We start from the raw sequence: 44,010 nt of genomic DNA, 5'->3' as shown, positions 1-44,010 counted from the left end.
GTCTATGCCTACCGCACGGCGGTCTGGAACGGCGATCCGTACTACGTTTACGCGCCGACCTACTACTACCGTCCGGCATACTATGAGTGGGCTGCCGACCCGTGGGCCGTACCCGTCCAATACACGTGGGGGTGGCAGGATCCCTGGTACGGTTACTACGGCGGCTACTTCACGCCTGCACCGGTCTATCCGACCGCATCGCTGTGGCTGACCGATTATCTGCTGGCGCAAAGCCTGCAGGCCGCATACGCGGCGCAGGCCGCGGCCGCCGCGGGGCCTGTCGATCCGGGGTACGCCGATCAGGGCGGATCCGCAGATCAGGGTGGTTACGCCGATCAGGGCGGTGGCGATCAATACGCGCAGCAGGGCAGCAACGACCAGTACGCAGGAGATCGGGGAGATAACGCGCCGAAGCCTGCGGCAGCGCCGAAGCCCAAACCTGCTCCCGCGGCGGTCGCGCTCTCGCCCGAAGTGAAGCAGATGATCGCGACGGAGGTCGAAGCCGAGATCAAGAAGACTCAGGCCGCTGCGACGCAGCCGGACGGCGGCGGCGTGGCGTGGGGATCATCGGACAAGCCTCCGGCGCTCGATCCGACGCTGCAGGTCTTCGTCGTCTCGGACACGCTGACGGTCTCTATGTCCGACGGCAACGAGTGCGACCTGACGGCCGGCGACGTTCTCTATCGCGTCGAAGACGATCCCGATGGCGACAACACACTCGGCATGAAGGTCACCGCGAGCAAGGGCACCGATTGCGCGGTTTCGTCCAAGCCGCGTGTGCAGGTCGCCGATCTGCAGGAGATGCACAATCACTTCCGCGAGCAGCTCGACGGCGGTCTGAAGACGCTGGCCGCCGGCGGCAAGGGCCTACCCCCGGCGCCGGATACAGCCACCGTGCAGGGCGAAGTCGCGCCGCCGACGCCCGATACGGGTGCGACGGCGGAAGTGAACCACGTCCACGACGAAGGCGACTCGGTCGACACGGACGTCCAGCAGGCAGCGGCGCAGCTGGAGGTGCCGCAACCAGTGAAACCGACCGCGGCCGTTGGAATGGCACGCTAGACCAAGAATCCTCTGGAAGTGAAAAGGTGGTGCCCTCGACAGGACTCGAACCTGTGCAACCGGCTTCGGAGGCCGGTGCTCTATCCACCTGAGCTACGAGGGCGCCTGAGCGGCAGCCGACCGGCGGAAAGCCGGTCCGGACTGTGTATCCGCCCCGGCCGAAAAGCGGAAATCACGCACTGGCAGTGTCTCCCGCAGGGCAGCGCTGCCCCAAAACTTGTACACGGAAGCGTGTACAGACTGCGGATCTTCGTGTCGTCAGCTCGGGGGGACCCGCGCCTGGACGGAGGCCGCAACCCGCTCGCACTGGTCATGGATCAGCCCGTTGGTCGCCAGCACGCGCGGCAGCCACGGGTCGTACGGCGCACCGTCGAAGTCGCTGACGCGTCCTCCTGCCTCGGTGACGACGAGCCATCCGGCCGCCGTGTCCCACGGATGCAGCTTCCACTCCCAGAACCCGTCGAAGCGGCCGGCTGCCACATAGCAGAGATCGAGGCTGGCCGAGCCGTAGCGGCGCAGGTCCTGGGCGCTCGTCATGAACTCTCGAAAGTACTCCAGGTAAAAGGCCGCATGCTCGCGCCGGTCATAGGGAAACCCGGTCACCAGCAGCGCCTTGTCCAGGTCGTTCACCGACGATACGGAAATCGCGGCGTCATTCATGAAAGCGCCGCAGCCGCGTTCGGCCCGGAAAAGCTCGTCCTTGCACGGATCGTAGACTGCCGCCGAGCGTGGCCCCTCGTCGTCGAACCACGCGATCGAAACCGCGAAGTGGGGCAGGGCGTGGACGAAGTTCGTCGTGCCGTCGAGAGGATCGACGTACCAGCAGGGGCCGCTCGGCCGCGTGTGGTCAGCGTCCTCCTCCGCGACGACGACGTCGCCGGGGAACGCGGCTCGAATGCCGTCGACGATGAGAGCCTGCGCATTGCGGTCGATCTCGGTGACGAGGTCGACGGCCGACTTGTGCTCGACATCGCGACGAGTGCCGACCGCGTCGCGGATCAGCTTGCCGGCCGCTTGTGCCAGCTCGCAGGCCAGGAGGGTGCGCACAAGCACGGCGGCTTGTTGTCACGCGACCGGGCGACCGTCAAACTTTGCGCCCCCATGTCGAAACTGTCGAAACCGCGCAGCGCAACGCGCCAGGCGACCGTCCGGGCGCCCGCTAAGGTGAATCTCTCGCTGCGCGTGCTCGCAAAAAGAGCCGACGGCTACCACGACATCGACTCGCTGATGTTCGCCATTTCTCTGTACGACACCGTGACGGTCTCGGTGCGCGCGGCTTCGCGCAGCAGCGTCTCATGCAGCGTCTCGGGACCGGAGCGCGTGCCCGGCGGACGCTCGAACCTGGCTGCGCGCGCAGCGGTAGCCGTGCTCGCGGCACTCGGCGAGAAGGCCGCCGTCTCGATCCGCCTTCGCAAGGAAATCCCCTCCGGCGCCGGCCTCGGCGGAGGCAGCAGCGATGCCGCTGCCGTGATCCGGGTCCTTCCGGGTCTTCTCGGCCGCCGCCTGCCGCCGCGCGAGGCCGTGAGGATTGCCCGCAGCCTCGGCGCCGACGTGCCGTTCTTCCTGCGCTGCGCCCCCGCGCGTGCGACGGGAATCGGCGACGTCCTGGAGCCGCTGCCGTGGAAACCCGCGGGCGTCCTGGTGCTGGCCGTGCCTCGCGAAAGGGTGAACACCGCGTGGGCTTACCGCGCCGCGCTACCTCGTTTGACATCCCGCCGTTCGGCTTCTAGGGTCACCCCTTTCCCGCGCAGCAGCGACGCGGCGGAAGCTTGGTTTTTCAATGACTTCCAGCGCGGAGTCGAGAGGTCTTTCGACACTGTTCGGGGTGCCAGGAAGGCCCTCCTGGGGCTCGGTGCCGAGCGCGTTGTGCTGTCGGGGAGCGGTTCGGCGGTGGTCGGATCCTTCAAGGACACCCGGGCGGCTGCCAGGGCCTGCGGGCAATGGCAGGGGCCCGGCCAGGCGCGCCTCGCCCGGGTGCTTCTGTCGGCGCCTCGCCCCGTGCGATGCAGCCCTGGGAACACCAGGTCGGCGAGCCGGCAGCAGGTGAAGACGGTGAAGCGGGTAAAGAGGGATGCGTAACGGCCACGTAGCGGCGCGGCTCGATGGGCGGTCGCCAAGCCCGGTAAGGCACCGGATTTTGGTTCCGGCATTCGAAGGTTCGAATCCTTCCCGCCCAGTGCCGGCGCCGGAGAACAGTTAGCAGGGACGGGAAGATCGCGGCTGTCGTTCAAGCAGAACACGACGGCAGCGGACGCGGCGGCAACTCATTTCAGGCGATCAGGCACTTCGAGCATTTCGAGCAGGAAGCCCCTCAGCCAATGAACTCCATCCAGGTCTTCGCAGGCAACGCCAGCTTGGGACTTGCCGATGCCATCTGTGCGCATCTCGGTGTTGCACGCGGTCGCGCCGAGATCCGGCGCTTCAGCGACGGCGAAATTTTCGTGGAAATCCACGACAACGTGCGCGGCGGCGACGTCTTCGTCGTGCAATCCACGTCCACGCCGGGCAACGACCACCTGATGGAGTTGCTGCTGATGCTCGATGCCCTCAAGAGGGCGTCGGCGGCGCGAGTGACGGCGGTGGTGCCCTACTACGGGTACGCCCGCCAGGACCGCAAGGTTTCGCCCCGGGTACCGATCAGTGCCAAGCTGGTGGCCGACCTGATCGTCACGGCCGGAGCGTCGAGAGTGATGACGATGGAGCTGCACGCGGGGCAGATCCAGGGCTTTTTCAACGTGCCGGTGGACAACCTCTACTCGAATCCGGTACTGCTCCCCCACATTTCCCAGGCCGTCAAGGGGATGCCGCTCGCCGTCGTTTCTCCCGATGCAGGCGGCGTGGAAAGAGCGCGCGCTTATGCCAAGCGCCTCGATGCCACGCTGGCCATCATCGACAAGCGCCGCGTGCGTGCGAACCAGGTCGAGGAGATGCGCATCATCGGTGACGTCACCGGATGCGCCGCCGTGATCATCGACGACATGATCGACACTGCAGGAACCGTTTGTGCGGCCGCCTCCGCGATCATCGAAGCGGGGGCCACGCGCGTGCTCGCGTGCACGACTCACGGAGTGCTGTCGGGTCCGGCCGTCGAAAGGATCGCCCAGTCGAAGCTCGATACCGTGATCACCACCGACACGATCGCGCCGTGCGAACAGGTGCGCGCGAATCCGAAAATCCGCATCGTCTCGGTTGCACCGTTCATCGCAGAAGCGATCCGGCGCACCCACCAGGAAGAATCCATCAGCTCGCTGTTCGAGTAGGACGCGAACACCCGAAAGAACCCAAACGGAGATCTCATGCGAAGCATCGAACTTTCAGTCGAATCCAGGGCCGTGGGCGAGTCCCCGCGTCGCCTTCGCCGCGCCGGAGCGATCCCCGGCGTTCTTTACGGCGCCGGCACCGCCAACGTCTGCGTCAAGGTCGACGCCCACGAGTTTTCCAAGAGCGGCCTGAGCGGCCACGGCGCCCACCTGATCAAGCTCAAGTCGGTCGAAGCCGCGCTCGACCAGGGCCTGGCGCTGATCCAGGACATCCAGGGACATCCCGTTTCGGGTGCGCCGATCCACGTCGATTTCCTTCGCGTCGACGCCAACACGCCGGTAACGGCGGCCGTCGCGATCTCGTTCACCGGCAAGGCCAAGGGCGTCGTCGGCGAAGGCGGGATCCTGCAGCCGGTGCGGCGCGAGATCGAGGTCCGGGCGCTGCCGGGCAACCTGCCCGAGCACATCGACATCGACGTCACCGAGCTCGGCATTCACGACTCGGTGCACATCGCCGACGTCGCGCTGCCCGAGGGCGTCGAGGCGATCTACCAGGACAACTTCACGATCGTCTCGGTGCTGCCGCCGACGAAGGAAGCCGCCGAAGGGGCTCCCACGGCCGAAACCACTGAAGCAGCCGCGGCAGCGCCCGCGGCGGGTGCGGCCACGCCGGCCGCCAGCTGACGCCGTCACGCGACGCCGCCGTGCAGGGAAGTCCGCGCCCCGCCTTCGTGGTCGCTGGACTCGGCAACCCGGGCGGGCAATACGAAGGGACGCGGCATAACGTCGGCTTCGATACGGTCGACGTGCTTGCCGCCAGAAAAGGTAGCGACATCCGGCGCCGGGAATTCCTTGCGCTGACGGCCCGAGTCGAGCTCGGCCGCTCCATGGTGTTGTTGATGAAACCGCAGACGTTCATGAACGCCAGCGGCCGCGCAGTGGCCGCACTCCTCGAGGATCTCGGGCTTACGCCCGGGAGTCTGATCGCCGTCCACGACGACCTCGACCTCGACCTCGGTCGCATCCGCGTCCGCCCCGAAGGCGGCAGCGGGGGCCATCGCGGAATTGCGTCGATCGCCGAAGAGATCGGCACGAGCGCGTTCGTGCGCGTGCGCGTCGGCATCGGCCGGCCACCCGCGGGCTGCGAGGTCATCGACCACGTGCTGTCGCCCTTCACCGAAGATGAGAAACAGGCCGCCCGCGATGCGATCGCGCTGGCGGCCGATGCTGTCGAGACGATCGTCGACCGCGGCGTCACCGCCGCGATGCAGGCATTCAACGGAGCCAGGCCCGAGCTGGCCGGCGCCTGAGCGAGAAGGAAACCCATGCGACCATACGAGACACTGGTGGTGCTGCGCACCGACCTCGGAACCGAAGCCGACAAGCTGCTGTCGCGCTTCGAGTCCGTGATCGTCGGCGAAGGCGGAGCCGTCGACGAGAAGAGGGACTGGGGAGTTCGCGATCTCGCGTACTCCATCGGCAAGCAGAAGCAGGGGCACTACCACCTGTTCGAGTACCGCGCCGAGCCGCAGGCCGTAAAAGAGCTCGAGCGCAACCTGCGCATCGTCGAAGGCGTGCTGCGCTTCGTCAGTGTCCAGCAGGATCACACGGGCCTGCCCGAGCCGCGCGTGCGTGAGCACTACGACCGGCGCGATGCGCCGCTGCACGAGATGCGTTCGTCACCGCGTGAAGAGCAGCCCGCGCAGGCAAGCCCGGAAACGGTCGAAGGCGGCGAGCCCACCGAAGCAGGAGAGATGCAGTCATGAGCGAGGGCGAGGACAGGAGAGACCGGGATCGCGACGACAAGGGCGGCGGCGGCGCGCGCGAACGCAAGCCGCGAGGCCGCTTCGGCCGCTCGCGCGGGCGGCGGCGCGTTTGCCGCTTCTGCGCCGAGAAGTCGCTGCCTCTCGACTACAAGTGGTCGGAAGTGCTCGAGACCTTCGTCAGCGAGCGCGGCCGCATCGTTCCCAGCCGCACGACCGGCACCTGCGCCAAGCACCAGCGCAGCCTGACGGTGGCAATCAAACGCGCGCGCAACGTCGCGCTGCTGCCGTACGCCGCCAGCTGAGGCGCGGGGAGGATCGATCATGGAAGTGATCCTGAAAGAAGACGTCCCTTCGCTGGGAATCATCGGCGAGGTCGTCCGCGTCAAGCCGGGCTACGCGCGAAACTACCTGTTCCCGCAAGGGCTGGCCGTGCCGGCGGACCGTCGCAGCCTGACTCGCCTCGCGCACGACAAGGCGCTGATCGAGATCAAGAAGCAGCGCGAGCGCGGCACCTACGAACGGTTGGCCGACACGCTCAAGGCCATGAAGCTCGAAATCGAGGCGCGCGCCGGCCGCGGCGGAAAGCTGTTCGGATCGGTGACCAACATTGACGTACATCGGCTGATCGTCGAGAAAGGTCTCGAGATCGACCGGCGCCGCATCGAGCTGAAGGAGCCGATCAAGGAGATCGGGCAGTTCACGGTGCTCGTACGGGTCGGGCAGGACATCACGGCCTCGGTTGCGCTTTCGGTCAAAGCCCTCGGCGGAGTTCTCGAGGGCGGAGACGAACACGAAGAGGAAGCGGTCGAGCCGCAGGCCTGAGCATCGTTCGCACTCGTGGCGACGCCGCTTCGGCGCCGCCACGGGAGCGACGCGCGGGGCAGCAATCTGCTCGCGTAGATCGGCGAAGAGGGGTGCAGCGGCCATGACCAGGGCAACGCTTGCGGTACTGGGACTTCTTCTGACAGCAGTGACGGCACGGGCAGCCGACGTCGTCACTCCCGGCCAGACCATCACCAAGGACAACGCCGACACCGTCAAGGACCTCGTCGCACCGGGCGTCCTGTGGGCGGTGCACAACGGCATGGACCTGAAGATCGTCCCCTACGAGAAGATCCCGATTCCTTCCGACTACCTGAAGGCTACCGAGAAGTACTCCGGGCAGGTCACGCTCGACGACAAGAACGAGCTGGTCAACTGGGTGTCCGCCAAGCCGTTCCCGACCGTGTCGAGCGACGACCCGAAAGCGGCCGTCAAGATCATGTACGACTTCCTCGACACCCACTATTTTACCGATGACCTGAACCTTCACCTGGTCGATGCCGATACCGGCTCGCTTTACGTCGACGCGAACAACAATCGCCACTACCAGGTCGAGCGCCACTTCGTCGCCGACTGGCTGCGAATCCTGCAGTTCACCGGCCGACTCCACTGGCCGCCGGTCCCCGCGTTCACCGACAACAAGGACCAGGCGTTCCGCAAGTCGGGCCTTCACCCGCTGATCGAGCCGTTCGACCTGAAGGGCGTCGGCGGCGTCAACATCCGCTACCTCGACCAGCTGCGCCAGGACGACACGTGGCTCTACCTGCCGACGCTGCGGCGCGTGCGCCGGCTGTCGAGCGCGCAACGAAGCGATGCCCTTTTCGGCCAGGACATCGACGTCGATTCGTACGGCGGCTATGCGGGGCAGATCCCATGGTTCGACTGGAAGCTGATCGGCGAGAAGCCGATGCTCGCCTCCTTGCACGGCAAGCGCCTTCCGCCGGAGCCCTGCAAGAAGGACGGCGGCATGACGTTCTGCGAGAGCTGGGAGGTGCGTCCTTCGGTTTGGATCATCGAAGGCAAGCCGAAAGTGCCCGGCTACGCATACAGCAAGCGCGTGATCTACGTCGACAAGGAAACCAACTTCATCATCTACTCCGACCTTTACGACCAGAACGAGCAGCTCTGGAAAGTCGTGATGCAGAGCATCCGCACGTCCACTCTGCCCAACCCGAACGTGGGCTACGAGTACCCTGAACCGCGCATGTTCATCTATGCGTTCAGCGTCATCGACATGCAGCTCATGCACGGCACGCGCGCGGCGATTCCGGGCATAGCCTTCCAGGACGAGCCGGGCTGGTACATCGACATCGGCTTCGACAAGCCGCAGTCGGCCGGCGAAGAGTGGTACTCGGTGCCGGGACTGATCGAAACGGGACGCTGAGGGCGCCGGCGATGGACGCGATCTGCTACGGCGGCGGCTGCGCCGGCCCGTGCAGCTCGAGCAGCCTTTCGCGGTAGATCGAGACCACCGACAGGAAGGCAGCCACCGTCGCCGGCCCTGCGAACACGCCGACGAAGCCGTAGATCTGCAGCCCGCCGAGAATCCCGAAGAACAGGAGCGGCGTCGGCAGCTCGGCCTGGCCGCCGATCACGAGCGGCCGCACGAAGTTGTCGATCAGCGAGACGACACCTCCTCCCCACGCGAGCAGGATCGTTCCGCGCACCCACGCGCCGCCGATGTAGAGGCCAATCGCGACCGGCAGCCACAGGATCGCCGACCCGCCGACAGGAACGAACGCCAGTGCGAAAGAGACGACCGCGAGCAGCAGGGCGTACGGCACGGACAGCGCCCAGTAGGCGGCGCCGAGCAGCACGGCCTGCAGCAGTGCAGTCGCGGCGAGACCTTGCACGACGGCCAGCAGCGTCGTCTGGAGTCGCGAGAACAGGCGGCGCCGGTCGCCGCTGTCCATCGGCAGCGACTCCTCGAAGTACGCCACCATTGCCGCACCGTCGCGGAACGCGAAGAACAGCGTAAAGGTCAGCACGCCGAGCCCGATGACGAAGCCGAGCACGTTGCGCGCGACCTGCGCCGCGTTGGCGGCGGCAAATTCGCTGAGCCAGCGCAGCCCGGAAAGACCGAGGGACGTCGGGTCGAGGTCGCTGTCGGAGAAGTGGTCGTGCACCCAGTTCCACACCGGCGCGACGATCCAGTGGTGGCTCAGGTCGTCGAAGAACTGGACCTTGTGCTCGACGATGTAGTCAGCCGCGACGCGGTAGGCGCCGATCGTCTCGTGGGCGACGACGCCGGTCAGCAGCAGGGCCGGGACAACGGCCAGGGCCAGCACGACCACGGTCATCAGGGCAGCCACGAGGCTCGGCCGCGCCGGCATCGACTTCAGCAGCAGGCTGTAGACGGGGTAGAAGACCGCCGCCAGGACGCAGGCCCAGGCGATCGGCGTCGCGTACGGCAGCAGGAAGGCACCGACGAGCAGCACCAGGCCGACGAGGACGACGATCAGGAACTGCGTCGCGAACGGCTCGGCGCGCTGCATGAAGCGGCATCCTACGGGGTCCCCGGCAGCCGAGCGAGCCGGGGTCCCGCACCGGCACGCGATTCGCGCCGGGCCCGGCCCCAACTCTCGAAGAGCGTATCTGCGAGCCGGGCGCCGAGAAGGGTCCAGATGCGAGGCGGAGGCGCGTAAGTGAGCGCAGGCGCTCGCCGCTCAATGTTTCGCGGCTCGCTCCTGTACGCCGGAGCGAACGTAGCGCCGACAACGAAGCAGATGGGCCCTTATCGGCGTCCGGCCCCGGTGCCGCCGCCTGGCTGCGTCCAAACCCATGCTGGGACGGCGACTTGGCGATTGACTCCCCGCGCCGGCGTTGTTAGCAGAGCCGGTCCACTCGCAGCCCGGGAACGCAAGCCAAGCGCTTGCGGGCTCCGGAGCGGTGGCCTGTAGGCACGTAGCTCAGCGGGAGAGCACTACCTTGACACGGTAGGGGTCGGCGGTTCGATCCCGCCCGTGCCTACCAGAAAGTTTGCACGAAGTCTGAAGCAGGACGGAGACGAGCAGGGCCGCAAGCGGCCGGTCATGGGGCCAGAAGAATCGCTTCAGCGATCTCCCACCACCGACCCTCGGCCAGCGGGCGCAGAAGAGCATGTCGAAACAGATCACCGTCAGCCTTCCCGGCGACGGCGCTCGAACCATCCCCGCGGGAACTCCCGCGCGCGAGCTTCTTGGCGGCAAAGTCGCCAAGCTTGCGATCGGGGTGCTGATCGACGGCCGGCCCCGCGACCTCTCCACCGCCCTGGTGGAAGACTCGAGCATCGCGCCGATCCTTCCCGACAGCGACGAAGGGCTCGAGCTCCTGCGTCACTCGTCCGCCCATCTTCTCGCGCACGCCGTCAAGCGCCTGTTCCCCGAAGCGCAGGTCACGATCGGCCCGGTGATCGAGAACGGCTTCTTCTACGACTTCAAGTTCGACCGCGGATTCGTCCCCGAAGACCTCGAGAAGATCGAAGCCGAGATGGCCAGGATCGTCGCCGAGGATCACGAGGTGCGCCGCGAGGAGTGGACGCGCGACGACGCCGCAAAGCTGTTCCTGTCGATGGGCGAGACCTTCAAGGCCGAGATCATCCGTGATCTTCCCGATGCCGTCGTCGGGCTCTACCGCCAGGGAGATTTCGTCGACCTCTGCCGCGGGCCTCACGTGCCGTCGACCGGCCGCCTCGGTGCATTCAAGCTTCTCAGCGTCGCCGGCGCGTACTGGCGAGGCGACGAGAAAAACCCGATGCTCCAGCGCATCTACGGCACTGCGTGGGCGGACCGCAAGGCCCTGGAGCAGCACCTGGCGCGCATCGAGGAAGCCAAGCGGCGCGACCACCGCCGCCTCGGCAAGCAGCTCGGCCTGTTCAGCTTTCACCGCGAGGCTCCCGGCAGCCCGTTCTTCCATCCCGACGGCGCTCTCGTCTACAACCTGCTCATCGACTACATCCGCGGCCTGTACCGCCGCTACGACTACCGCGAGGTGATCACGCCGCAGGTGCTCGACGTCGATCTCTGGCACCGCTCCGGGCACTACGAGAACTACCGCGAGAACATGTACTTCACGTCGGTGGAGGACCGCGAGTTCTCGGTCAAGCCGATGAACTGCCCGACCCACTGCCTGATGTACGGCGAAGACCTGCACTCGTACCGCGAGCTGCCGATCCGCTTTGCCGACTTCGGCCGCCTGCACCGCTTCGAGCGCTCCGGCGTCGTGCACGGCCTGACGCGCGTGCGCTCGTTCTGCCAGGACGACGCGCACATCTTCTGCGCGCCCGAGCAGGTGCAGGGCGAGATCCGCGCCGTCATCGAGATGATCCGCCACATGAACGAGACCTTCGGCTTCTCCGAGACGCGCGTCTATCTTTCGACGCGTCCCGACAAGTCGATCGGCTCCGACGAGATGTGGACCCACGCCGAGAGCGCGCTTCGCGAAGTGCTCGCCTCCGAGAACGTCGCGTATCGCCTCAACGCCGGCGACGGCGCGTTCTACGGTCCGAAGATCGATTTCTGCGTGTTCGACGCGGTCGGGCGCGAATGGCAGCTCTCCACCGTGCAGCTCGATTTCTCTCTGCCGGAGCGTTTCGAGCTGCGCTACATCGACAGCGACGGAAAGGAGCAGAGGCCGGTGATGATCCACCGCGCCGTGCTCGGCTCGCTCGAGCGCTTCCTCGGCATCCTGATCGAACACACGGCCGGTGCGCTGCCGCTCTGGCTGGCGCCCTGCCAGGTGCAGCTCGTGACCGTCACCGACCGCCAGAACGACTTTGCCGGCCAGGTGACCAACCAGCTGCGCGGCGCGGGCTTCCGTGCGCGCGCCGACCTTCGCAACGAAAAGCTGGGCTTCAAGATCCGCGAGGCCCAGGCTGCCAAGATCCCGGTGGTCGCCGTCGTCGGCGACAAGGAAGTGGAGGCGGGCACCGTGGCGCCGCGGCTTCGCGGCGGAGCGCAGGTGGAACCGATGACCGTTGATGCATTCGCCGCATGGCTCGCCGAGCGCAGCCGCATCGGCGATGGAGGTGTACCATAGCCAAGAGTCAAGATTTCCGAATCAACAACGAGATCCGTGCCCGCGAAGTAAGGCTGATCGACAGCAAGGGCGAGCAGCTCGGCATCATGACGATGGCCGACGCCCGCGAGATCGCCGAGCAGCGGCAGATGGACCTCGTCGAGGTCGCCGGCGACGCGCAGCCGCCCGTCGTGCGCATCATGGACTTTCACAAGTTCCGCTACGAGGAACGAAAGAAGGTCCAGGAATCGCGCAAGAAGAGCACTTCCACTGCCCAGCAGATGAAGGAAGTGAAGCTGCGATCGCGAACGGAGGCGCACGACATCGAGTTCAAGACCAGCCACATCAAGCGCTTCCTGGCCGCCGGCCACCGCGTGAAGGTGACGGTGTTCTTCAAGGGCCGCGAGATCACGCGGCCCGAGATGGGCAAGACGATGTTGGCGAAGGTCCTGGCCACGATCTCGGATGTCGCACAGGCCGAAGGCGAGCCGCGGCTGGAAGGACGCAACATGTCGGTGATCGTGGTCCCGACCAAGACGCCGCCCAAGGGAGAACGCAATGCCCAAGTGTAAGACCAAGAGGGGAGCCGCCAAGCGGTTCGCCGTGACAGGGAGCGGGCGGATCAAGCGCAAGCGCGCCTACCACCGCCACCAGCTTTCGGCCAAGTCGCGCAAGCAGAAGCGCTCGCTCGGCCACTCGACCACGGTCGCCAGCGTCGACGAGCGCGCGATCAAGCGCATCCTGCCTGGCTCGTGACGGTACGAGTGAGCGCGCGAGCGCGAACGTGAGCTGGTGAGCGCGCGAGCGCGAACGTCAGCTGGAGCGCGCGAGCGTGAACGCGAGCCAGAGCTAGTGAGCGCGCGAGCGCGAACGTCAGACGGAACGCGCGAGCGTGAACGTGAGCTGGTGAGCGCGCGAGCGCGAACGTGAGATGGAACAGGAGTAAACCGCATGTCCAGAGTCACCCGAGGAACCAAGGGCCACCGCCGCCACAAGAAGATCCTGAGCTACGCCAAGGGCTACGTCGGCGGGCGCGGGCTGTATCGCCAGGGCCGCGAGACCGTCGAGAAGGGCCTCGTCTACGCGTACCGCGACCGCAAGGTGCGCAAGCGCGAGTTTCGCGCGCTGTGGATCGTGCGCATCAACGCGGCGGCGCGCCAGGAAGGGCTGACGTACGCGATGCTGATGCACGGTCTCAAGCAGGCCGGCATCGAAATCGACCGCAAGGCGCTGGCCGAGCTGGCGATCAACGAGCACACCGCGTTCGTCGAGCTGGTCCAGATCGCCAAGGCGCGCCTGGCGGCCTGATCACAAGCGCGTCGTGACCGCCGCCGCCGACTCTCCCGAAGCGCTCGCCGCCGTCGCCGTTGCCCTCGTTGCGGGTACGGCCGACCGCGGCGAGCTCGACCGGCTGCGCATCGACTTCCTCGGCAAGAAGGGGAAGCTCACGAGCGTGCTGCGCATCCTCGGCTCGCTGCCGAACGAGGAGAGGCCGGCGTTCGGCCAGAGGGTCAATCTCGCCAAGGAAGCCGTCGATGCCGCGATCGTCGCGCGCGAAGCCGAGCTGCGGGCGAGCGAAAGACAAGCGGCGCTGGCAGGCGGCGCCGTCGACGTCACGCTGCCGGCGGGAGGCCCCGGCTCCGGCACGATCCATCCCATCTCGCGCACGATGGCCGAGATCTGCGAGATCCTCGGCGGCATGGGTTTCGAGATCGCCGAAGGGCCCGAGGTCGAAGACGACTGGCACAACTTCGAGGCGCTCAACATCCCGGCCGACCACCCGGCGCGCGACATGCACGACACGTTCTTCGTCGAGGGAGGCAGCGTGCTTCGCACCCACACCTCGCCGGTGCAGATCCGCGTGATGGAAGCCAGGCGCCCGCCGATCCGCATCATCGCTCCGGGCGCCGTCTACCGTCACGACGACGACGTGACGCATTCGCCGATGTTCCACCAGATCGAAGGCCTGATGGTCGACCGCGGAATCACGTTCGCGCACCTCAAGGGCGTGCTGACCGAGTTCCTGCGCCGCGTGTTCGGACGCGAGCTGGCCGTGCGGCTTCGGCCGAGCTTCTTTCCGTTCACCGAGCCGAGCGCCGAAGTCGACGTCGCGTGCGTCGTCTGCGAGCAGAAGTCGGCCGATTGCCGCGTCTGCAAGGGAACCGGCTGGCTCGAGATCCTCGGTGCCGGAATGGTCGACCCTGCGGTCTTTGCGCAGGTCGGCTACGACAGCGAAGAGTTCAGCGGCTTTGCGTTCGGACTCGGCGTCGAGCGCATCGCGATGCTCAAGTACAAGATCGACGACATCCGCCTGTTCTACGGCGGCGACCTGCGCTTCCTGCGCCAGTTCCCGGGCTGAGCGCGATGCGGGTTTCGTACAAATGGCTCGGCGAGCTGGTCGAGGGCCTGCCCGATGTAGCGCTGCTGGCCGAGCGCTTGACGATGGGCGGCATCGAGGTCGAAGCGATTCACGCGCCGGAGCTCGACTACGGCGACCGTCTTGTCGTCGCCCGTATCGTCACGCGCGAGCAGCACCCCAATGCCGACCGCCTCACCGCGTGCACCGTCGATGACGGCGGCGGCGAGCTTCTCTCGATCGTCTGCGGCGCGAAAAACCACAAGGCCGGCGATCTTGCCGTGCTCGCGCGCCCGGGCTGCGTGCTGCCGGGTGGCGTCAAGATCGGCAAGAGCCGGCTTCGCGGCGTCGAGTCCGAAGGCATGCTGTGCTCGGCCAAGGAGCTCGGCATCGACGCGGACGGCGAGGGGATCGTCATCCTCGAGCAGGGTCTTGTGCCTGGCTCCGATGCTGCCGCGCTGCTCGGCCTCGACGATACGATCCTCGAGCTGGCGATCACGCCGAACCGCGGCGACTGCCTGAGCATGTTCGGCCTTGCACGCGAAGCGGCCGCACTGTGCGGGCTGCGAGTGAAGGAGATGGCGCCAACGGCGGGGCTGCCTTCCGGCCAAGGGCCGGTGCGCGTCGAGATCCGCGATTCCGCGCGCTGCCCGCTCTACACCGGGCTTGCGATGCGCAGCGTGCGCATCGGGCCGTCGCCGGCCTGGCTTCGCACGCGCCTTGCCGCGTGCGGGCTTCGCTCGATCAACAATGTCGTCGACGTCACCAACCTCGTGCTGATGGAGCGCGGCCAGCCGCTGCACGCGTTCGACCGCAGTAAGATTGGCGGCGGCCGCATCGTCGTTCGCTTCGCGCAGCGCGGCGAAAAGATCCGCACGCTGGACGAGCGCGAGATCGTGCTCGCCGACGAAGACCTCGTGATCGCCGACCAGGCCTTGCCCGTCGCCGTCGCCGGCGTCATGGGCGGCGCCGATTCGGCAGTGCTGGATTCGACGACGCAGATCTTTCTCGAGAGCGCGCTGTTCCTGCCGTCGACCGTGCGCCGCACCTCGCGTCGCCACGCGATGATCACCGACTCGTCGTACCGCTTCGAGCGCGGCGTCGATCCGGGGGCAGTCGAAGCCGCGCTGGAGAGGGCCGCGTCACTACTGACGCAGGTCGCCGGAGCCGAGGCCGAAGGCGGAATCGTGCGCGAAGGCCCCGGGGCCGCGGCGCGTCCCGCGGTTCGAGTGCGGCCTTCGCGCGTCGAAGCGATCCTCGGTACGCCGGTCGCCGACGCGCGCATCGGCGAGGTGCTCGGAGCGATCGGTGCAGCGCCGATGCACGACGGCGACGCGTTCGTCGCCGAGCCGCCGGGACATCGCCAGGACCTCGAGCGGGAGATCGATTTCATCGAGGAGATCGCACGCATCGTCGGTTACGAGGCCATCGCGCCAGCGTTGCCGCAGGTCGCGCTGACACCGACTCTGCTGCCCGAATCGGTACGGGCGGCGGCCGAGCTCCGGCGCGTGCTGTCGGCGCTCGGGTTTCACGAGCACGTTGCGGTCTCGTTCACCTCGGAAGCTGCCAACGCCCGATTTCGCGGGCCATTCGACGACGGCGCGAGCGTGCTCGTTCGCAATCCTCTGCGATCGGACGCGACGGCGCTGCAGCGAAGCGCGCTCGGTGCTCTGCTCGACGCGCTCAAGACCAACGTTGCTGCACGCGCGCCGCGCGTCGACCTGTTCACGATCGCGCGCACCTTCGCCGCGTGCGGCTCGCCGCAGGTCGAGCAGCGCGAAGTCGTCTCGGGGCTGCTCTACGGGCGGCGACCCGGTGTGCTGGCCCGCGACGAGAGGCCGCTCGTCTTCGCCGACGTCAAGCGGGTCGTCGAGAGCCTGCTCGCGGTGCTGGCTCCCGGCCGCAGTCTGTCGTTTGCCGCCACGGACGCGCGGGCGGAGTACCACCCTCGGGCCTGCGCCGAGGCGCGCCTGGACGGGCAGGTGGTCGGCTACTTCGGCCGCCTCCACCCCGACGTGGCGGAAGGGGCGGAAATTGCAGGAGAAATCTACGTCTGGGAAGTTGACTGCCGGGAGGCGGTCGCATATAGACGCGCCCACCCGGGGCTGCAGCCGATTCCACGCTACCCTGGCTCGGAGAGGGACGTTTCCCTGCTGGTGGATGCCCGCACACCCGCCGCGGCTGCCGTCGAGGCAGTCCAGGCGCTCGGCGAGCCCGCCATCGAGAGCATAACGGTCTTCGACGAGTACACGGGAGCGGGCATCGACAGCGGCCGAAAGGCATTGGGGTACCGCATCGTGTACCGCGCCGCCGACCGTACGCTGACCGAAGCGGAGGTCTCGGCCCTTCACGAAACGGTTCTCGGTCACCTGACCCGGCGCCTCGGGGCGACTGTGCGGGTCTGAGCGTTTCGCGCCAGGGCACTATGGCGATGGAGCGACCAGACCCGGAGGAACTGCCAGGGGCGCGTGGCCCGGCCGGCTGGACTGCATCGAGACTGGAGGCGTCGCTCATGACCAAAGCCGAAATCGTCGAGCACATCTACGAGCGCGTCGGGTTCTCCAAGAAAGAAGCCGCCGAGGTCGTCGAATCGATCTTCGAAGTGATCAAGGCCCGCCTCGAGCAGGGCGAGAAGGTCAAGATCTCCGGCTTCGGCAACTTCGTCATCAACGAGAAGAGACCGCGCAAGGGTCGCAATCCCCAGACCGGCGACGAGATCGTGATCTCGGGTCGCCGCGTCCTTTCGTTCAAGCCGAGCCAGGTTCTCAAGCGGACGATCAACGCCGACGAGGCACATCCGTGATCGAGGATCCGGAAGCTGCTGCGACCGGTGAGGAAGACGGCGAGCCTGCCGTGCACGACGGCCGGACCGAAGAGGACGGAGAAGTCAGCCCGGCCGTAGCGGCGCTCCTCGGCGACAAGCTCTACTTCAAGATCGGCGAGGTCGCCCGTATCGTGGGCGTAAAGCCGTACGTGCTGCGCTACTGGGAAACCGAGTTCAGCATCCTGCGCCCCGGGAAAACCCGCTCGCGCCACCGGCTCTACCGCCGCCGCGACGTCGAGCTCCTGCTGAGGATCAAGGACCTGCTGCACACGCGGCGCTTCACGATCGAAGGGGCACGCAAGAAGCTGCGCGAGGATTCTTCGCCGGCCGCCGAGCCGGAGGCAGCCGCCACGGGCGCGCTGGCCGAGATCCGCGCCGCCCTGGTCGAAATCCGCGATTCCCTCGGCTGACGAGCGCCGCGGCGCGTCTTCGAACATCCAGAAAGGAATCCCGATGAGCGCACGCACGCTGCGGCTGGCCATGCCCACGGCAATGCTACTCATCGCTGCGAGCGCCGCGCCGGCAGCCGCCGGCGAAGCTCCCGGCATCAGCGCCGGCGACTCCGCCTGGATGCTCGCCGCCTGCGCGCTGGTGCTGCTGATGACGCCGGGCCTTGCGCTGTTCTACGGCGGCATGGTGCGCAGCAAGAACGTGCTGTCGTCGCTGATGCACAGCTATGTGGCGATGGGTGTCGTGTCGGTGCAGTGGGTCGTCTGCGGCTACTCGCTCGCATTCGCGCCCGGCGGCCCTTTCATCGGCGGCCTTTCGCACCTGATGCTGCACGGAGTGCACAACGACGTCGCGTGGCCCGGCACGGCCATCCCGCAGGGCCTCTTCATGGCGTTCCAGATGATGTTCGCGATCATCACGCCGGCACTCGTCAGCGGCGCGGTGGCCGAGCGCGTCAAGTTCAGCTCGTGGGTTCTGTTCCTCGTCCTGTGGGCGACGCTCGTCTACGACCCAGTCTGCCACTGGGTCTGGGCCTCGGACGGATGGCTGATGCGGCGCGGAGTGCTCGATTTTGCCGGCGGCACCGTCGTGCACGTCAGCTCCGGTGTCTCCGCGCTCGCGCTGACCCTCGTGCTCGGTCGTCGCATCGGCTACCCGCACACGCCGATGAAACCCCACAACCTGGCGATGACGCTGTTCGGTGCCGGCCTGCTGTGGTTCGGCTGGTACGGCTTCAACGGCGGCAGCGCGCTCGGCGCCAATTCCACCGCGGTCGGCGCGTTCATCGCGACGCACATCGCTGCCGCCGCCGCCGCAACCACCTGGTGCCTGATCGAAGCCCGCCACCGCGGCAAGGCGAGCGCCCTCGGCTTTGCGACCGGTGCGCTGGCCGGCCTCGTCGCGATCACGCCGGCCTGCGGGTACGTCGACGCAACCGGTGCGCTCGTGATCGGCGCCGTCGGCGCCTCGCTCTGCTACGCCGCGGTGCTGGTCAAACGCAATTTCGGCTACGACGACACGCTCGACGTGTTCGGCGTGCACGGTGTAGGGGGAGCCTGGGGCGCGATCGCGACCGGAATCTTCTGCATCGCCGCGCTCACGCCGGACAGGGCAGGGGGCCTCATCGACAGGGCCAATGTCTACCGCGTCGCCGTGCAGGCAACCGGCGTCGCGGCCACCTTCGCGTACGCGTTCTTGATGACGCTGGTCCTTGCGCGCGTGCTCGATGCCGGAGCAGGGCTTCGCATCGACGAGGAAGGCGAAAGGTCGGGCCTCGACCTGGCGAGCCACGGCGAGACCGGCTACGACTTCTGATCCGCGTCGTTCGCGCAAAACCGGCTGCTGCGGCAGTTGCCTTGCGGGATGACGATCGTTATCGTCTCGCTGGCCCGGCAAGGCGTTTTTCGTGCAGACCGGGCACGAGCGCGACGTTGCCGGCCGATGACGGGGTGTAGCGCAGTCTGGTAGCGCACTCGCTTGGGGTGTGAGTGGTCGCTGGTTCAAATCCAGTCACCCCGACCACGGATCGACACGATCGATGCAGCGCGGGGCCGGAGGGTCTTCTCTCCGGCCCCGTTTTTTTTCGTCGTGAAGCCGTGCACGCAGTGGTTGACCTCCGGCACTTGCGCGAGGATGATCCCGCGCCCGTGATCCTGGCGAGCAACGACGACGGCATTCAGTCGAGCGGCCTTGCGCGCCTTGTCGAGGCGCTGAGGCCGATCGACGACGTGATCGTCGTGGCCCCGGATCGCGAGCGCTCGGCCGTCAGCCACGCGCTGACGCTCGAAAGCCCGCTTCGCGCCGACGAGGTCCGGCCGGGCTGGTACGCCGTCAGCGGCACGCCGACCGACTGCGTGAACCTCGCGCTGAACGGCCTGCTGCCGGGCAGGCCGTGGCTGATCGTCTCCGGCATCAACCGCGGCCCGAACCTCGGCGACGACATCACGTACTCCGGTACCGTTTCTGCAGCGATGGAAGCGGTGCTGCTCGGAGTGCCGGGAGTCGCGTTCTCCCAGGTCGGCCGCGTCTCGTTCCAGTACGACGCGGCAGCAAGGTTTGCCGCACAGCTGGTGCGAGCGCTGAAAGACAAAGGTCTTCCGCCCGATACCTTGCTCAACGTCAACGTGCCTGATCTGGCCGCGCCCGAAGGCTTCGCGATCACGCGCCAGGGAAAGCGCCGCTACGGCGATGCGATCGTCGAGAAGGACGACCCGCGCGGCCGCAAGTACTACTGGATCGGCGGCACCGAGCTGGATTTCGAAGACGAACCCGGCACCGATTTCAGCGCAGTCCGCGACGGACTCGTCTCGGTGACGCCGCTGCACCTCGACCTGACCAACTACGAGGCGATGCGCACGCTCGCGTCGCTTCGCCTGGACTGGCCCTGAGCGGGCCGCCACGGAGACCGCCAACGCCGATGGATATCCATTCGCTCATCCGCAACGTGCCGGATTTCCCGAAGCCGGGGATCCAGTTCAAGGACATCACGCCGCTGCTATCGAGCGGACCGGGGCTTCACCAGGTCGTCGACGCGATGGCCGAGCGCTACCGCGGCAAGGTCGACGCGATCGTCGGCGTCGAGTCGCGCGGATTCCTGTTCGGTGCGCCCGTCGCCTATGCGCTCGGCGTCGGGCTGTGCATCGTGCGCAAGCCAGGCAAGCTGCCGCACGACACGCACACGGTCACCTACGAGCTCGAGTACGGCAGCGATTCGCTGGAGATCCACAAGGACGCGCTGCCGGCGGGCGCCCGCGTCGCGATCCTCGACGACCTCCTCGCCACCGGCGGGACGGCGCGCGCGACCGTCGCGCTGGCGCATGCCTGCGGCGCGAAGGTCATCGAGTGCGGGTTCCTGATCGAGCTGGACTTCCTCGGCGGGCGCGCTGCGCTGGCTCCGGTTCCCGTTCATGCGCTGATCCGGTACTGACGCCGGTAGTGCAGGGCAGCGGTCTCCGCTAGGGAGCGGGGGCCGGTCTCCGATCGCAATCCCGACCATTGTCCGAGAGGGGCGTTTCCGTGGAAGAGCAGAGCTTCAAGTCCAAGCCGTCGTTCAAGGACATGATGAACGACGTCGTCGCTTTCGGCTCCTGCTGCGAGTGCGGCAGCTGCGTGCTGGTGTGCCCGCACAACGTCATCGAGTACATCGACGGCAAGCCCAAGCAGACCGCGAAAGCGAGCGCACCGTTCGACTACTGCGGCATCAGCGAGGGAATCGGCTGCGACGTCTGTGCCCAGGTCTGCCCGCGGCTCGGGCCGCGCGAGTTCGAGCTGGCCGCCGACGTCTTCGCCAACGAAGAAGGCAACACGTACTCGGGCGGCTTCGGCACCTACCAGGAAATCTACGCGGCGCGCGTCAAGGACCCGCGCATCCTCGGCGTTGCCCAGGACGGCGGCGTCGTCACGGCACTGCTGCTTCACCAGATGAAGACCGGATGCATCGACGGCGCGATCGTCTCCGCGCCCGACCCCGATCGCCCGTGCGCCCCGAAGCCGATGTGCGCGACGACCGAAGAGGAGATCATCGCGGCGGCGGGCTCCTGGTACACGTATTGTCCGAACGACCTCGCGCTGGAGGAGGCGGCCACCAAGGGCTGCTCGCGTGTCGCGTTCGTCGGCGTTCCCTGCCAGGTCACGCCGACCCGCAAGGCCCAGCTTCGCGACCCGGAGTTCATCCACACCGGCAAGAAGAAGGACAAGATCATCGACAGGCAGACCCGAAGCCTGAAGGATCCCTCGGATCGCATTGCGCTCAGGATCGGCCTGCTGTGCTCGGAGGTCTTCGACTTCGACGGCCTGATGGTGCGCAAGATCGAGCGCGAGCTCGGCATCCCGCTGACCGACATCGCCAAGTTCAACGTCAAGGGCGAAGTGCTGGTTTATCCAAAGGACGGCGAAGTCGTGCGCATCAACCTGCGCGACGCCCAGGAACACGCGCGTCCCGAGTGCCACCACTGCGGAGACTTCTCCGCCGAGCTCGCCGACGTTTCGTGCGGAGGAGTCGGCTGCACGGGCTGGACGATTACGATCACGCGCAGCGATTTGGGACGCCGCGTCATGCAGGAGCTGATCGATGCCGATCTCATTGAGGTCAAGCCGATCGATGAATTCGAGACTTCGCTCAAAGTGCTGCTGCGGCTGGCGCGGCGCCAGCACCAGAGAGTGCCGCAAGGCCGCGCAGGCAGCGTCAGCCCGTCGTATTACGGCACGTCGCACAGCGCGTAAGTTCGCGTGAGGTGCGGGGATTTGCCGTCTCCGGCTTGACTAACCTCCGGCCCGACGATTACCTTCGCCGCGATTTCGTCCGTCCGCTCGTTTGGACCGCTGCCATTATCTCGTTGGGGAGGGCTCATGAACAATTGGAAGAAGCTCGGCATTGCCGGGCTTGCAGTAGGCGCTTTGGCTTTTGCAGCAGCACGGGCCGATGCGGTCTGCATCGACAACGGCACCCACACGGTGAGCAATCCGGCCGACTGCTCGTTCGCCGCCGGCGGCTCCCAGGGCAACTGCCGCCTCGCGGTCGCAGTCGACATGGACGGGGCGGGAGCCAAGCCTCTCGACGTCAAGAAGATCACCTGCGTCGACGGTGATCCGCTTTGCGACGCGGACGGATCGGTGAACGGCAGCTGCACGTTCCGCGTCGGCGTTTGCGTCAATCCCCAGAATCCCAGCTGCGACACGGACTCCGTCTCTGCCGGAAGCGTCGACAAGCCGTCCACCAAGGACGCGAGCAACGCCTTCAAGCTTCCGTCGGCATACCCGAACCGATTCACGCTCGAGGACGCATTCAGCGCGCTGCTTCCGAGCGCCACGAATTCCTGCACGGCGTCCGACCTGCCGGTCAAGGTCGACCTCAAGGCTGCCGGCGGCACCTGCCAGGGCATGTCGGACCTCGGCGAGAAGTGCGCCAGCGACCTCGACTGCATGGCAGACGACGAGGACTACTGCATGCCGGCCTTCAAGAAGAACAAGGCCAATGTCGCGATCAGCGTCGACGACAGCGGTTCGGGCGCTTCCGTCAAGTTCAAGCTCAACTGCACGCCGGCGGTCGTTGGCCCGAACGCGCACGCCGCCAAGGCATTCCAGATCACCAACGCGAACGACCTGATCGGCGGACCGCTGGCGATGGGTCGCCTCAACGACTTCACGATCCGCAACGGCAACGTCCGCGCGGTCGTACGCAAGCCGGGTCGCCAGCATTCCTTCACGCTGCTCGAAGGCGGCCAGATCATCGACGCCGACCTCGTGCGCAAGAATCCGGCCGACGACCGCGACAGCTGGCAGGGCATCCAGCCCCTGATCAACATCTCGTCCACGCAGGGCACCGACACGGTCACGGTAACCAACGACGGTTCCAATGGCGCTGCGGCAATCCTGACCTCGTCCGGCGACGACGACCTGTTCGACGTCATCAAGCCGAACATCCTCGTCCTGGCCGCCGGTCCGCTGTCGGTTCCGTCCGACGCCGACGACGTGGACATCCCGGTCCACATCAAGACCAACCTGATCCTCAACCCGTACTCGAACATGATCCAGATGGCGACGACGGTGACGAACAACGGCGCAACGACCGCCAAGTACATCGTCGGCGACTACGTCAACCCGAGCGGCCAGCTCGAGCCCTTCGGCCCCGGCCAGGGCTACGGCGAGACGCAGATTCGCAACGGATCCAACGGCACGTCCGGCCAGTCGCTCGACTACCTGGCCTTCCAGGGCCGCCTCGATGCCGACGGCGTCACGTACGGCGTGATCTTCGGGCCTTCCAACGTTTTGGCACGCACGGTCGGCAACACCGGCGCATTCGCGTCGTCGGGAGTCTACGCCTGGGCCGGCACGAACCTGTTCAACACGCTGTTCGCGAACATGAACGCCAAGCCGGCAGGACCGTTCCAGATCGCCGCGGGCGGCTCGAACACCTACCGCCGCTGGTTCACGGTCGGCACCACCGTCAGCGACGTCACCAAAGCCAGGACCGAGCTGTTCGGCGGCGACAAGGGCGCGCTGCAGGGATTCGTCAATTTCAGCGACGGGTCCCCGGCGGCCGAGGCGCACGTGACGCTGATCAACGGGAACATCAACAACAAGGCGGGCTGCATGGCCCAGGACCCGACGCTCGCAAGCTGCGTCAACATCTATTCGAGCACGCTGACCGACTCGCACGGTTTCTACCGCTTCGTCGCGCCTCCGGGCGACTACCAGATCCTGGTGCGCAAGAAGGGCGCGCCGTATGAGGGCTTGCACTCGACGCCGACGCAGAACCCGGTGACGCTGGCGGCCAAGAAGACTGCCGCGCTGTCGATCGTCCTTCCGAATACCGGAACCGTGACGGTCAACGTGCTGGACGGAAGCATGCAGCCGGTGGCTGCCAAGATCTCGGTGGTCGGCGTTCCGGCGAGCCCGGATCCGATGAACGACGAGTACCTGGTGCTCACCCAGAAGTACACGGGTCGCTACTTCGGCTACGACTTCGAGGAGAAGGGCGACATCTTCGGGCTGGCGGCCTACCACTTCGCCGATGCCAGCGGCTCGGCGAGCTTCAACCTGGAGCCGGGCACGTACCACGTCGTCGTCTCGCACGGCTACGAGTACGACGTGTACGACCAGGTGATCACGGTCACGGGCGACACGGTCACGCCGGTCAACGCGACGGTACACCACGTGGTCGACACGTCGGGCTTCGTGTCCATCGACACGCACGTCCACATGATCCAGAGCCCGGACAGCACGATCAGCGTGCAGAGGCGCATCATCTCGATGCTCGCCGAAGGCGTGGACTTCTTCGTCAACACCGACCACGACTTCGTCCACGATCTCGGCCCGACGATCACCGCGATGGGCGTCGGCAACAAGATCGCCAACAGGGCGTCGGTCGAGACGACGACGAGCCACTACGGCCACTTCAACATGTGGCCGATCAACGTGGACGCGAGCCAGGTTGCCGGCGGAGCGCCCGACTGGAGCGCCCACCTCGGCGTCGGCCCGGGCTACCCGTCCGGCGGGGCATACGACTCCGAGCCGGGTGAGATCTTCGCGTCCGGCATCGCCGACGGCGCGCAGGTGATCCAGATCAATCACTTCAACAGCGGCACGCTCGGGCACTTCAACATGCTCGGCATCGATACCGACCAGAACCCGCCGGTCAGCAGCAACAAGGTCTACCGCTGCGTCGGCGGTTCCAGCGCCCCGGCATCGCCGCCAGGAGCCTTCGGTCTGCCGTGCCACGTCGCGATCTGCATCGGCGGAGGCAACGACTCGAACACCTGCACCGGCCCTGGCGACTGCCCCGGCGGAACCTGCTCCGCAGCCACTTCGTGCCCGGGCGGCACGTGCATGCCGGCCGGCAACCTGAGCGCGTTCCTGCGCATGGATCCGACGAGCACCAACCTCTACAGCGACAACTACACCGCGCTGGAGCTTTGGATCGAGGCTGGCCGCGGCCAGACGAGCCTGCTGCTCGGCGAGAACTTCGGCGACTGGTTCAACCTGCTGAACCAGGGCCGCTACAAGGCCGGCACCGCCGACTCCGACTCGCACAGCACGTTCTCGGTGCAGGCGGGCGGACCGCGCACCTTCGTCGCATCGTCGACGGACGATCCGGCTTCGATCGACGCGAACGAGCTGGCGCAAAACGTCAACAAGATGCGCGCGATCGGCTCCAACGGTCCCTTCATGAGGGTGAGCCTGCAGAACGGCGCGGCGCAGGTCGCATCGCACGCGGTTGGCCAGCCTCGCACCGTCGTCTCCAGCGGCGCCGGGGACCAGGTCAACATCCACGTCGAAGCGCCGACGTGGGCCGAGTACGACACGATCGACATCTACCAGAACACGGTTCCGAGCTGCCTGTCGCAGTGGACGTTCTTCGGCGTCGTCAACCCGTCGTCGTGCACGGTCGCGCCCCAGATCACGCTGCACAAGGGAACCGACTTCTCGGTGACCCCATCCTCATTCGGCGGTGGGACGCGGCAGACGACCGACATATCGGTTCCGCTGACGGTCACGACCGACAGCTGGATTGTCGTGGTCGTGCGCGGAACCGACGGCGTCTCGCACCCGCTGTTCCCGATGGAGCCCGAGGACCTCGACCAGGCCGGCAACGATACGCTGGCCGGCCTCACCGACATGGGCGGCCCGCCGCCGTGGAACCTCAACGAGCACGGCGTGCTGGCGCTGGCGTACTCGAACCCGTTGTTCTTCGATCGCAACAGCGACGGGTTCTGCGTCGGTGGCGCCAGCTGCCCCGGTCTCTGAGACTGGAACCGCGACAGCTCGTTCGATAGAAAACGGGCGGAGGTCCTTCGGGGCCTCCGCCCGTTTCTTTTCACGGAGACCGCATGCGCAACACTCTCATCGCCTGTTCCCTGTTCCTTGCCGCGAGCTCGGCCCCGGCGTCGGCCTCGGTGGCCCCCGAGCGCCCGACGCTGTTCTGGTACGCCCAGACGGCCTGGGGCGTGGGTGTCGTCGAGGTGGGCAAGCCGCTCACGTTCGCCGACGGCAAGATCCTGGTCTTCCCGGGCCAGTTCACCGACCTGGTCTGGGGGCCGAACGGGACCAGGCCCCGCAACATGATGCTGGTGCACGAGGTCGGGAGCGACGAGAAGGACAAGCCCGCGCTGCGAGAGAAGGATTCGTTCCTGGCACCGATCCGCGTTCTCCCGCAGCACTCGTACTGGAAGGACAATCTTCCCGACACGCCTCGCCACCAGGTCGCCGGAGGAGCGCGTTACATGTTTCGCGGCGATGACGTCGCCGAGGCCAGGCGCGTGCTCACCGATTACCTGGCGGCGGTCGACATGAAAGGCAGCGATCGCTGGACCCGCCAGGTCGACGCCGTGTCAGCGGCCCTGCTGTCCAGTTTGCCGGTGATCCGCGAGGATGCGGCGGTGTTCCTGACCGACTATCCGACGCTCGCCAGGGATTTCTCCGAGCGCTCCGTTGCACCGGTTGCCGCCTGGCTGGCCGGTGACGCGGCAGCCGACCAGAAGGCCGCCCTCGTCGATGCGCTTGCGGCAGCGAAAGTCACGTCGATCAAACCCGAGCTTGCCAAGCTCGTTTCTCGCGACGACGCGACGGGTGCCGTCGCGCTGCAGGGCCTCGAGGCGTTCGGTGACGCGGCGCCGCCCACCGACCGCCTGTTGACGCTCTCCAAGTCGACGTCGCCGGAGATGCGGTCCTATGCGGCCGAGGCCCTCGGCCGGCGCGCGGCGACCGATCCGGCTGCCGCCGCCAAGGTGCGCGAGATCCTGGCCGATCCTTCGGCGCTCATGCCCGCGACGGCGGCTGCCGAGGGCCTCGGAAAAACCGGCGGGGACGCCTCGGTCGCGATCCTGGCCGACTCCCTGGCGGCCGGGGCAGGATCGGCCAAGGCATCGGCGGCGGCCCTTGCCGCCATCGGCGGTCCGGCTGCATCGGCCGCGCTGATCAAGACCCTCAAGGAACAGAAGGGCGAGGCTGCCCTGGCCGCCGTTTCGGTGATGGGCCAGATGCAGGGCTGCCCCGATTGCGTCCGGACCCTCGAAGAGCAGTACAAGTCCCACCCCGATCCCGAAGTACGCAAACTGATCGGCGTCCTTCTCGAAGTGCCGCTGCAGCACAAGCACTGAAAGGACGACGCATTGCGTGAGGACGGGGTTTCGTCTATGAGTTCCCGGTTGCGCAGGCGCAAAAGATGACGATTTACGACTACCCAGGATGTCCGTTCGGCAGAAAAGTCCGCATCGTGCTGGCCGAGAAGGAGCTCTCCTTCGACTCGGTGCAGGTTGACCTGGCGCGGGGCCAGCAGCGCAGCGAAGAGTTCCGCCGGCTAAACCCTTTCGGCAAAGTTCCCGTGCTCGTTGACGAATCGCTGATCGTCTACGAGTCGTCGATCATCAACGAGTACTTGAACGACGAGTACCCGCACGAGCCCGAGCTGATGCCCGAGGACTCGGGCGAGAGGGCCAGGGTGCGCCTTCTCGTCGATTTCGCCGACCGCGCATTCACGCTTCCGGTGATGGCGCTCGAGCGCGAGGCCAAGGCCGCCGACAAGGACGAAGCCCGGGTACACGCCGCCCGCGACGCCATCACGAAGACGCTCGCGATGCTCGAACGCGAGCTCGCCGGCCGCGAGTACCTCGCGTCCGACTTCTCGCTGGCCGACGTCGCGTTCGCACCGGCGCTGCTGACGCTCCCGCAGGTCGGAATCCAGATCGACCCCTCGCTGGCAAACGTCGCTGCATGGAGAAGCCGGCTTCTCGGCCGTCCGAGCATCGGTCGCGCCGCGAAATCCGCCGCCTGAGGTCGCCAGCCTCGTGAGACGTCCCGAAGACCTGAACTTCCGAGAGCGGATCTTCGTACCGGAAGTGATCCGCGGCCTGCTCGTCACGGGCGGGCGTTTCTGGCGCAATCTTTTCCTTCACATCGGGCACCAGTTCGGCGTGGCCAGGGGCACCAGCGCATCGGTGACGCTGCAGTACCCGGAGCAGTATTTCGACTACGGTCCCAGCTACCGCGGCAGCCATCGCCTGACTCTCAAGGACGACGGCGCGGTGCGCTGCACGGCGTGCTTCCTTTGCGCCACCGCGTGCCCGGCGCGCTGCATCTACATCGAAGCGGGAGAGAGCCCCGACAAGTCCGTCGAGAAGTTCCCGCTGCGCTACGAGATCGACACGCTTCGCTGCATCTACTGCGGCATGTGCGTCGAAGCCTGCCCGTGTGATGCGATCCGCATGGACACTTCGGTGCACCCGCGCGTCGCCGGCTACACCCGCGAAGACTTCATCGAGGACAAGACCGCGCTGATGAACCGCTCGCGTGTCATGCGCGACCAGGGCGAGGGCGCGCTGATGAAGCAGATGCTCGACGACTACAAGCGCGCCGAGCCCGGCGAGGCGATCGCCGACAACCCGTGATCTTCTGGTACCTGTGGCGCGCAGGCCTCCTCGGCCGCGCGGACAGGGAAAAGCTGCGATTCTTTTTCGGCGCCAGCGCCGACCCCCTGTCGCTGTCGCGCCGCACGCCGCCGGCCTCTGCGATCCGCTGGCCGCGGGCCCTGGTCGATCCCGGCTACGCCCGCGCGATCGCCGCGTGGCTCGCGTACCGCGCCGACCTGTACGACGGGAAGCAGGGTTAGCTTGGGGTCAGGCACCAGCGCGCATCATTCGGGCGCCGGCGGCCAGTTGATGCGCGCTGGTGCCTGACCCCACGCGCTGGTGCCTGACCCCTGGGCTGGTGCCTGACCCCATTCGTGATTAGCATAATGGATTGCCAGGGAGAGACGGTGATGGCGAAGAGCTACCAGCAGATTCTCGACGAAGCGCGAAAATCGATTCCCGAAGTGACGGCCGACGAGTTGCGCCGCACGATGGACTCGCGCTCGGGCACCGTCGTGCTCGACGTGCGCGAGAAGGAAGAGTTCCGCGACGGCCACCTCTCGGGCGCGATCAGCGTTCCGCGCGGGTTCCTCGAGATGCAGGTCGAGGGCCACGTGCCCGACAAGCAGACGCCGGTCATCGCGTACTGCCAGAGCGGAGTGCGCTCGCTGCTGGCCGGCCGGATCCTCAAGGAAATGGGATACGCGAACGTGCGCTCCCTCGGCGGCGGTTTCGGCTCGTGGAAGAACGGCGGATTCCCGTGGGTGCAGGACCACGCGTTCACGCGCGAGCAAGTGTCGCGCTACAGCCGCCACTTCCTGCTCGGTGAGGTCGGCGAAGCCGGCCAGGCCAAGCTGCTCAATTCGCGCGTGCTGTGCCTCGGCGCCGGCGGGCTCGGCTCGCCGGTCGCGTTCTACCTTGCGGCTGCCGGAGTAGGCACCCTCGGCATCGTCGACGACGACGTCGTCGATCTTTCGAACCTGCAGCGCCAGATCCTGCACACGACCGACCGCATCGGCATGCCGAAAGTCGAGTCGGCGAAGAAGACGATCCACGCGCTCAATCCGGACGTCAACGTCGTCGAGCATCGCACGCGCCTCGACTCGGCCAACATCCTGTCGATCATCAAGGACTACGACATCATCGTCGACGGCTGCGACAATTTCCCGACGCGCTACCTCGTCAACGATGCCTGCGTGATGACCGGCAAGACGAACGTGCACGGAAGCATCTTCCAGTTCGAAGGGCAGGTCACGGTGTTCAAGCCGGGCGCCGGCCCCTGCTACCGCTGCCTTTTCCCCGAGCCGCCGCCGCCGGGAATGGCGCCGAGCTGCGCCGAAGCCGGAGTGCTCGGCGTGCTGCCGGGCCTCGTCGGCTGCATGCAGGCACTCGAGACGATCAAGCTGATCCTCGGCATCGGCGAACCCCTCATCGGGAAAATCGCCAAGCTGGACACGCTCAGCATGGACGTGACGATGCTGAGGCTGCGGCGCGATCCGAAGTGCCCGATGTGCGGCGATGCGCCGACCATCCACGAGCTGATCGACTACGAGGAGTTCTGCGGACTGCGTGCTGCGTCGCCGGCGGGCGCCGGACGCAATGCCGCCTGAGGGCACGCCCCCGACGATCCTGCTGATGCGTCACGGCGAGACCGAATGGAATCGCCGGCGGCGGATCATGGGTGACCTCGACGTCCCGCTGAGCGACGAGGGCCGGCAGCAGTGCGCGCAGGCCGCAAGCCTTCTCGCGGGATGGCCGATCCACCGCATCGTCACCAGCCCTCTGGCCAGGGCGGCCGAGTCGGCTGTCATTGTTGCTTCGCGCCTTGCGGTGGACGTCACGACGGACGAACGGCTCGTCGAAGTGCGCTTCGGGTGCTGGCAGGGAAAGACGTACGAAGAAGTCTCGCTCGATCCGCGCTATCTCGCCTTCTGCGAAGATCCCGTGGCCAACGAAACGCCGGGAGGGGAGACCGCGCACATCGTGCAGCAGCGCGGACTCGAAAGCGTTGCGACGGCGCGCCCCGGCGAGTGCGTGCTGTTCGTGACCCACGGCGACATCATCCGCACGATGCTGTGCCATTTCCTGGGCGCGCCGCTTGCGCAGTATCGCCGCATCCGCACCGACAACTGCGGCCTGTCCGCCGTCGAAATCCGCAGGGCCGCACCCGAAGTGAAGTTCGTCAACGTGCTGGCCGACCCGGAGCGCGCACGCAGCCACACGCACTGGAGCGGCCGTCCCTGACTGGCGCTTTGCTCGCAAGCGAGCGAAGCGCACCGGACACGACGCACGCGATCACGTGCACAGCACGCAGCGCTCTTGCGCAACCGGTCGCAGCAGGCTGCCTTTGCTGCGATGGCAACAGCGCTTTGTTGACACCCTGTGTCGGGAAGGGCAGTTTCCGGCCTTCTGTGACTTCCGTCGAGCAGTTGAGGGAGATCGCGCGCGAGCTTCGCATCGAGTCGCTGCGCATGATCCACGCAGCCGGATCCGGGCATCCGGGCGGATCGCTGTCGGCCGCCGAAATCGTCGCGTGCCTGTATTTCCGCATCCTGCGCTACCAGGTGGGAAGGCCGGACGACCCCTCGCGGGACCGATTCGTGATGTCGAAGGGACACGCCGTTCCCGTGCTCTATGCGGCGCTGGCCAAGGCCGGCTGCATCGCGCGCGAAGAGTTGAAGACGCTGCGGCGCATCGACAGTCGCCTGCAGGGACACCCGGATCACGTGCGGCTGCCGTACATCGAGGCCGCCACCGGCTCCCTTGGCCAGGGCCTGTCGGTCGCCGTGGGAATGGCGCTGGCCGAGCGTCTCGATTCGAAGAACAACTACCGTACGTACTGCCTGCTCGGTGACGGCGAGCTGCAGGCCGGCCAGGTCTGGGAGGCCGCGATGGCAGCCGGCAAGTTCGGCGTCGGTCGCCTGACGGCGGTCGTCGACTACAACAAGGTCCAGCTCGACGGGCACGTGCGCACCGTGATGGACCTCGAGCCTCTGGCGGCAAAGTTCGAAGCGTTCGGATGGAACGCCGTGCAGGTGGACGGCCACTCGGTCGAGGCGCTGCTCGACGCCTTTGCGGCCTGCGAGGCCGAAGCGGGGAAGCCCGGCGTGATCATTGCGCACACGGTCAAGGGCAAGGGCGTCTCGTTCATGGAGGACACCCACGCCTGGCACGGCAAGGCACCGAACGGCGAGGAGCTCGAAAGGGCCCTGGCCGAGCTGGAGGCTGCCTGAGATGGGCAAGGCCACGCGCGCAGCGTTCGGTGATGCCCTGCACCGAATCGGCTCCACCCATCCGAGGGTCGTGGTGCTCGATGCCGACCTTGCCAGTTCGGTCGGCACCAAGAAGTTCGCCGACGCTTTCCCCCAGCGTTTCTTCGAGCTCGGCATCGCCGAAGGCAACATGGTCGGAATCGCGGCAGGCATGGCGCTCGGCGGACTTACGCCGTTTGTTGCAAGTTTTGCCTGCTTTCTGACCGGGCGCTTCGAGCAGATCCGCATGTCGATCGGCTACAACAACGCCGGCGTGCGCGTCGTCGGAACCCACTGCGGAATCGGCATCGGCGAAGACGGCTATTCTCAGATGGGCCTCGAGGATATCGCGCTGATGCGCTCGCTGCCGAACATGGTCGTGATCCAGCCGGGCGATGCGGTCGAGGCCGAGAAGGCCACCGAGTTCCTGGCCGACTACGTGGGCGGCCCGGCCTACCTTCGCCTGACGCGCCAGGCGCTCGATGACGTCAACGGCGCCGGCTACCGCTTCGAATTCGGCAAAGCGGTCGAGCTGCGCCAGGGACAGGACCTGGAGATCGTCGCGTCGGGCGGAGTGCTTGCGGAAGCACTCAAGGCAGCAGAAAAGCTTTCCAAGGAAGGTATTTCCGCCGGAGTTCTAAACCTTCACACGATCAAGCCGATCGACGCCGAGGCGCTCCAGAAGGCGGCGTCCCGCACCGGGCGCATCCTTACGGTCGAGGACCATGGCGTGGCCGGCGGGATCGGTGGCGCTGTGGTGGAGGCGCTGTCGGAAATGCGCGGCGTCGCCATCCGCATCCACGGGGTCCACAGTTACGGGGAGTCGGGGACCGGCTCCCAGCTCTACGCCAAGCATGCGCTGGACGCTGCCGGGATCGCCCGGGTCGCGAGCGATTTCCTGCGCAGCGACGCCAGGCATTGCGGGGGAGCGGCTTAGCTCATCCTCTCCCTATCGGCATCGGCGCCCGCCGGCCGGAAGATCCACTGCTCGAAATGCCGATTCTGGGCGCGGTACTTGCGCTCGTAGGAGCTGCATTCGAGGTCGGAGCCCGTGCGTTCCCAGGTCTCGGCAACAAAGCCGGCCCCGAGCATCTGGTGGCGGATCTCGCCCATCAGCGGCGCCACGTCCGTCACGACATGGACGGCGCCGCAAGGCGCCAGAGTCATCGCCAGCGCCTCGCAGAAGGGCTGCTGGAACAGCCGCCGCTTGTAGTGGCGCTTTTTCCACCAGGGATCGGGGAAATAGACGTGGAAAGCGTCGATGCTTGCGGGCGCCAGCAGGTGACGCACCACCCAGGAGCCGTCGGCGTTGAGAAGGCGCAGGTTGGGCGGGGCAGGGCGAAGACCGATCACCGGTTTGAGCGCGCCTCGCTGGATCTCGATGCCGACGAAAAGGGTATCGCGGTGACGGCGCGCTGCCGCGGTGAGATATCCACAGCTTCCAGGGCCGATCTCCACTTCGATCCGGGCAAGGCCGGTCCCGTCGAGCCAGAAGTCACGACCGACATCGTGAGCAGCGCTGAGAACTCCCAATTGCATGGTCGAAGGCGGGCCGCTCTTAGCCCTCGCCGAGGGGGCTCGCAACGCGTGTTGAAAAGGCCTCGATCCGGCCTTAAGTAACGGAGATGGCAAAACCGATCGCGACGCTTGGTAAACCTCCCGGATTGGCAGAAGTCCGCGGCGATGCCGGGCTGCTCGCCGAGAGCGTGGTGGTCACCCGCGTCGATGCCGCGCTGGCATGGGCGCGCAAGTACTCGATCTTCCCGTACCCGTTCGCGACGGCGTGTTGCGCAATGGAATTCATGTCGCTGTCGATGGCCCCTTACGACATCGACCGTTTCGGCGCGCTGCTTCCGCGCTTCACGCCGCGCCAGAGCGACCTGCTGATGGTCATCGGCACGGTGACCGCGCGCCAGGCGCCCATCCTGCAGAGGGTGTACGACCAGATGTGCGAGCCGAAGTGGGTGATGGCCTTCGGAGCCTGCGCATCCACCGGCGGTTTCTACGACAACTACACGACGATCCCCGGCATCGATCGCCTCGTGCCGGTCGACATCTACGTGCCCGGCTGTCCTCCGCGCCCCGAGGGAGTGCTCGACGCGCTGATGGCGCTGCAGCGCAAGATCCAGGGCCAGAAGCAGGCCACCGGTTTCTCGTCGGAAGCCAAATAGCGACGCGCGTTTCGAAAGAAGCCGACACGAGACCGATCACCATGAGCCAGCACGTACTGCTCCGCTATCGCGACGTTCGCGCCGACTTGCGCAGTCTCGACAACTACGTCGCCGACGGCGGTTATCGCACCGCGCGCCGCGCAGTGCACGAGATGAAGCCCGAAGAGGTTCTTCAGACCGTCAAGGACTCCAACCTGCGAGGACGAGGCGGCGCCGGTTTCCCGACCGGTCTCAAGTGGAGCTTTCTCGCCAAGGGCACCGGCAAGCCGACGTACCTGCTCTGCAATGCCGACGAGAGCGAGCCCGGCACGTTCAAGGATCGGGACCTCATGGACCACGATCCTCACCAGCTTCTCGAAGGCATGATCATCTCGGCCTTCGCGATCGGCTGCCACACTGCGTACATCTACATTCGCGGCGAGTTCGCGTTCGGCGCCGACGTGCTGAACAAGGCCATCGCCGACTGCTACGCGAAGGGCTACCTCGGCCAGAGCGTCTTCGGCTCGGCCTACAGCCTCGACATTCACGTGCACCGCGGAGCGGGCGCCTACATCTGCGGCGAAGAGACCGGCCTGATCGAGTCCCTCGAGGGCAAGCGCGCCAACCCGCGCATCAAGCCTCCGTTTCCCGCCGTCTACGGCGTGTTCGGCTGCCCGACCATCGTCAACAACGTCGAGACTCTGGCCTGCGTGCGCCACATCGTCGAAAGGGGAGCGGCCTGGTTCAAGGGCATCGGTCCGGAGTCGGGTCCGGGGCCGAAGCTCTACTGCGTGTCGGGCCACGTGAAGAGGCCGGGCACCTACGAGCTGCCGATGGGCACGCCGCTGATGGATCTGATCTTCGAGCACTGCGGCGGCATGCTGCCGGGGCGCAAACTGAAGGCCGTGATCCCCGGTGGATCGTCGGTGCCGATCCTGAAGGCCGACGAGTGCGACATCGCGATGGATTTCGATTCGGTGGTCAAGGCCGGCTCGATGCTCGGCTCGGCGGGCATCATCGTCATGGATGATTCAACCGACATGGTGGCCGCGCTGCGCCGCATCGCGCACTTCTACCACCACGAGTCGTGCGGGCAGTGCACACCGTGCCGCGAAGGCACCGGCTGGCTCGAAAAATTGCTGATTCGGCTCGACGAGGGCCTCGCGAGCGAAGGCGACATCGCGACGCTCGACAGCGTTGCCAAAGGAATGCTCGGCACGACGATCTGCGTGCTGTCGGACGCGGCGGCGATGCCGGTGCGCAGCTTCCTGCAGAAGTTCCCCGAAGAGTTCCTTGCGGCGGCCACGGGTCGCTCGCGCGTCGTCGCTGCCGACGCGACCGCGGCGGCTTGAGCGCAGGCGGAGGGGCGGAAGACGAGATGGCAAAGGTCACGATCAACGCGAAGACCATCGAGGTCCCCGACGGCACCAACCTCGTGCGTGCCGCCGAGATGGCCGGCCTGGAGATTCCGCACTACTGCTATCACCCCGGCCTCTCGATCGCCGGCAACTGCCGCATGTGCCTCGTCGACATCCGCGCGATGTCGACCAAGCAGCCCAACCCGCTGCCCAAGCTCCAGATCGGCTGCAACACGACCGTGCAGGACGGCATGGTCGTCGAGTCGAACAATCCGCGCGTCATCGAAGCGCGCCAGGGCGTGCTCGAATTCCTGCTGATCAATCATCCGATCGATTGCCCGATCTGCGACCAGGCAGGCGAGTGCAAGCTGCAGGAATACTACATGGACTACGGGCGCTACCACAGCCGGTTCGCGCTCAAGGAAAAAGTCGACAAGGGCAAGGTGATCCCGGTCGGGCCCGACATCATGCTCGACCAAGAGCGCTGCATCCTGTGCACCCGCTGCGTGCGCTTCCTCGAGGAGTTCACGCGCACCTTCGAGCTGGGCATCAAGGAGCGCGGGGACCACAGCGAGCTGACGCTGGCGGACGGCAAGCAGGTGGACAACCCGTATGCCACCAACATCGTCGACATCTGTCCGGTCGGCGCGCTGACCAGCCGCGAGTTCCGCTTCCAGGCCCGCGTCTGGTACCTCGACGCTACGCCTTCGATCTGCGCCGGTTGCGCCACCGGCTGCAACATCGACGTGGATCTTCGCCACGAAAGGATCTATCGCCTCAAGCCTCGCTTCAACTCCGAGGTCAATTCGTTCTGGATGTGCGACGCCGGCCGCCGCACCTGGCAGCGCAACCACGGCGAGCATCGGTTGATCGGTTCCTACGTGCGGGGCGGGAGCGAGTTCGTCGAATCCGACCCGCATGAGGTCGTCTCACGCGCTGCCGACGCGCTGAAGAGCCACCGGCGTACCGCGGTGCTCGCGTCGGCCCACGCAACGATGGAAGAGGGATGGCTTGCGAAGAGGATCGCTGCGCTGTGCGGAAACGGACCCTGCGTCGTTGTTTCTCCGGCCTCCTCGGAGATTCCCACGGATGACAAACTGATTTCGACCGATCGTTTCCCGAACCGCGCCGGCCTGGTCGCTCTCGGATTCACCGAGCACACCGCGCCGCCTGAGGACGTCGACAGCATCCTCATGCTTCGCGCCGACGTCGTCGCAGCCGACGAGGATCGATGGGGAATGTTCCTCGAAGACATGGGCGAGACGCTGGTCGTCGCCGACGAAATCGGCAAGACGATGGCTTATGCCGATCACGTGCTCGCCGCCGGAAGTCATTTCGAAACCGACGGCACTTACGTCAATCGTGGCGGAAGACTTCAGCTTTTCCGCACCGCGGTCGCGCCTCCGGGCCGCGCTTTGGCCGGATGGCAGCTTCTTGCCGAGCTTCTGGCCCGGCTCGGCGGCCCGCGCTACGAGTCGGTCGACGAGATTTTCGCTGCGATGTGCACCGAGATCGGGCTCGGCAGCGGACGCACGCATGCGTCCGTCGCGACGAGCGGCGTTGCCCTGGCGGACTGGAAGCAGGGGCGCGCCGCCGCGGCACGCAGCGAGGGTGCCGGCGCGCAGGCCTGACTGCGCAGCCCTTCCTTTTTCGTTCATCAGGTTTCCAAATTGCATTGCGCACGTTGCGACGCGCGATCGGTTCGCCCGCGAATCCGTCGCACGAGTGATCATCTGCACATCATTGCGATTCTCGCTGCGCCCACATGCTCCCGTGCACCATTCGAGTTATCGACACCCCCGCGAATGTCTCGAAAGTTCGCGCACTAACCATCCACCATGGAACACGGCAACCGAGCGCCAAGGTAAATTCTCTGCAAAATCACCTTTCCGTTATGTGCCTGTTGCGCACCGGAGGGCGTGCACGTAGACACTGCGCACCGCACGGCAACGGATGTCGACACGAAAGAGCGCGTTTCGCACTCGCTTCGCGTTCGACGCTTGTGCCGGGCGGTATCCCAAAAAGCGAATTGGACAGCCTTGGGGCAGAACGTCGCGGGCCGGCGACGATCAACCTGCACTGTCGCCCGATCCTGGCCCGGCGACGAACAAGAGGTGAAGCGTGACTGGAAGCAACGAAGCGGAACGTCTCTGGCACGGTGCCTGCGCCCTCATCGAGGAGCGCGTATCGGAAAAAGATTTTCAGACCTGGATTCTCGAGCTCGGACCTCGCTCTTTCGACGGGGAAACCCTGACGCTGGAAGCGCCGTTCGGGCTGTTTCGTGACCGCGTCAAGCAGTCGTTCCTGCCCACGATCGAAGCTTCCGTTTGCGCGGCAGCCAAGAAGTCGTGCCAGGTCGTCGTCGTCGTCGGCCAGCTCGGCCTGGCGACGGGGCAGCGCGGCCGCGGCATCAAGGCCGTCGCGAACACTTCGCGCACCGCGCAAGCTTCGGCTGCCAAACCCGCGCGCGAAAAAACATTCGACGGCTTCCTCGTCGGCGAGGGCAACCGCCTCGCGTACCTGGGCGCGCGTCAACTCGCCGAAGGCAGCACACGGGAAGGCGGCAATCCGCTGTTCCTGTACGGCGGCGTCGGCCTCGGCAAGACGCACCTTCTGCTGGCGGTGGCCCAATCGTTGCGTGCGCGCGGCAAGCGCGTGCTCTACTACCAGGGCGAAGACTTCACGCGCCGCATGGTCGAGTCCTTGCAGGGCGGCCGCATGGAAGCGTTCCACCGCGAGTTCCGCGGCGCCGATGCACTTCTGATCGACGACGTGCAGTTCCTTGCAGGCAAGAAGCGTACCCAGCAGGAGCTCTACCACGTATTCAACCTGCTGCATCAGAGTGGAAAACCGATCGCGCTGGCGAGCGACCGTCCGCCCGATGAGCTCGAGCATCTCGAGAGAGGCCTGCAGAGCCGATTCGCCGGCGGACTTCTCGCCGACCTCGGCCCGCTCGACCGCGAGCTTCGTCTTCGCATCCTCAAGGGAAAGCTCGTCGAAGCGGGAATCCATCTCGACGACCACATCCTGGATCGCCTCGCCGTGCAGCTCCAGGGCAGCGTGCGTGAGATTGAAGGGCTCGTCTCGCGTCTGCGCGCGGCGAGCAATCACCAGTCGCTGCCTCTGGATGACGGGGTGGTCGAAACGATGATCACGCCTTACCTGGCGCGCCGCGGACCGATCGACCTCGACGTCGTCATCGACACCGTCGCATGGGTCCACGGGCTGACAAGGGACGAGCTGCTGTCGAGGGACCGCTCGCGCCGCGTCGCGTGGCCGCGCCACATCGCCGCGTACATGTGCCGCAAGCTGACGGCAGCGTCGTTGCCGGAGATCGGGCACGCCCTAGGCGGCCGCAATCACACGTCCATTCTTCGCGCGGTGCGCTCGGTGGCTGAGCGCCAGTCGGGTGACACCGGGTTTGCCGCCAAGCTCCAGCAGATGGAGAAGATGCTCGGCACCGCACCCGGCCTGAGGGGCCGAGTCCCCGCCACCGCCGCCGCCGCTCCAGCGTAAAGATAACCGGAATGTAATGGGGTCAGGCACCAGAGGAATGGTGCCTGACCCCATTCCTCTGGTGCCTGACCCCATTACACTTCGGGCTCGCGTCCGTGGGGGCGCTCTGGTAGCAGGCGTTCGATGACGAAGGCCCTCGGCAGGACCATCGATGAGGCTTCCCGCCTCGAGTCCCTGGCGATGGGCATCTACACGCGTCTTGCGGCGACGTTCCGCGACGAGCCCGAGCTTCACCGGTTCTGGATGTCGATGGCACGCCACGAGGCCGGCCACGTCGGCGCGCTGGCCCTGGTGCGGGCGCTGATCGAGCAGGCCGGAGACCAGCTCCATTTCGTCGTCGAGGACTCCGTGGTCCAGCAGTCGGCAGCGGTGATCGAAACCCTGCACCGCGAAGCGGCCTCCGCGGTCTCCCTTGACCGCGCGTTCGAGATGGCCGTCGAGCTCGAGAGCCTCGAGCTCGAAGACCTCGTGCTCGACCTGATCCACGTGCTGTCGGATCCCGCCGCGCGCACCCAGGCCGAGCAGATGCTCCTGCACGACCTGAGCGACCTGACGCTGATGATCGAAAAGCACTGCCACAGCGAGGACCTGCTCGCCAAGGCCGATGTGCTCGTCGAAAGCCGCGTCGGCGATCGCAGCGGCGGCGGCTACGTGAGGCGCTGCTGAGCGCAAACGGTGAGCGCAAACGGCGCCCGCGACGCGTATCACCGCGGGGCGTCGCGGCCGGCTGAGCAACTGCGGCATCCTCGATCACGGACCCTGCCGCGATGCCCCGATTTTCGATCCTCATCCTGACCTGGAACGGGCGCGATCTTCTCGTCGATTGCCTCGCGGCCGTCCACAAGCAGACCTTCACCGATTACGAAGTCCTCGTCGTCGACAACGGCTCGAGCGACGGAAGCGCCGAGCTGGTTCGCACCTCCTTCCCCCGCGTGCGCGTCATCGAGCTGGCGACCAACACCGGTTTCTGCGCCGGCAACAACACTGCGTACGCGGCATCGACGGGCGAGCTGGTGCTGCTGCTCAACAACGACGCCGAGCTCGACGAAAATTTTCTCGCGCAAATGGACGACGCGGCCGACCGGGATCGGGATTTCGGGATGTTCGCCAGCAACGTAAGAATGTTCGATCGCCGCGACGTCTTCGATTCCACGGGGCTGCTGGTCTACCCCGACGGCCTTTGCCGCTCGCGCGGCTGGCTCGAGCGCGACACCGGACAGTACCGGGAAGCCGACGAAGTACTTTGTCCGAACGGCTGCGCGGCGGTCTATCGGCGCGCGATGCTCGAGGACGTCGGGCTTTTCGAAGAATCCTACTTCGCATACCTCGAGGACCTCGACCTCGGCCTTCGCGGCCAGCTTCGCGGCTGGCGCTGCCGCTACGTGCCCGGCGCAGTCGCCTTTCACAAGAAATCGATGACGAGCGGGTACCACTCGGCGCTCAAGGCGTATCTCGTCGAGCGCAATCGCATCTGGAATGCCGTGCGCCTGCTTCCTCTTCGCATCCTGCTGCTGAGCCCGCTGTGGACGATCGCGCGCTACACGGCGCAGGGCTATGCGGCGGCCAGCGGGCGAGGAATGTCGAGTACCTTCAGCCGCGACTATTCCCATGCAGCGCTGATCGGCATCCTTGCGCGGGCTTACGCCAATGCGCTCTCGCGTCTTCCCGAGGTGTGGCGCCAGAGGCGGACGATCCAGGGGCGGCGGCGCCTGGGCGCGCTCCAGGTATACCGATTGCTGCAGCGCTACCGACTTCCGCTTCGCGAGCTGGCGTTCAAGGATTGAGCGAAGGCGTTGCGGCGTCGGCCTTCGGTGGCGCCGCTTCAGGCGCAACCTTTGGCTTGTCGTTCGCATCCGCCTGCTTCGCCTCGCCCTCGGCAGCCTCGAGCACGTCCACGGCGCCCTGGTCTCCAGGCAGAAGCTCGACCAGGCGCCGGGCCCAGTGCAGCGCCTCGCGAGGCCGGCCTGCCTGCATCAGCAGGCTGGCGAGGTTCTTGAGTGCGTTCGTATCGTCCGGAGTCGTCGCGATGTAAGCGAGGTAGCTTTCGGCCGCGCCACCGGCGTCGCCACGCTCGGCCATGCTCTGGGCCTTCAGCGAATTGGCCATGGCGAAAGACGGAACGAGGGCGAGCGCGCGGGAAAACGAAGCTTCTGCATCTTCGCGTTCGCCGCGGTGCAGCAGCCAGGTGCCGTAATCGAACTGGGCCTTTGCCGAAAGGGGAGAGGATGCCGCCGATATCGCGAAGTAGCTCTCCGGATCGTTCCACGGCGCCTGTCGCGCGCGAAACAGCACGAACAATGTGATGACAACTCCGACAGTCGCGACCGTGGCGAGCGCGCGCGCACGCAAAGTCGATGCGAACCGCTCGAACGCGAGGCCGGCAAGCAGGCAGACACCGACGGACGGCAACAGCAGCAACCTTTCGGCCATCATCACGCCGATGGTGCCTGCAATGTTTGCGGTCACCGCGAACGCGAGCGGAAACCACGCGATGGCAAAAGCCGCCACCCGATGACGGCGCGCGAGGCGCCAGACCATCCACGCGACCAGGAGCCACGCCGCGACCGCGATGGTACCGGATGCCAGCGAGGGATCGGTCATGCGAAACGAGCGGTCTTCGAGAAGAGGGTGGGGCCACACGAGAAGACGCGCGTAGTCCCACAGGATCGCGCAGGCCTTCGGAATCCTCTCGGTCGCCGGCATGTGGACAAGGGGATTGTCGACGAAATCCGTCGGCGCCATCGTCGGCATCAATGGAACGACGATCGCGGCCCAGCTCGCGATCGCGACGGCCGTCCCTGCCAGCGCCGGTGCCAGTGCTACCCTGGCACCCAGCAGTAGACGCGCTGAGACCAGGAGGAGCGGCAGGCAAAGCGCGCTCTCGTTGGAATGCATCGCGATGCCGGCCAGCAGTGCGGTTGCCACGAGAATGAGCCACGGGCCGGCTCGCCGCCGTGCCGGGTCCGCTGGACCGAGCGCCACCAGCAAGGCTCCCACCACGCCGATGGCCGCCAGCGCCTCGCAGCGGCCGACGATCGAGGAGACCGCATCGACGTGGACTGGATGAACGGCAAACAGCGCAGCCGCCACCGAAGCCGCTGCAGCGCTGAGTCCCAGACGAAGCGCGAGCACGAGGACCAGCACCGACAAAAGTCCCGCGATGGCGATGTTCGTCGCGTGAAACGGCAAAGGGACTGTCCCCGAAGGGAGCCGGTCGAGGTCGAGAGTGACGGCCAGGAAGTGCCGTCCCGTGGCATAAGGTCGTGAGTGAAGAAAATCGCTCAACCCCATTTCCCAAAAGGGTTTGCGCTCGAGGACTACCGCGTGGTCGTCGTCGACAAAACCGAACTGCAGCGACGGCCAGGCAACTGCGATGGTGAGCAGGAAGACAACGAGCGCCCCTGCAAGCTCGAGCAGCGGACGCCGCATCGACGCATGGTAGCGAGATCGCCGGCGCAACGCCCGCAGACGCATCCCCTTGTCCGGCCTCCGCGGCACGGCTAAGCAACACCGGCATGGGAATCGCCCAGGATCTTCGGGTCGCCGCGCGACGGTGGCGGTCGGTCCGCGGCGGCAAATCGGCCAGCAGCCAGGCGGCGGTCGAACGCGGCGCGCTCCGGAGCTGGTTCTCTTCGCTCGAGAAGCTCGAGCACTCAGGCGCGATCGTTTCGGCGAAGATCTATGACGTGGAAGCCTCGCAGCTTCCGTGGCTCGATACGCGTCTCGATCTCGACGACGGCGAGTGGGTTTCGACGTTCGCGGCGGGACGCGTCGTATTGTCCGATCCGCTCGACCTCTGGGTTGGGCCCCAGTTCCAGCTCTGGATGAGGGTCGGGGAGGGCGGTGCGATCTTCAACGGCACCCGCGACTCGCACAGCTTTCGTGTGGAGGCGCCGGGACGCCTGTACCTGGCCGGCTACTTTCCCGGACAGTGGGGAGACGACAGCGGCCGCATCTCGACGTCGCTCAACGACTATCGAAAGTTCCGCGGCGGATTGACTGTCGTCGTCATTCGCTGGCGCAGCGACGCTGCTGCCGGCCTCGCGGCACTTTCCGCGGCAGATGGCACAGGACGCCTGGCCGCCGAGCAAGCGAGAATCGCGAAGCCGGTTCCCGCGCCGGAAGGGTGGCGCTACCTGTGGATGCTCGGCCAGAGCGACATTTTCCGGAGCGCAGTCGAAGACGAGCGTCCCTGCATCGCGTGCCACACCGAGCGCAACGTCAGCATCCTGCAGCACGATGCGGCGTTCGATCTCACCGAGGGCAGCAACCTTCGATGGAGCTGGAAGATCGACGAGCTTCCGTCGATGCTGCGCGAAGACACGCAGGCCTCGCACGATTACCTGAGCGTCGCCGTCGAGTTCGAGAACGGGCGCGACATCACCTACACGTGGAGCGCCGAGCTTCCCGCCGGCACCGGCTATTGGTGCCCGCTGCCGACGTGGAAGGACCGCGAGTTCCACGTCGTCGTACGAAGCGGCAACAACGATCTCGAGAGCTGGGTCGACGAAGAGCGTGATCTCATTGCCGACTACCGTCGTTACATCGGCGAGCCTCCGCGCCGCGTCGTGCGCGTCTGGCTGATTGCCGTCAGTATCTTCCAGAGGCGGCGGGGCAGGGCGTTCTTCGGCAAGTTCGTGCTGCAGGACAAGGACGGGCGGCGGCTCGAGATTGACTGAGCGGCGGCGCCTGCCTCGCGGTCCCGCGTCGACGACGGCTGCGCCGGCTCCGGTGGAACGACCGCGCCGGACGGGTTAAGAGACGCGTCCCATCCTGTGCCCCCGTAGCTCAGGTGGATAGAGCACAGGATTCCTAATCCTGGGGTCGCGCGTTCGAGTCGCGCCGGGGGCACCAGAACTCCCAGTAAACTCAATATGTTATAGCCGTGACACCTTGCGCCTAGAATGACGCTCACCGCGATTCTAGCGGGGCCCCCACTGGGCCCCCTTCATTCAAGGCGGCACTCGTACCGGTCGTCTCACACTGCCCGTTGCCACCGGCTTCGTAGCCGTTCATGCCAAGCGAGCGACGTCGCGGTGGCGTTCGAGGGCTTCCCAGGCCGGGGAGGGGCCCGACAGGCCCCCGGCCTGCGATGCCGCTAGCCGCCCTCGACTACCGCAGGGGCTCCGCGGCTGGTGCACCGCGCAGCAGCGGCGCGGAGAACTGTCGCGCCGCTCCAAGTCTGGCGGTGGCTACCTACCTACCAGCCCCGCGAGTTTGGAATTAACCCGTTTCCGTGGATGGTTGTGGGCTGGGCTGCTACGCAGCCAGCCAGTTTCTCCTCTCGTACTCGGCCGGCGACATGTAGTCCAGTGACGAGTGCCGCCGGCGCGGGTTGTACCAGCCTTCGATAAAG

Annotated in this window: 43 protein-coding genes and 5 tRNA genes; 41 read left to right on the top strand and 7 right to left on the bottom strand. The window is 66.5% G+C overall.

Translation table 11 applies throughout. The features are described from left to right. The coding region (locus VGK20_15060) for a hypothetical protein (protein ID HEY2775361.1) at positions 1–1,062 on the top strand (1,062 nt) is incomplete at its 5' end. Between the two features lie 27 nt (positions 1,063–1,089). Here the strand turns inward: VGK20_15060 and VGK20_15055 are convergent. Beyond that, positions 1,090–1,165: transfer RNA gene (locus tag VGK20_15055), tRNA-Arg, on the bottom strand. A 155-nt stretch (positions 1,166–1,320) separates the two neighbouring features. Beyond that, positions 1,321–2,115 carry an inositol monophosphatase family protein gene (locus tag VGK20_15050; protein HEY2775360.1) on the bottom strand — a complete coding sequence of 265 codons (795 nt, stop codon included), beginning with the start codon at positions 2,113–2,115 and terminating at the stop codon, positions 1,321–1,323. Positions 2,116–2,163: 48 nt separating this feature from the next. On the opposite strand from VGK20_15050, the gene ispE reads away from it, so the two are divergent. Then, positions 2,164–3,141: a 4-(cytidine 5'-diphospho)-2-C-methyl-D-erythritol kinase gene (gene ispE, locus VGK20_15045; GenBank protein HEY2775359.1), complete on the top strand. Its 978-nt coding sequence runs from the start codon at positions 2,164–2,166 to the stop codon at positions 3,139–3,141. Between the two features lie 24 nt (positions 3,142–3,165). Continuing rightward, a tRNA-Gln gene (locus tag VGK20_15040) sits at positions 3,166–3,239 on the top strand. A gap of 87 nt (positions 3,240–3,326) precedes the next feature. Here VGK20_15040 and VGK20_15035 read toward each other — a convergent pair. Continuing rightward, positions 3,327–3,515 carry a hypothetical protein gene (locus tag VGK20_15035; protein HEY2775358.1) on the bottom strand — a complete coding sequence of 63 codons (189 nt, stop codon included), beginning with the start codon at positions 3,513–3,515 and terminating at the stop codon, positions 3,327–3,329. Here VGK20_15035 and VGK20_15030 point away from each other — a divergent pair. The 7 genes from VGK20_15030 (at position 3,435) to VGK20_15000 (ending at position 8,294) form a co-directional block, all read left to right on the top strand. After that, the gene (locus VGK20_15030) at positions 3,435–4,322 is read left to right on the top strand and encodes a ribose-phosphate pyrophosphokinase (protein ID HEY2775357.1); all 888 of its coding nucleotides are present in this window, start codon (positions 3,435–3,437) and stop codon (positions 4,320–4,322) included. The genes VGK20_15035 and VGK20_15030 overlap by 81 nt on opposite strands. A gap of 36 nt (positions 4,323–4,358) precedes the next feature. Beyond that, positions 4,359–5,006: a 50S ribosomal protein L25 gene (locus tag VGK20_15025; GenBank protein ID HEY2775356.1), complete on the top strand. Its 648-nt coding sequence runs from the start codon at positions 4,359–4,361 to the stop codon at positions 5,004–5,006. A 47-nt stretch (positions 5,007–5,053) separates the two neighbouring features. Further along, positions 5,054–5,632, top strand: coding sequence for an aminoacyl-tRNA hydrolase (pth, locus tag VGK20_15020; protein ID HEY2775355.1), 579 nt, complete (start codon positions 5,054–5,056; stop codon positions 5,630–5,632). A 15-nt stretch (positions 5,633–5,647) separates the two neighbouring features. Beyond that, positions 5,648–6,088, top strand: a complete 441-nt coding sequence (gene rpsF / locus VGK20_15015; GenBank protein HEY2775354.1) for a 30S ribosomal protein S6 — start codon at positions 5,648–5,650, stop codon at positions 6,086–6,088. Then, positions 6,085–6,390, top strand: a complete 306-nt coding sequence (gene rpsR, locus VGK20_15010; protein HEY2775353.1) for a 30S ribosomal protein S18 — start codon at positions 6,085–6,087, stop codon at positions 6,388–6,390. The genes rpsF and rpsR overlap by 4 nt, the downstream gene beginning before the upstream one ends. Before the next feature lie 19 nt (positions 6,391–6,409). Continuing rightward, entirely contained in the window at positions 6,410–6,910 is a 501-nt protein-coding gene (gene rplI / locus VGK20_15005) for a 50S ribosomal protein L9 (GenBank protein HEY2775352.1), read from the top strand. Between the two features lie 103 nt (positions 6,911–7,013). Then, entirely contained in the window at positions 7,014–8,294 is a 1,281-nt protein-coding gene (locus VGK20_15000) for a DUF1329 domain-containing protein (protein ID HEY2775351.1), read from the top strand. Positions 8,295–8,319: 25 nt separating this feature from the next. Here the strand turns inward: VGK20_15000 and VGK20_14995 are convergent, their stop codons facing one another. Beyond that, on the bottom strand, positions 8,320–9,405 hold the full coding sequence (locus tag VGK20_14995) for an AI-2E family transporter (GenBank protein ID HEY2775350.1): 1,086 nt from the start codon (positions 9,403–9,405) through the stop codon (positions 8,320–8,322). 403 nt (positions 9,406–9,808) lie between these two features. Between VGK20_14995 and VGK20_14990 the strand changes: the two genes are divergently transcribed. The 23 genes from VGK20_14990 (at position 9,809) to VGK20_14880 (ending at position 32,567) form a co-directional block, all read left to right on the top strand. Further along, positions 9,809–9,883: transfer RNA gene (locus tag VGK20_14990), tRNA-Val, on the top strand. Positions 9,884–10,009: 126 nt separating this feature from the next. Continuing rightward, positions 10,010–11,926 carry a threonine--tRNA ligase gene (gene thrS, locus VGK20_14985; GenBank protein HEY2775349.1) on the top strand — a complete coding sequence of 639 codons (1,917 nt, stop codon included), beginning with the start codon at positions 10,010–10,012 and terminating at the stop codon, positions 11,924–11,926. Then, positions 11,881–12,477 (top strand): translation initiation factor IF-3, encoded by a 597-nt coding sequence (gene infC / locus VGK20_14980; GenBank protein HEY2775348.1) that lies wholly within the window; start codon positions 11,881–11,883, stop codon positions 12,475–12,477. The genes thrS and infC overlap by 46 nt, the downstream gene beginning before the upstream one ends. Further along, positions 12,464–12,661 carry a 50S ribosomal protein L35 gene (rpmI, locus tag VGK20_14975; GenBank protein ID HEY2775347.1) on the top strand — a complete coding sequence of 66 codons (198 nt, stop codon included), beginning with the start codon at positions 12,464–12,466 and terminating at the stop codon, positions 12,659–12,661. Before infC ends, rpmI begins: the two co-directional genes overlap by 14 nt. A 195-nt stretch (positions 12,662–12,856) precedes the next feature. After that, positions 12,857–13,213 (top strand): 50S ribosomal protein L20, encoded by a 357-nt coding sequence (rplT, locus tag VGK20_14970; protein HEY2775346.1) that lies wholly within the window; start codon positions 12,857–12,859, stop codon positions 13,211–13,213. Between the two features lie 13 nt (positions 13,214–13,226). After that, positions 13,227–14,264, top strand: coding sequence for a phenylalanine--tRNA ligase subunit alpha (gene pheS, locus VGK20_14965; protein HEY2775345.1), 1,038 nt, complete (start codon positions 13,227–13,229; stop codon positions 14,262–14,264). A gap of 5 nt (positions 14,265–14,269) precedes the next feature. Continuing rightward, complete coding sequence (pheT, locus tag VGK20_14960) at positions 14,270–16,666, top strand: phenylalanine--tRNA ligase subunit beta (GenBank protein ID HEY2775344.1); 2,397 nt, start codon at positions 14,270–14,272, stop codon at positions 16,664–16,666. Positions 16,667–16,773: 107 nt separating this feature from the next. After that, a complete protein-coding gene (locus VGK20_14955; protein HEY2775343.1) occupies positions 16,774–17,064 on the top strand; it encodes an integration host factor subunit alpha in 291 nt (96 codons plus the stop codon). After that, the gene (locus tag VGK20_14950) at positions 17,061–17,495 is read left to right on the top strand and encodes a MerR family transcriptional regulator (protein ID HEY2775342.1); all 435 of its coding nucleotides are present in this window, start codon (positions 17,061–17,063) and stop codon (positions 17,493–17,495) included. Before VGK20_14955 ends, VGK20_14950 begins: the two co-directional genes overlap by 4 nt. A gap of 43 nt (positions 17,496–17,538) precedes the next feature. After that, the gene (locus VGK20_14945; GenBank protein ID HEY2775341.1) at positions 17,539–18,849 is read left to right on the top strand and encodes an ammonium transporter; all 1,311 of its coding nucleotides are present in this window, start codon (positions 17,539–17,541) and stop codon (positions 18,847–18,849) included. A gap of 130 nt (positions 18,850–18,979) precedes the next feature. Continuing rightward, positions 18,980–19,056: transfer RNA gene (locus tag VGK20_14940), tRNA-Pro, on the top strand. Between the two features lie 125 nt (positions 19,057–19,181). Beyond that, entirely contained in the window at positions 19,182–19,922 is a 741-nt protein-coding gene (gene surE, locus VGK20_14935) for a 5'/3'-nucleotidase SurE (protein ID HEY2775340.1), read from the top strand. A 29-nt stretch (positions 19,923–19,951) separates the two neighbouring features. Further along, positions 19,952–20,461, top strand: a complete 510-nt coding sequence (locus VGK20_14930; protein ID HEY2775339.1) for an adenine phosphoribosyltransferase — start codon at positions 19,952–19,954, stop codon at positions 20,459–20,461. 89 nt (positions 20,462–20,550) lie between these two features. Next, on the top strand, positions 20,551–21,756 hold the full coding sequence (locus VGK20_14925) for a Coenzyme F420 hydrogenase/dehydrogenase, beta subunit C-terminal domain (protein HEY2775338.1): 1,206 nt from the start codon (positions 20,551–20,553) through the stop codon (positions 21,754–21,756). A gap of 126 nt (positions 21,757–21,882) precedes the next feature. After that, complete coding sequence (locus VGK20_14920) at positions 21,883–25,779, top strand: hypothetical protein (protein HEY2775337.1); 3,897 nt, start codon at positions 21,883–21,885, stop codon at positions 25,777–25,779. Between the two features lie 83 nt (positions 25,780–25,862). Beyond that, positions 25,863–27,131: a hypothetical protein gene (locus tag VGK20_14915; GenBank protein ID HEY2775336.1), complete on the top strand. Its 1,269-nt coding sequence runs from the start codon at positions 25,863–25,865 to the stop codon at positions 27,129–27,131. A 65-nt stretch (positions 27,132–27,196) separates the two neighbouring features. Further along, on the top strand, positions 27,197–27,805 hold the full coding sequence (locus tag VGK20_14910; protein ID HEY2775335.1) for a glutathione S-transferase family protein: 609 nt from the start codon (positions 27,197–27,199) through the stop codon (positions 27,803–27,805). A 13-nt stretch (positions 27,806–27,818) separates the two neighbouring features. Then, positions 27,819–28,418, top strand: coding sequence for an NADH-quinone oxidoreductase subunit I (locus VGK20_14905; GenBank protein ID HEY2775334.1), 600 nt, complete (start codon positions 27,819–27,821; stop codon positions 28,416–28,418). Beyond that, complete coding sequence (locus tag VGK20_14900; GenBank protein ID HEY2775333.1) at positions 28,415–28,639, top strand: hypothetical protein; 225 nt, start codon at positions 28,415–28,417, stop codon at positions 28,637–28,639. Before VGK20_14905 ends, VGK20_14900 begins: the two co-directional genes overlap by 4 nt. 150 nt (positions 28,640–28,789) lie before the next feature. Further along, positions 28,790–29,989 (top strand): molybdopterin-synthase adenylyltransferase MoeB, encoded by a 1,200-nt coding sequence (moeB, locus tag VGK20_14895; GenBank protein HEY2775332.1) that lies wholly within the window; start codon positions 28,790–28,792, stop codon positions 29,987–29,989. Then, positions 29,979–30,623 (top strand): histidine phosphatase family protein, encoded by a 645-nt coding sequence (locus tag VGK20_14890; protein ID HEY2775331.1) that lies wholly within the window; start codon positions 29,979–29,981, stop codon positions 30,621–30,623. The genes moeB and VGK20_14890 overlap by 11 nt, the downstream gene beginning before the upstream one ends. 167 nt (positions 30,624–30,790) lie before the next feature. After that, the gene (locus VGK20_14885; GenBank protein ID HEY2775330.1) at positions 30,791–31,612 is read left to right on the top strand and encodes a transketolase; all 822 of its coding nucleotides are present in this window, start codon (positions 30,791–30,793) and stop codon (positions 31,610–31,612) included. A gap of 1 nt (position 31,613) precedes the next feature. Further along, a complete protein-coding gene (locus tag VGK20_14880) occupies positions 31,614–32,567 on the top strand; it encodes a transketolase C-terminal domain-containing protein (GenBank protein HEY2775329.1) in 954 nt (317 codons plus the stop codon). Here the strand turns inward: VGK20_14880 and VGK20_14875 are convergent. After that, positions 32,564–33,169, bottom strand: a complete 606-nt coding sequence (locus VGK20_14875) for a hypothetical protein (GenBank protein HEY2775328.1) — start codon at positions 33,167–33,169, stop codon at positions 32,564–32,566. The two genes, VGK20_14880 and VGK20_14875, sit on opposite strands and share 4 nt — an antisense overlap. An 86-nt stretch (positions 33,170–33,255) precedes the next feature. On the opposite strand from VGK20_14875, the gene nuoB reads away from it, so the two are divergent. The 6 genes from nuoB to VGK20_14845 all read left to right on the top strand — a co-directional run bounded on the left by nuoB (position 33,256) and on the right by VGK20_14845 (position 40,438). Further along, positions 33,256–33,801, top strand: coding sequence for an NADH-quinone oxidoreductase subunit NuoB (nuoB, locus tag VGK20_14870; protein HEY2775327.1), 546 nt, complete (start codon positions 33,256–33,258; stop codon positions 33,799–33,801). Positions 33,802–33,842: 41 nt separating this feature from the next. After that, positions 33,843–35,132, top strand: coding sequence for an NADH-quinone oxidoreductase subunit NuoF (gene nuoF / locus VGK20_14865; protein ID HEY2775326.1), 1,290 nt, complete (start codon positions 33,843–33,845; stop codon positions 35,130–35,132). Between the two features lie 26 nt (positions 35,133–35,158). Continuing rightward, positions 35,159–36,769, top strand: coding sequence for a 2Fe-2S iron-sulfur cluster-binding protein (locus VGK20_14860; GenBank protein ID HEY2775325.1), 1,611 nt, complete (start codon positions 35,159–35,161; stop codon positions 36,767–36,769). A gap of 490 nt (positions 36,770–37,259) precedes the next feature. After that, positions 37,260–38,654 (top strand): chromosomal replication initiator protein DnaA, encoded by a 1,395-nt coding sequence (dnaA, locus tag VGK20_14855; GenBank protein ID HEY2775324.1) that lies wholly within the window; start codon positions 37,260–37,262, stop codon positions 38,652–38,654. Between the two features lie 123 nt (positions 38,655–38,777). Next, the gene (locus tag VGK20_14850) at positions 38,778–39,320 is read left to right on the top strand and encodes a hypothetical protein (GenBank protein ID HEY2775323.1); all 543 of its coding nucleotides are present in this window, start codon (positions 38,778–38,780) and stop codon (positions 39,318–39,320) included. Between the two features lie 101 nt (positions 39,321–39,421). Next, the gene (locus VGK20_14845) at positions 39,422–40,438 is read left to right on the top strand and encodes a glycosyltransferase family 2 protein (protein HEY2775322.1); all 1,017 of its coding nucleotides are present in this window, start codon (positions 39,422–39,424) and stop codon (positions 40,436–40,438) included. Here the strand turns inward: VGK20_14845 and VGK20_14840 are convergent. Then, complete coding sequence (locus VGK20_14840; protein HEY2775321.1) at positions 40,428–42,083, bottom strand: hypothetical protein; 1,656 nt, start codon at positions 42,081–42,083, stop codon at positions 40,428–40,430. The genes VGK20_14845 and VGK20_14840 overlap by 11 nt on opposite strands. A gap of 86 nt (positions 42,084–42,169) precedes the next feature. On the opposite strand from VGK20_14840, the gene VGK20_14835 reads away from it, so the two are divergent. Then, positions 42,170–43,333 (top strand): DUF3047 domain-containing protein, encoded by a 1,164-nt coding sequence (locus VGK20_14835; protein ID HEY2775320.1) that lies wholly within the window; start codon positions 42,170–42,172, stop codon positions 43,331–43,333. Between the two features lie 98 nt (positions 43,334–43,431). Then, positions 43,432–43,508: transfer RNA gene (locus tag VGK20_14830), tRNA-Arg, on the top strand. Between the two features lie 405 nt (positions 43,509–43,913). Here the strand turns inward: VGK20_14830 and VGK20_14825 are convergent. Further along, a partial coding sequence (locus VGK20_14825) for an IS3 family transposase (protein HEY2775319.1) occupies positions 43,914–44,010 on the bottom strand: 97 nt, incomplete at its 5' end.

The sequence above is a fragment of the Candidatus Binatia bacterium genome (assembly GCA_036493895.1).
Taxonomy (GTDB): domain Bacteria; phylum Desulfobacterota; class Binatia; order UBA1149; family CAITLU01; genus DATNBU01.
Note: the sequence above shows the minus strand (reverse complement) of the source record. Positions and strands in the feature narration are given on the sequence as shown.

Bases quoted from the DNA above. Each gene is read 5' to 3' on its own strand.
- ispE (HEY2775359.1), top strand. From the start codon at position 2,164: ATGTCGAAACTGTCGAAACCGCGCAGCGCAACGCGCCAGGCGACCGTC.
- VGK20_15025 (HEY2775356.1), top strand. From the start codon at position 4,359: ATGCGAAGCATCGAACTTTCAGTCGAATCCAGGGCCGTGGGCGAGTCC.
- rpsF (HEY2775354.1), top strand. From the start codon at position 5,648: ATGCGACCATACGAGACACTGGTGGTGCTGCGCACCGACCTCGGAACC.
- rpsR (HEY2775353.1), top strand. From the start codon at position 6,085: ATGAGCGAGGGCGAGGACAGGAGAGACCGGGATCGCGACGACAAGGGC.
- rplI (HEY2775352.1), top strand. From the start codon at position 6,410: ATGGAAGTGATCCTGAAAGAAGACGTCCCTTCGCTGGGAATCATCGGC.
- VGK20_15000 (HEY2775351.1), top strand. From the start codon at position 7,014: ATGACCAGGGCAACGCTTGCGGTACTGGGACTTCTTCTGACAGCAGTG.
- VGK20_14995 (HEY2775350.1), bottom strand. From the start codon at position 9,405: ATGCAGCGCGCCGAGCCGTTCGCGACGCAGTTCCTGATCGTCGTCCTC.
- thrS (HEY2775349.1), top strand. From the start codon at position 10,010: ATGTCGAAACAGATCACCGTCAGCCTTCCCGGCGACGGCGCTCGAACC.
- infC (HEY2775348.1), top strand. From the start codon at position 11,881: ATGGCTCGCCGAGCGCAGCCGCATCGGCGATGGAGGTGTACCATAGCC.
- rpmI (HEY2775347.1), top strand. From the start codon at position 12,464: ATGCCCAAGTGTAAGACCAAGAGGGGAGCCGCCAAGCGGTTCGCCGTG.
- rplT (HEY2775346.1), top strand. From the start codon at position 12,857: ATGTCCAGAGTCACCCGAGGAACCAAGGGCCACCGCCGCCACAAGAAG.
- pheT (HEY2775344.1), top strand. From the start codon at position 14,270: ATGCGGGTTTCGTACAAATGGCTCGGCGAGCTGGTCGAGGGCCTGCCC.
- VGK20_14955 (HEY2775343.1), top strand. From the start codon at position 16,774: ATGACCAAAGCCGAAATCGTCGAGCACATCTACGAGCGCGTCGGGTTC.
- VGK20_14945 (HEY2775341.1), top strand. From the start codon at position 17,539: ATGAGCGCACGCACGCTGCGGCTGGCCATGCCCACGGCAATGCTACTC.
- VGK20_14930 (HEY2775339.1), top strand. From the start codon at position 19,952: ATGGATATCCATTCGCTCATCCGCAACGTGCCGGATTTCCCGAAGCCG.
- VGK20_14920 (HEY2775337.1), top strand. From the start codon at position 21,883: ATGAACAATTGGAAGAAGCTCGGCATTGCCGGGCTTGCAGTAGGCGCT.
- VGK20_14915 (HEY2775336.1), top strand. From the start codon at position 25,863: ATGCGCAACACTCTCATCGCCTGTTCCCTGTTCCTTGCCGCGAGCTCG.
- VGK20_14910 (HEY2775335.1), top strand. From the start codon at position 27,197: ATGACGATTTACGACTACCCAGGATGTCCGTTCGGCAGAAAAGTCCGC.
- moeB (HEY2775332.1), top strand. From the start codon at position 28,790: ATGGCGAAGAGCTACCAGCAGATTCTCGACGAAGCGCGAAAATCGATT.
- VGK20_14890 (HEY2775331.1), top strand. From the start codon at position 29,979: ATGCCGCCTGAGGGCACGCCCCCGACGATCCTGCTGATGCGTCACGGC.
- VGK20_14880 (HEY2775329.1), top strand. From the start codon at position 31,614: ATGGGCAAGGCCACGCGCGCAGCGTTCGGTGATGCCCTGCACCGAATC.
- VGK20_14875 (HEY2775328.1), bottom strand. From the start codon at position 33,169: ATGCAATTGGGAGTTCTCAGCGCTGCTCACGATGTCGGTCGTGACTTC.
- nuoB (HEY2775327.1), top strand. From the start codon at position 33,256: ATGGCAAAACCGATCGCGACGCTTGGTAAACCTCCCGGATTGGCAGAA.
- nuoF (HEY2775326.1), top strand. From the start codon at position 33,843: ATGAGCCAGCACGTACTGCTCCGCTATCGCGACGTTCGCGCCGACTTG.
- VGK20_14860 (HEY2775325.1), top strand. From the start codon at position 35,159: ATGGCAAAGGTCACGATCAACGCGAAGACCATCGAGGTCCCCGACGGC.
- VGK20_14850 (HEY2775323.1), top strand. From the start codon at position 38,778: ATGACGAAGGCCCTCGGCAGGACCATCGATGAGGCTTCCCGCCTCGAG.
- VGK20_14845 (HEY2775322.1), top strand. From the start codon at position 39,422: ATGCCCCGATTTTCGATCCTCATCCTGACCTGGAACGGGCGCGATCTT.
- VGK20_14840 (HEY2775321.1), bottom strand. From the start codon at position 42,083: ATGCGGCGTCCGCTGCTCGAGCTTGCAGGGGCGCTCGTTGTCTTCCTG.
- VGK20_14835 (HEY2775320.1), top strand. From the start codon at position 42,170: ATGGGAATCGCCCAGGATCTTCGGGTCGCCGCGCGACGGTGGCGGTCG.